This window comes from Sulfurovum sp. (assembly GCF_049668085.1).
Taxonomy (GTDB): Bacteria; Campylobacterota; Campylobacteria; order Campylobacterales; family Sulfurovaceae; genus Sulfurovum.
In genome coordinates this window covers 1-55413 of sequence record NZ_JBATIY010000175.1, presented here as the reverse complement: position 1 = coordinate 55413, position 55413 = coordinate 1, and the positions used below count along the sequence as shown (strand labels likewise).

At 39.2% G+C, this 55413-nt stretch carries 53 protein-coding genes, 5 tRNA genes and 2 pseudogenes; 34 read left to right on the top strand and 26 right to left on the bottom strand.

Annotation, left to right across the window (positions count from 1 at the left end):
* The 3 genes and pseudogenes from WBM70_RS10800 to WBM70_RS10790 all read left to right on the top strand — a co-directional run.
* Nucleotides 1–1047: pseudogene (locus WBM70_RS10800) on the top strand (thioredoxin domain-containing protein); the annotation flags it as partial.
* 3 nt (nt 1048–1050) lie between these two features.
* Complete coding sequence (locus WBM70_RS10795; protein WP_424558507.1) at nt 1051–1413, top strand: DUF309 domain-containing protein; 363 nt, start codon at nt 1051–1053, stop codon at nt 1411–1413.
* Complete coding sequence (locus tag WBM70_RS10790; RefSeq protein WP_424558506.1) at nt 1397–2671, top strand: SagB family peptide dehydrogenase; 1275 nt, start codon at nt 1397–1399, stop codon at nt 2669–2671. Before WBM70_RS10795 ends, WBM70_RS10790 begins: the two co-directional genes overlap by 17 nt.
* A 17-nt stretch (nt 2672–2688) precedes the next feature.
* Here the strand turns inward: WBM70_RS10790 and WBM70_RS10785 are convergent, their stop codons facing one another.
* Nucleotides 2689–3021 carry a translation initiation factor gene (locus WBM70_RS10785; RefSeq protein WP_424558505.1) on the bottom strand — a complete coding sequence of 111 codons (333 nt, stop codon included), beginning with the start codon at nt 3019–3021 and terminating at the stop codon, nt 2689–2691.
* A 110-nt stretch (nt 3022–3131) separates the two neighbouring features.
* The gene (locus WBM70_RS10780; protein WP_424558504.1) at nt 3132–3866 is read right to left on the bottom strand and encodes a YaaA family protein; all 735 of its coding nucleotides are present in this window, start codon (nt 3864–3866) and stop codon (nt 3132–3134) included.
* Nucleotides 3867–4023: 157 nt separating this feature from the next.
* On the opposite strand from WBM70_RS10780, the gene WBM70_RS10775 reads away from it, so the two are divergent.
* The 19 genes from WBM70_RS10775 to WBM70_RS10685 all read left to right on the top strand — a co-directional run bounded on the left by WBM70_RS10775 (nt 4024) and on the right by WBM70_RS10685 (nt 22003).
* Nucleotides 4024–4100 (top strand) — tRNA-Thr (locus tag WBM70_RS10775).
* Nucleotides 4101–4151: 51 nt separating this feature from the next.
* Nucleotides 4152–4236, top strand: a tRNA-Tyr gene (locus tag WBM70_RS10770).
* 22 nt (nt 4237–4258) lie between these two features.
* Nucleotides 4259–4334: transfer RNA gene (locus tag WBM70_RS10765), tRNA-Gly, on the top strand.
* 122 nt (nt 4335–4456) lie between these two features.
* Nucleotides 4457–4531 (top strand) — tRNA-Thr (locus tag WBM70_RS10760).
* A gap of 123 nt (nt 4532–4654) precedes the next feature.
* Entirely contained in the window at nt 4655–5863 is a 1209-nt protein-coding gene (gene tuf / locus WBM70_RS10755; RefSeq protein ID WP_424558503.1) for an elongation factor Tu, read from the top strand.
* 52 nt (nt 5864–5915) lie between these two features.
* Nucleotides 5916–6068, top strand: coding sequence for a 50S ribosomal protein L33 (gene rpmG, locus WBM70_RS10750; RefSeq protein WP_008245833.1), 153 nt, complete (start codon nt 5916–5918; stop codon nt 6066–6068).
* A 51-nt stretch (nt 6069–6119) separates the two neighbouring features.
* Nucleotides 6120–6195: transfer RNA gene (locus WBM70_RS10745), tRNA-Trp, on the top strand.
* A gap of 18 nt (nt 6196–6213) precedes the next feature.
* Entirely contained in the window at nt 6214–6393 is a 180-nt protein-coding gene (gene secE / locus WBM70_RS10740; protein WP_424558502.1) for a preprotein translocase subunit SecE, read from the top strand.
* An 8-nt stretch (nt 6394–6401) separates the two neighbouring features.
* Nucleotides 6402–6932 (top strand): transcription termination/antitermination protein NusG, encoded by a 531-nt coding sequence (nusG, locus tag WBM70_RS10735; protein ID WP_424558501.1) that lies wholly within the window; start codon nt 6402–6404, stop codon nt 6930–6932.
* Nucleotides 6933–6966: 34 nt separating this feature from the next.
* Nucleotides 6967–7392: a 50S ribosomal protein L11 gene (gene rplK, locus WBM70_RS10730; protein WP_424558500.1), complete on the top strand. Its 426-nt coding sequence runs from the start codon at nt 6967–6969 to the stop codon at nt 7390–7392.
* A gap of 66 nt (nt 7393–7458) precedes the next feature.
* Entirely contained in the window at nt 7459–8163 is a 705-nt protein-coding gene (gene rplA / locus WBM70_RS10725) for a 50S ribosomal protein L1 (RefSeq protein ID WP_424558499.1), read from the top strand.
* A 196-nt stretch (nt 8164–8359) separates the two neighbouring features.
* Nucleotides 8360–8845, top strand: a complete 486-nt coding sequence (rplJ, locus tag WBM70_RS10720; protein WP_424558498.1) for a 50S ribosomal protein L10 — start codon at nt 8360–8362, stop codon at nt 8843–8845.
* A gap of 82 nt (nt 8846–8927) precedes the next feature.
* Nucleotides 8928–9302, top strand: coding sequence for a 50S ribosomal protein L7/L12 (gene rplL, locus WBM70_RS10715; RefSeq protein ID WP_424558497.1), 375 nt, complete (start codon nt 8928–8930; stop codon nt 9300–9302).
* A 179-nt stretch (nt 9303–9481) separates the two neighbouring features.
* Nucleotides 9482–13639 (top strand): DNA-directed RNA polymerase subunit beta, encoded by a 4158-nt coding sequence (rpoB, locus tag WBM70_RS10710; protein WP_424558496.1) that lies wholly within the window; start codon nt 9482–9484, stop codon nt 13637–13639.
* Nucleotides 13602–18161 carry a DNA-directed RNA polymerase subunit beta' gene (gene rpoC / locus WBM70_RS10705; RefSeq protein WP_424558495.1) on the top strand — a complete coding sequence of 1520 codons (4560 nt, stop codon included), beginning with the start codon at nt 13602–13604 and terminating at the stop codon, nt 18159–18161. The genes rpoB and rpoC overlap by 38 nt, the downstream gene beginning before the upstream one ends.
* Nucleotides 18162–18388: 227 nt before the next feature.
* Entirely contained in the window at nt 18389–18760 is a 372-nt protein-coding gene (gene rpsL / locus WBM70_RS10700) for a 30S ribosomal protein S12 (RefSeq protein ID WP_011979826.1), read from the top strand.
* A gap of 127 nt (nt 18761–18887) precedes the next feature.
* Nucleotides 18888–19355 carry a 30S ribosomal protein S7 gene (gene rpsG / locus WBM70_RS10695; protein WP_424558494.1) on the top strand — a complete coding sequence of 156 codons (468 nt, stop codon included), beginning with the start codon at nt 18888–18890 and terminating at the stop codon, nt 19353–19355.
* Between the two features lie 11 nt (nt 19356–19366).
* Nucleotides 19367–21457, top strand: coding sequence for an elongation factor G (fusA, locus tag WBM70_RS10690; RefSeq protein WP_424558493.1), 2091 nt, complete (start codon nt 19367–19369; stop codon nt 21455–21457).
* Nucleotides 21458–21637: 180 nt separating this feature from the next.
* Entirely contained in the window at nt 21638–22003 is a 366-nt protein-coding gene (locus WBM70_RS10685; protein ID WP_424558492.1) for a hypothetical protein, read from the top strand.
* 14 nt (nt 22004–22017) lie between these two features.
* Here WBM70_RS10685 and WBM70_RS10680 read toward each other — a convergent pair whose 3' ends face one another.
* The 10 genes from WBM70_RS10680 to WBM70_RS10635 all read right to left on the bottom strand — a co-directional run bounded on the left by WBM70_RS10680 (nt 22018) and on the right by WBM70_RS10635 (nt 31744).
* Nucleotides 22018–22359, bottom strand: coding sequence for a DUF2853 family protein (locus WBM70_RS10680; protein ID WP_424558491.1), 342 nt, complete (start codon nt 22357–22359; stop codon nt 22018–22020).
* A gap of 52 nt (nt 22360–22411) precedes the next feature.
* A complete protein-coding gene (locus WBM70_RS10675) occupies nt 22412–22648 on the bottom strand; it encodes a helix-turn-helix domain-containing protein (RefSeq protein WP_424558490.1) in 237 nt (78 codons plus the stop codon).
* Nucleotides 22649–22727: 79 nt separating this feature from the next.
* Complete coding sequence (gene queF, locus WBM70_RS10670) at nt 22728–23105, bottom strand: preQ(1) synthase (RefSeq protein ID WP_424558489.1); 378 nt, start codon at nt 23103–23105, stop codon at nt 22728–22730.
* 9 nt (nt 23106–23114) lie between these two features.
* Nucleotides 23115–24542 (bottom strand): EAL domain-containing protein, encoded by a 1428-nt coding sequence (locus tag WBM70_RS10665; RefSeq protein WP_424558488.1) that lies wholly within the window; start codon nt 24540–24542, stop codon nt 23115–23117.
* Nucleotides 24542–26857 (bottom strand): DNA topoisomerase (ATP-hydrolyzing) subunit B, encoded by a 2316-nt coding sequence (gene gyrB / locus WBM70_RS10660; protein ID WP_424558487.1) that lies wholly within the window; start codon nt 26855–26857, stop codon nt 24542–24544. Before gyrB ends, WBM70_RS10665 begins: the two co-directional genes overlap by 1 nt.
* A 92-nt stretch (nt 26858–26949) precedes the next feature.
* Entirely contained in the window at nt 26950–27963 is a 1014-nt protein-coding gene (tsaD, locus tag WBM70_RS10655) for a tRNA (adenosine(37)-N6)-threonylcarbamoyltransferase complex transferase subunit TsaD (protein WP_424558486.1), read from the bottom strand.
* On the bottom strand, nt 27960–28517 hold the full coding sequence (locus tag WBM70_RS10650; RefSeq protein ID WP_424558485.1) for an RBBP9/YdeN family alpha/beta hydrolase: 558 nt from the start codon (nt 28515–28517) through the stop codon (nt 27960–27962). Before WBM70_RS10650 ends, tsaD begins: the two co-directional genes overlap by 4 nt.
* Complete coding sequence (gene dxr / locus WBM70_RS10645) at nt 28501–29571, bottom strand: 1-deoxy-D-xylulose-5-phosphate reductoisomerase (protein WP_424558508.1); 1071 nt, start codon at nt 29569–29571, stop codon at nt 28501–28503. Before dxr ends, WBM70_RS10650 begins: the two co-directional genes overlap by 17 nt.
* Before the next feature lie 12 nt (nt 29572–29583).
* Entirely contained in the window at nt 29584–30342 is a 759-nt protein-coding gene (locus WBM70_RS10640) for a phosphatidate cytidylyltransferase (protein WP_424558484.1), read from the bottom strand.
* A gap of 58 nt (nt 30343–30400) precedes the next feature.
* The gene (locus WBM70_RS10635) at nt 30401–31744 is read right to left on the bottom strand and encodes an NFACT RNA binding domain-containing protein (RefSeq protein ID WP_424558483.1); all 1344 of its coding nucleotides are present in this window, start codon (nt 31742–31744) and stop codon (nt 30401–30403) included.
* A 100-nt stretch (nt 31745–31844) separates the two neighbouring features.
* Here WBM70_RS10635 and leuC point away from each other — a divergent pair, with 100 nt between their 5' ends.
* Entirely contained in the window at nt 31845–33125 is a 1281-nt protein-coding gene (gene leuC / locus WBM70_RS10630; protein WP_424558482.1) for a 3-isopropylmalate dehydratase large subunit, read from the top strand.
* On the opposite strand, the gene WBM70_RS10625 is transcribed toward leuC, so the two are convergent.
* The 6 genes from WBM70_RS10625 to rpsU form a co-directional block, all read right to left on the bottom strand.
* The gene (locus tag WBM70_RS10625) at nt 33122–33853 is read right to left on the bottom strand and encodes a succinate dehydrogenase/fumarate reductase iron-sulfur subunit (protein WP_424558481.1); all 732 of its coding nucleotides are present in this window, start codon (nt 33851–33853) and stop codon (nt 33122–33124) included. The genes leuC and WBM70_RS10625 overlap by 4 nt on opposite strands.
* A complete protein-coding gene (locus WBM70_RS10620; protein ID WP_424558480.1) occupies nt 33844–35448 on the bottom strand; it encodes an FAD-dependent oxidoreductase in 1605 nt (534 codons plus the stop codon). Before WBM70_RS10620 ends, WBM70_RS10625 begins: the two co-directional genes overlap by 10 nt.
* Nucleotides 35448–36380: a D-2-hydroxyacid dehydrogenase gene (locus tag WBM70_RS10615; protein WP_424558479.1), complete on the bottom strand. Its 933-nt coding sequence runs from the start codon at nt 36378–36380 to the stop codon at nt 35448–35450. The genes WBM70_RS10620 and WBM70_RS10615 overlap by 1 nt, the downstream gene beginning before the upstream one ends.
* Nucleotides 36381–36395: 15 nt before the next feature.
* Nucleotides 36396–36800, bottom strand: a complete 405-nt coding sequence (locus WBM70_RS10610; protein ID WP_424558478.1) for an acyl-CoA thioesterase — start codon at nt 36798–36800, stop codon at nt 36396–36398.
* Nucleotides 36801–36872: 72 nt separating this feature from the next.
* Entirely contained in the window at nt 36873–38036 is a 1164-nt protein-coding gene (gene purT, locus WBM70_RS10605) for a formate-dependent phosphoribosylglycinamide formyltransferase (RefSeq protein ID WP_424558477.1), read from the bottom strand.
* Between the two features lie 136 nt (nt 38037–38172).
* Complete coding sequence (gene rpsU, locus WBM70_RS10600) at nt 38173–38385, bottom strand: 30S ribosomal protein S21 (protein ID WP_309494262.1); 213 nt, start codon at nt 38383–38385, stop codon at nt 38173–38175.
* A gap of 122 nt (nt 38386–38507) precedes the next feature.
* On the opposite strand from rpsU, the gene WBM70_RS10595 reads away from it, so the two are divergent.
* Nucleotides 38508–39926: an NAD(P)H-hydrate dehydratase gene (locus tag WBM70_RS10595; protein ID WP_424558476.1), complete on the top strand. Its 1419-nt coding sequence runs from the start codon at nt 38508–38510 to the stop codon at nt 39924–39926.
* A gap of 54 nt (nt 39927–39980) precedes the next feature.
* Complete coding sequence (gene purN, locus WBM70_RS10590; protein ID WP_424558475.1) at nt 39981–40538, top strand: phosphoribosylglycinamide formyltransferase; 558 nt, start codon at nt 39981–39983, stop codon at nt 40536–40538.
* On the opposite strand, the gene thpR is transcribed toward purN, so the two are convergent.
* The gene (thpR, locus tag WBM70_RS10585) at nt 40535–41032 is read right to left on the bottom strand and encodes an RNA 2',3'-cyclic phosphodiesterase (protein ID WP_424558474.1); all 498 of its coding nucleotides are present in this window, start codon (nt 41030–41032) and stop codon (nt 40535–40537) included. The two genes, purN and thpR, sit on opposite strands and share 4 nt — an antisense overlap.
* 96 nt (nt 41033–41128) lie before the next feature.
* Here thpR and WBM70_RS10580 point away from each other — a divergent pair, with 96 nt between their 5' ends.
* Entirely contained in the window at nt 41129–41401 is a 273-nt protein-coding gene (locus WBM70_RS10580; protein ID WP_424558473.1) for a DUF4389 domain-containing protein, read from the top strand.
* A gap of 88 nt (nt 41402–41489) precedes the next feature.
* Nucleotides 41490–41810 (top strand): hypothetical protein, encoded by a 321-nt coding sequence (locus WBM70_RS10575; RefSeq protein WP_424558472.1) that lies wholly within the window; start codon nt 41490–41492, stop codon nt 41808–41810.
* A gap of 48 nt (nt 41811–41858) precedes the next feature.
* Here WBM70_RS10575 and WBM70_RS10570 read toward each other — a convergent pair whose 3' ends face one another.
* Nucleotides 41859–42554 carry an SDR family NAD(P)-dependent oxidoreductase gene (locus WBM70_RS10570; protein WP_424558471.1) on the bottom strand — a complete coding sequence of 232 codons (696 nt, stop codon included), beginning with the start codon at nt 42552–42554 and terminating at the stop codon, nt 41859–41861.
* Nucleotides 42555–42672: 118 nt separating this feature from the next.
* Between WBM70_RS10570 and WBM70_RS10565 the strand changes: the two genes are divergently transcribed.
* Nucleotides 42673–42915 carry a hypothetical protein gene (locus WBM70_RS10565; RefSeq protein WP_424558470.1) on the top strand — a complete coding sequence of 81 codons (243 nt, stop codon included), beginning with the start codon at nt 42673–42675 and terminating at the stop codon, nt 42913–42915.
* A gap of 3 nt (nt 42916–42918) precedes the next feature.
* Entirely contained in the window at nt 42919–43431 is a 513-nt protein-coding gene (locus tag WBM70_RS10560) for a shikimate kinase (RefSeq protein ID WP_424558469.1), read from the top strand.
* Here the strand turns inward: WBM70_RS10560 and WBM70_RS10555 are convergent.
* A complete protein-coding gene (locus WBM70_RS10555) occupies nt 43428–43652 on the bottom strand; it encodes a hypothetical protein (RefSeq protein WP_424558468.1) in 225 nt (74 codons plus the stop codon). The two genes, WBM70_RS10560 and WBM70_RS10555, sit on opposite strands and share 4 nt — an antisense overlap.
* A gap of 56 nt (nt 43653–43708) precedes the next feature.
* On the opposite strand from WBM70_RS10555, the gene WBM70_RS10550 reads away from it, so the two are divergent.
* Together WBM70_RS10550 and tkt are read left to right on the top strand one after the other, a co-directional pair.
* On the top strand, nt 43709–44557 hold the full coding sequence (locus tag WBM70_RS10550; protein WP_424558467.1) for a polyprenyl synthetase family protein: 849 nt from the start codon (nt 43709–43711) through the stop codon (nt 44555–44557).
* 10 nt (nt 44558–44567) lie between these two features.
* The gene (tkt, locus tag WBM70_RS10545; RefSeq protein WP_424558466.1) at nt 44568–46556 is read left to right on the top strand and encodes a transketolase; all 1989 of its coding nucleotides are present in this window, start codon (nt 44568–44570) and stop codon (nt 46554–46556) included.
* 69 nt (nt 46557–46625) lie between these two features.
* Here tkt and WBM70_RS10540 read toward each other — a convergent pair whose 3' ends face one another.
* Nucleotides 46626–48446, bottom strand: coding sequence for a sensor histidine kinase (locus tag WBM70_RS10540; RefSeq protein WP_424558465.1), 1821 nt, complete (start codon nt 48444–48446; stop codon nt 46626–46628).
* Nucleotides 48430–49083: a response regulator transcription factor gene (locus tag WBM70_RS10535; protein WP_424558464.1), complete on the bottom strand. Its 654-nt coding sequence runs from the start codon at nt 49081–49083 to the stop codon at nt 48430–48432. The genes WBM70_RS10540 and WBM70_RS10535 overlap by 17 nt, the downstream gene beginning before the upstream one ends.
* Before the next feature lie 157 nt (nt 49084–49240).
* Here WBM70_RS10535 and WBM70_RS10530 point away from each other — a divergent pair, with 157 nt between their 5' ends.
* Nucleotides 49241–50101 (top strand): diguanylate cyclase domain-containing protein, encoded by an 861-nt coding sequence (locus WBM70_RS10530; protein WP_424558463.1) that lies wholly within the window; start codon nt 49241–49243, stop codon nt 50099–50101.
* Here WBM70_RS10530 and WBM70_RS10525 read toward each other — a convergent pair.
* The 3 genes from WBM70_RS10525 to WBM70_RS10515 form a co-directional block, all read right to left on the bottom strand.
* Nucleotides 50098–51852 (bottom strand): TonB-dependent receptor, encoded by a 1755-nt coding sequence (locus WBM70_RS10525; RefSeq protein ID WP_424558462.1) that lies wholly within the window; start codon nt 51850–51852, stop codon nt 50098–50100. The two genes, WBM70_RS10530 and WBM70_RS10525, sit on opposite strands and share 4 nt — an antisense overlap.
* 282 nt (nt 51853–52134) lie before the next feature.
* Nucleotides 52135–52812, bottom strand: coding sequence for a hypothetical protein (locus tag WBM70_RS10520; protein WP_424558461.1), 678 nt, complete (start codon nt 52810–52812; stop codon nt 52135–52137).
* Nucleotides 52812–54143, bottom strand: a complete 1332-nt coding sequence (locus WBM70_RS10515) for an MFS transporter (RefSeq protein WP_424558460.1) — start codon at nt 54141–54143, stop codon at nt 52812–52814. Before WBM70_RS10515 ends, WBM70_RS10520 begins: the two co-directional genes overlap by 1 nt.
* A 154-nt stretch (nt 54144–54297) precedes the next feature.
* On the opposite strand from WBM70_RS10515, the gene rdgB reads away from it, so the two are divergent.
* Together rdgB and WBM70_RS10505 are read left to right on the top strand one after the other, a co-directional pair.
* A complete protein-coding gene (rdgB, locus tag WBM70_RS10510; protein WP_424558459.1) occupies nt 54298–54888 on the top strand; it encodes an RdgB/HAM1 family non-canonical purine NTP pyrophosphatase in 591 nt (196 codons plus the stop codon).
* Nucleotides 54888–55413: pseudogene (locus WBM70_RS10505) on the top strand (invasion protein); the annotation flags it as partial. The gene rdgB and the pseudogene WBM70_RS10505, both read left to right, overlap by 1 nt.

Genomic DNA, 55413 nt, shown 5'->3' with positions numbered 1-55413 from the left:
ATTACACAAATGGAAAAGCATTTTATGAAAGAGGGTGTGTATCTCTCTGCTAGTGATGCAGACAGTGAAGGTGAAGAGGGAGGGTACTTCATCTATGAATATGTGGAAGTAAAAAAAGATCTACTGGCCCAAGGATTGAATCTTCATGAGATAGAAACAGCATTGGCCTATTTAGGTATAGAAGAAGATGGAAATATTGATGGGGATTTTTCTCATATACATATTACCAGTGACACAGTACCGTTGAAGTTGGAAGAAGTGAAGACATATTTAAGAGAGGTTAGCAGCAAAAGAACCTTTCCTTTTATAGACAGGAAGATCATCACGGCATGGAACGCGATGATGATCAAAGCACTTTTTACCGCTTCTGTACTTGAGCCTGAATATCTTGTCTTGGCTGAACAGCGACTGGGAACACTTTTAAACATAATGCGAACCAAAGATGGACTTTACCATCAAACACTTCTAGGTAAAGCGCCTAAGCAAAACGCATTACTGGAAGATTATGCTTTTTTGATGGATGCGATGATAGAAGGATATGAAAAAACATACCATAAAGCATATCTTGAAGAACTACGATCTCTAGCCAAGGAATCCATAGTAAAGTTTTATAGAGAGGGGAAATGGTATTTGAGTCATGATGGTATAGAAGCAGAGGCTGATTTTGATGACAGGTATTATACTTCGGAATTGAGTGTCATGTTGGAAAACTTGGTAAGGCTTACGGGTCTTACAGAGGAGCTCTCTTATCATGAGTTAGCCAAAAAGACTATTCAAAACTCCGGGGCTGTGTTAGAAAAATTCCCTGCCAAAGCACCTAAGCTCCTTCATACCTTTTTACGTCTCAAAATGGGAAATGTCATTATCAAATCTAAGCTCGAAAAGTTGCAAAAAAACAAAAAAGAGATAGAAGCAATACAATATCCTTTTATTTTAAGCAAACCCGAAGAGAGTGACAAGTATCTTGCCTGTAAGATCAATAGCTGTTTTGCCTATGATGATAATATTACAGCCTTGATACAACAAATAGAAAAAGAGTTGAAATAAAACATGTTAAAAATGAATGATGATCTGGAAGGTGCACTCAAAGAGTATCTTGCATTACTAGACGAAGAAGAGTATTTTGAAGCACATGAAGTGCTAGAAGAGGCATGGCATCCTTTGAGACTGGGGAATCACCCCTTGGCAAACTTGGCAAAAGGATTGATCAATGGGGCGATTACATTTGAGCATATTAAACGCAACAGAAAAAATATGCAGAACAAAGCACAGCGTGTCATTGCCTCTTATGAAAGGTATAAACATTTGTCTGCAGAGGGTATCGAACATGCAGTACTTTTTAAACAAGCATGTCAAAAGATAGAGTCTTTGAAAATAAAACATGCTGAGGTCTTTAATGTTCTGGTACCATAGCACTACAAAACATTCCTATAATTCAGTACGGACCAATCCAAACCGAATATCCTGGGAGGATCAGCCTAGTACCTATAAAAATTATCCTGACAGTTATGAAAAACGAAAACTGGATCTGGATAAAGCAGAAGATAATTTTCTTTATCATATAGCGGGATTGACCGCTAAGAAAAGTTATCCAAGCGGAGAATATTATCTGCGTATCAATCCTTCTGCAGGAGCACTCTATCCTAATGAACTCTATTTTCAGGCACGAGGGGTAGAGGGTATAGATGATGGTGTGTACCACTATGAGGTAAGTTCTTCGTCCTTAACTCTGCTTCAGGCTATTACACAAGAGGACGGGTTAGAACCGTATTTGGGGTATAGAACGGCTATGAAAGGATATCTCTTTTTAGTCTCTGCTGTCTATTATCGTTCTTCATGGAAATATAAGAACCGTGCATTAAGATACTGTCTTTTGGATGGAGGACATCTTTTAGGCAGCATAGAAGCTTCTGCACTGCTCAAGCCAAATGCTGTGCAGATGGTGTATAACATAGACAGAGAAAAACTGAACCGTATGTTCGGTTTTGAAGGAAGGGAGTGGATGTTGTCCGGGTGTTCTATGGCAGTACCTATGCAAGAGCAAGAAGTAGTTCCCATAGAGTTTTCACTTCCCTATGTGGATGGAAGCAGAACCTTTGAGCCTAACCCTCTTATAGAGCAGGCATACAATGAAACCATACAACTGGAGGCATGTAAAAGAGAGATGAAGGCACCAAAATTTACCTACAATTCCACGAAACTTAAAGAAACGATTTTTACACGAAGGTCTCAAAGAGGTTTCGAGGAAGGTGCCATCACCAAAGGGCAATTCAATTACATCATGGAAGCCATACATCAACCTATACTCAGTGACTGCGATGAGGATGTTTCTGTATATATGGTCCTAAACAGGGTACTCGATATGCCGTTGGGGCTCTATAAAGAAGGTGAGTATATTAAGCATGGAGATTTTGCCAGAAAAGCAGGGTATTTGAGTTTAGAACAGTATAGCCTCTCTATGCAGGGAGCAGTAGCCTTTTTCCTGACCTCTAAAGCAAAGAACTATCAGGCACTGTACCAAAAAGCAGGAATCATAGGACATAGACTTTATGTGGCTTCTCTTTATTTAGGGATAGGGTGCTCTGGTATCGGTGCCTATTACGATGATGAGGTTAATGATTTTGTAGAGAACGATGAGATGGTATTGTATGCGTTAGCGATAGGGAAATAATCTTTAGGGTGGTTTGATCAGTTTTTAAATCTATACCCTAACGCTTCTAAATGGTTCCGTAATGGCTCAGGGATATCGCCCTGAAATTCTAAAGTATTGTCTTTAATAGTCCCGCCTGTGCCTAATTTCTTCTTGAGTGTCTTGAGCAATTCCTGGAGAGCTGTCTTATCTAGGTAAAAAGGCTTGACGATGGTGACAACTTTTCCTCTACGTTTTTCTTTTGCAAAGTGCAGTTGGTGTTTTTCAGGTGCTTTTATCTCAGTAGCGATCTTTTTGGTGGGTCTGTCTTTGTTGTCCGAACTCCAATCATCTCCAAAGTCTGCACCCATTTCAAATAGATTTTTCTTCACTTGCTTCTCCTAACTATACTCTGTATCAAAAAGTATACCAAGTATAACCATGAACATAAGTAGAAAGATCAATATTTTGTAAAGGGTTTCATCACTCGGGAGTCTCATCTTCAGCCTATCTCATAAATAATTTCAGTTTTATTTTTCTTCGTTTGGATCTCTTTAATACTGAGACCTTCTATCGGAAGTTTCATAAATGCTTCTAGAGATTCTATACCAGCTTTAGCTATCTCGCGCAAGACGATACCTCTATACGCTTTTGCCCAATGACTGACCACTTTACCCTCTTTGATGAATTTAAGTGTGGTGTAGGGTTTAGTGGGTTTATAGAACTTGTCATAGAAACCTGCACGCAGATCCAGTATCTCATCTTCAGCCAGGTATGTCTCCATTAGTTTTGCAGAGTGCTCATGGTAAAATTTTTCTGTTTTGATGTCATCTACGGCTTCCCCCTGTTTGAGTTTATACTCAGGGATGAGATCTGAAGCACGTATAGGTCCAAAGAGATTGGAAAAAAGGATGACATGGCTGTCTATATAGTATTGTGAATCCTCATCCAGTTTCTCATAGCCAAGATAATCAAAAGCCACTCCTGTATATCTTTGGATGGCTTTCATCGTGAGTTCATGAATGATATCTTTTTTATGTACAAGGATATCTGCCTCTTTTTTAAGACCAAACATTTTAGAAAGGGTAGCCATATCACCTTTTTGTAAAACATTTATATACGTGTGTAAGAGTTTTGTTCTGTGAGGTAGAAGTTCATCAAAAAGTAAGCTTTCTAGGTTAAAGGAGAGATCTCCTCCCGATTTTTTTGTTTCACTTGGTGCCAGTAGTATTTTCATTATATTTAGCCTAAACCCTTCGTTTTGTATGGATGTATTCTATAGAAATTACCTAAAAAAGAGAAATTTTTATAAATTTGTCTAAAACCCTTGACATTAAAAACTTTTTTCCCTATAATTCCCGTCCATTTTAAGTGTAATAACTTTTAATGATGGTGCTGGTGTAGCTCAGCTGGCTAGAGCAGCTGATTTGTAATCAGCAGGTCGGGGGTTCGAGTCCCTTTACCAGCTCCATGAAAGAAATATAATTATCAGTGTTTGACCAGTATAGATTTTAAACATTAAGGTGAGTTACTCAAGTGGCCAACGAGGGCAGACTGTAAATCTGCTGACTATGTCTTCGAAGGTTCGAATCCTTCACTCACCACCATATGTTAAATCGCATAAAAGATGCGGGCGTAGCTCAGTGGCTAGAGTTCCTGCCTTCCAAGCAGGCTGTCGAGGGTTCGAATCCCTTCGCCCGCTCCATAAACTGGGAGCTGTGTGAATTATGTATTTAACACACTAATACCTTCACATGCAAAAGCTTTCCTTTTTTATTCATTTTATGACTTTAACACACAAATAGTAATTATATATACAATAGAGTTGCCCATATGGCTCAGGGGTAGAGCACTTCCTTGGTAAGGAAGAGGTCGTGAGTTCAAGTCTCACTATGGGCTCCACCCTCCATGATAGTATGGACAAAAGTATTACAGTTTTGTAATAGTTCTGTCCATATGGGTATGGGGTCTAAGATAATTTGGGTATAATACTGCCTTTAAAAACATTTACGCTAGGAGAAAAGCATGGCTAAAGAAAAATTCGAACGAACAAAACCGCATGTAAACATCGGTACTATCGGTCACGTTGACCACGGAAAAACTACATTGACTGCTGCAATCACAATGTGTTTAGGACTTAAGAATGGTCAAGCAACAATGGATTATGACCAAATTGATAATGCTCCAGAAGAGAGAGAAAGAGGAATTACTATTGCTACTTCTCACGTAGAGTATGAAACAGAGGGTAGACACTATGCTCACGTTGACTGTCCAGGTCACGCCGATTATGTTAAGAACATGATTACTGGTGCTGCTCAAATGGACGGTGCTATTCTTGTTATTGCTGCGACTGATGGTCCAATGGCACAAACTAGAGAGCACATCCTTCTTTCTAAGCAAGTAGGTGTTCCATATATCGTTGTATTCTTGAACAAAGAAGATCAACTTGATGATGAAGATAAAGAAGAGATGTTAGAGCTTGTAGAGATGGAAGTACGTGAACTTCTTTCTGAGTATGACTTCCCAGGTGACGATACTCCAATCGTAGCTGGTTCAGCATTCCAAGCACTTGAAGAAGCTAAAGCTGGTACAGCTGGTGAGTGGTCTGAAAAGATCTATGCACTTATGGACGCTGTAGATGAGTATATTCCTGAGCCAGTAAGAGAAACTGACAAAGACTTCTTGATGGCTATCGAAGATATCTTTACTATCCAAGGTCGTGGTACTGTTGTAACTGGTAAAGTTGATCAAGGTACTGTATGTGTTGGTAATGAAGTTGAGATCGTTGGTCTTAAAGATACTCAGAAAACAACTGTAACTGGTGTTGAAATGTTCCGTAAAGAAATGGATTGTGGAGAAGCTGGTGATAACTGTGGTGTTCTTATCCGTGGTATTGAAAAAGAAGCTGTACAAAGAGGTATGGTTCTTTGTAAACCAGGTTCAATCACTCCTCATACTGAATTTGAAGCTGAGATCTATGTTCTTACTAAAGAAGAAGGTGGTAGACACACTCCATTCTTTGACAACTATAGACCACAGTTCTACGTTCGTACAACAGACGTAACAGGTTCAGTTAGACTTCAAGAAGGTACTGAAATGGTTATGCCAGGGGACAATGTTAAAATCAATGTTGAACTTATCGCTCCAGTTGCACTTGAAGAAGGTACTAAATTTGCTATCCGTGAGGGTGGTAGAACAGTTGGTGCTGGTGTTTGTTCTAAGATAATTGCTTAGTAACACCTGTGTGAGAGGCTTGCCTCTTACACACTTATCATAGGAGATAACAATGAGAGAAACAGTTCACTTAGGTTGTGAGAAATGTACAAGACGTAACTATCACACCAATAAAAATAAGAAAACGACAACAGAAAAACTTGCTCTTAAAAAGTATTGTAAATGGTGTAAATGCCATACAGTACACAAAGAGATGAAGCTGTAATCGGAGACTTTTGTTAGATGCTATTGGGCTTTGTCCCATAGTATTATTTCTAGGCCAATAGCTCAGTTGGTAGAGCACTGGTCTCCAAAACCAGGTGCCGTGGGTTCGAGTCCCTCTTGGCCTGCCACAATAAAAGGTAATATATATGGGAAAAATTTCAACATTTATAGCACACGCGAAAGCGGAGATTCATAAAGTTATATTTCCAACAAAAGTACAAGTAAGACAAGCATTTTTAGCAGTTGTTCTAGTAGTAACTGTAATATCAATATTTTTAGCATTGGTTGACTTTTTAATGTCATCAATCGTATCAACAGTTTTATAGGATAGACAATGGCTTATCAATGGTATGCAATTCAAACATATTCAGGTAGTGAACAATCTGTAAAAAGAGCAATTGAACAACTTGTTGTTGATTATGGTATTGAAGATAAAGTTGAACGTATCGTCGTTCCTACAGAAGAAGTGATCGAAGTCAAAAATGGTGAGAAAAAGATTACTGAGAGAACATTGTATTCTGGGTATGCTTTCGCACATATAGACCTGGATACTGACCTTTGGCATAAGATACAGTCTTTGCCAAGAGTATCTAGATTTATCGGTGAACAAAAGACACCTACTGCCCTTACAGAAGCAGATATCAAAGTGATTTTAGACAAAATGGAGCAAAAATCTGCACCAAAACCTAAAGTTGATTTTGAAACAGGAGAAATGGTACGTATCGTAGATGGTCCATTTGCCAACTTTACAGGTATGGTTGAAGAGTATGATCTTAACCATGGTACATTAAAGTTAAATGTTTCAATTTTTGGTAGAAATACACCAGTCGAAATTCTCTATACACAAGTAGAGAAAATTATATAAGACCTAACGGTCAAATCAAACAAAGGAAGAACAGATGGCAAAAAAGATAACTGAAAAGTTCAAAATGATGATCCCAGCTGGATCAGCAAATCCATCACCACCAGTAGGTCCGGCACTTGGACAACGTGGTGTAAACATTATGGAGTTTTGTAAAGCTTTTAATGAAAAAACAAAAGATAAAATGGGGTTCAAAATTCCTGTAATCGTTACTGTATATGCAGATAGAAGTTTCACATTTGAAACTAAACAACCACCTGCAAGTGACCTTATTAAAAAGGCTGCTGGAATTAAAAAAGGTACAGATAACCCTATTACAAACAAAGTAGGTTCTATCACAAAAGCAAAACTTGACGAAATTATCGATCAAAAAATTGCAGACCTTAACACAAACGACAGAGAAATGGCGGCAAGTATTATCGCTGGTTCTTGTAGAAGTATGGGTGTTGAAATCGTAGACTAGTCTTTTTTAAAGACAATCATAACCACATGATTTTAAAATGTGGGAGCATATAAAGCGGAGAATAAAATGGCAAAAAAACCAAGTAAAAGAAGAGAAGCACTACTTAAAATAGTAGATGTTACTAAAGCATACGGCGTAGATGAAGCAATGGCTACACTTAAAAACCTTAAATCAGCTAAATTTGATGAGACAGTTGAAGTTGCACTAAACTTGAACGTTGACCCAAGACATGCAGATCAAATGGTTAGAGGATCAGTTGTTCTTCCTAATGGAACTGGTAAAAAAGTAAGAGTAGCAGTATTTGCAAAAGACGCTAAAGCAGATGAAGCTAAAGCAGCAGGTGCAGATTTGGTAGGTTCTACAGAGCTTATTGAATCTATTCAAGCAGGTAACATCGATTTTGATATCGTTATCTCGACACCTGATATGATGGGTGTTCTTGGTAAAGTAGCAAGAATCCTTGGGCCAAAAGGTCTTATGCCTAACCCTAAGACTGGTACAGTAACTATGGATGTTGCTAAGGCAGTTGAAAATGCCAAAGGTGGACAAGTTAACTTTAGAGTAGACAAAAAAGGTAACATACACGCTGGTATTGGTAAAGTTTCTTTTTCAGAAGCGCAAATCAAAGAGAACTTTGTAACGCTTCTTGAAACGGTTAATAAAGCAAAACCTGCATCTGCAAAAGGTAGATATATTACTAATGCAGCTATTTCATTGACGATGAGCCCATCAATTACACTTGATACATCTGAAGTAATGGATATTAAATAATTCATGTATAAAGAGGGTATACGCCCTCTTTATATTATTTTCAAACAAGAATTACTATGTTAGTTTTTGTTTGAGGGTAATTTTTACTACTCATAAATCTTAGATTGAAGATAAGAGGGGCGAAAGCTTAATTAATATATTTGAAAGAGTATATGGTCCTTTATGGAACCCTTTTAGAGATCGAAAGGAGAATTATATGACTAGAACTAGAAAAGAAGAGTTAGTTGCAGAGATGGCAGCAGAGTTTAAAGACGCTGGCGCCATTATTGTTTGTGATTATAAGGGTATGACTGTTGAAAATCTTGAGATCGTAAGAAATCTTGCTAAAGATGAAGATACTAAAGTCCAGGTAGTAAAGAATAAATTGGCACGTATCGCATTAAAAGATGCAGGATGTGAAGATATTGAATTTACAGATACAAACCTTGTAATCTGGGGTGATGCACAAGTTACACCTTGTAAGATCGCTGACAAAGCAGCAACAGACTTTAAACAAAGTTTTTCAATCAAAACTGGTTTGATCAAGGGTGAAGTTGCTAGTATGGATACCATTAATGCAATGGCTAAACTTCCTACTAGAGATGTCCTTCTTGGTATGCTCCTTAATGTTTGGAATGCACCGGTACAAAACTTTACAATTGGTATGCAAGCACTTGCAACTAAAAAAGAAGAAGAAGCATAGAGTGGTGAGAGCCACGGGGCTCTTTTAATTTGAAACTGTAAGATGTTTCATATCATATGAATTATAATTTAAGGAATTAATTATGGCAACAACTAAAGAAGATGTTCTTGAGTTTATCTCAAACATGTCAGTACTTGAGCTTTCTGAGCTTGTAAAAGAATTTGAAGAAAAATTTGGTGTATCTGCACAAGCTACAGTAGTAGCTGGTGGTGGTGCAGCTGCTGGTGGCGAAGCTGCTGAAGAGCAAACAGAGTTTGACGTAGTACTTACAGATGCAGGTGCTAAGAAAATCAATGCTATTAAAGCAGTAAGAGCGATCACTGGTCTTGGTCTTAAAGAAGCGAAAGCCGCTGTTGAAGAAACTCCATCTGTACTTAAAGAAGGTGTTTCTAAAGAAGAAGCAGAAGAGTTCAAAAAACAAATCGAAGAAGCTGGTGCTTCTTGTGAGCTTAAATAAGCATTCTTATTTGAGAGAGTCTAGGCTATTTGCCTAGGCTCATGTTCCAACCTCATTGGATATAGCGATAAACTATTCGGAGACATTTTCATACCCTCGTGTCAATAGTTTTTTTGTATACCCAATATACACATTAAACATTCTACATAAACCAAACTAAACCGAAATAAGGATAACCCATGTTAAATTCTTTACATTCTGGTAACAGACTTCGTGTTGACTTTTCAAAAACACCAAGAGAAATCGAAATCCCAAACTTGCTCCAACTTCAACAAAAAAGTTATGAAAACTTTTTAATGTTAGGTGAAAAAGACAGAAAAAACTCTACATTAGAGAAAGTTTTTAGATCCGCTTTCCCTATTCATGATCAACAAAACAGACTTACCTTAACCTATAAAAACTCTGAAGTCGTCAAACCAAAATATACTGTTAGAGAGTGTATGGAGAGAGGATTAACCTATTCTGTATCTCTCAAGATGAACATTGCATTGACAATTTGGAACAGAGATGAGAAAACCGGTGAAAAACTTGATCCAAAAGAGATCAAAGAACAAGCAGTTTTCGTACGTGATATTCCTTTGATGACAGATAGAACATCATTTGTTGTGAACGGTGTTGAAAGAGTTATCGTAAACCAACTTCATAGATCACCGGGTGTTATTTTTAAAGAAGAAGAGGGAACGACTGTTGGAAGTGGTATGCTTTATTCTGCACAGATCATTCCAGATCGTGGTTCATGGTTGTATTTTGAATACGATTCTAAAGATATCTTGTATGCACGTATCAACAAAAGAAGAAAGATCCCTGTAACGATCCTATTTAGAGCATTGGACTACTCTAAAGATGATATTGTAAAACTATTCTATTCAACAAAAGAGATCAGTATCAAAGATAACAGATTCCTTGTTAAGTTTGATGCGGATGACTTCTCTGGTAGAGCAGAATATGATGTCAGAGACATCGATGGTAACATTGTTGTAAATGCAGGTAAAAGACTGACTAAAACAAAAGCAAAGAAACTTATTGAAGAGGGACTAGAGTGGATCGAATATCCGCTTGAAGTACTTATGGAGAGACACTTGGCTAAGCCAATTATTGATCAGGAGAGTGGTGAAGTACTTTATGATGTTGTCACACCTTTGGATGAAAATAAACTTAAAAAAATGATCGAAGAAGGTATTGAAACAATCGAGATCATCAATGATCTTGCAGACGGTGCAGATATGTCGATCATCAATGCATTTGTTGCTGATAACGAAAGCTTAAGACTCTTAAAGCAAACAGAACAGATAGATGATGAAAATGTACTTTCAGCGATCCGTATCTACAAAGTAATGAGACCAGGTGAGCCTGTTACACCTGATGCCGCTAAAGCATTCTTACAGCAACTTTTCTTCGACCCGGAAAGATATGACCTAACAAAAGTCGGTCGTATGAAAATGAACCATAAACTAGGATTGGATATCCCTGAATATGCTACGGTTCTTACAGCAGAAGACCTTATTAATACGGTGAAATATCTTATTAAAGTAAAGAATGGTCAAGGTCACATTGATGATAGAGACCACTTAGGTAACAGAAGAATTAGAGCGATCGGTGAGCTTCTTGGTAATGAACTTCATAATGGTCTTGTGAAGATGCAAAAAGCGATCAAAGACAAGATGACCACTGTATCAGGCACACTAGATGAATTAATGCCACATGACTTGGTAAACTCTAAAATGATCACCAATACGATCTTGGAATTTTTCTCATCTGGACAACTTTCACAGTTTATGGATCAGACAAACCCACTTTCAGAAGTAACACATAAAAGAAGACTTTCTGCACTTGGTGAGGGTGGTCTTGTAAAAGAGAGAGCTGGATTTGAAGTAAGGGATGTACACCCGACACATTATGGTCGTATTTGTCCTATTGAGACGCCTGAGGGTCAAAATATTGGTCTTATCAATACGCTTGCAACCTATTCAAAAGTAAATGAGCATGGGTTTATTGAAGCACCATATAAAGTGGTAAAAGATTGTCAGGTCACAGATGAGATCGTATATATTACTGCGACTCAGGAAGAAGATAAATGTATCGCTCCAGCATCTACTGTAGTAAGTGAAGATGGGCGAATTGTTGAGGATCTTATTGAGACTAGACTGAACGGGAACATCGAGCTTAACGAAGCGGAAAGAGTTGATCTTATCGATATTTCACCACTTATGATCTCTGGTTCAGCAGCAGCATTGATTCCATTCTTGGAACATGATGATGCGAACCGTGCACTTATGGGTTCAAACATGCAACGTCAAGCAGTACCTCTTCTTAAAACGGAAGCTCCGGTAGTTGGTACAGGTATGGAAGCTATCGTAAGCCGTGATGCGTGGGAATGTGTAAAAGCAAAAAGACCAGGTACAGTTGAGAAAGTAGATGCGAAGAACATTTATGTCATGGGTGAAGATGAGAGCGGTGTATTTATAGACCATTATCCACTTGAAAAGAACATGAGAACGAATCAAAACACGACATTTACACAAACACCAGTTGTAAAACTTGGTGATAAAGTCGACGCACTACAAGTGATCGGAGATGGTGCCAACATGGATCAGGGTGAGCTTGCTATTGGTAAAAATATCCGTGTTGCATTTATGCCTTGGTATGGATATAACTATGAGGATGCAGTGATCATCTCTGAAAAACTTATTCGTGAAGACACATTTACTTCAGTACATACCTATGAAAAAGAAGTAGAAGCAAGAGAACTTAAACATGGTACTGAAGAGATTACACGTGATATCCCGAATATCCGTGAAGATGAGCTACTTCACTTAGATGAAAGTGGTATTGTACAAATTGGTACGTATGTCAAACCTGGTATGATCCTTGTAGGTAAAGTAAGTCCTAAAGGTGAGATCAAACCAACACCTGAAGAGAGATTATTAAGAGCGATCTTTGGTGAAAAAGCAGGACATGTTGTCAATAAATCACTTTACTGTCCTGCCTCTATGGAAGGTGTCGTTGTTGATATCAAAGTCTTTACGAAAAAAGGTTATGAAAAAGATGCACGTGCGATCCAAGCATATGAAGAAGAGAAGGCCGTTCTAGATGGTGACCACCATGATCAACTTCTTATGATAGACAGAGAAGAGATCTTACGTATCGCTAATTATCTTGCAGGACAAGAATTGGTTAAAGCTGTAACTATCGGTGAAAATGAGTATGCATCAGGATCTAAGATCGATGAAGAGACGATCAAGGGTGTAAACAGATTTGCACTAAGAGGTGTAGTTCAATCTTATACTGATGATGTACAAAATGAGTATGAGTCATTGAAAAACTACTTCTTGAAACAAAAGAAGAGATTAAAAATCGAACATGAAGAGAAATTGGCTGTCCTCGAAAAAGATGACATTCTTCCTTCAGGTGTAACGAAACTTGTAAAAATTTACATCGCTACGAAGAGAAAGCTCAAAGTAGGAGATAAAATGGCTGGACGTCACGGAAACAAAGGTATTGTTTCTAATATCGTACCAGAGATCGATATGCCATACCAGGAAGATGGAAGACCGGTTGATCTTATCTTGAATCCACTAGGGGTACCTTCTCGTATGAACATCGGACAGATCCTTGAAGTGCATTTAGGATTGGTTGGTAAGAATCTCGGTGAACAAATAGAAGAGATGTTCGTAAATCAGCAAGAGAGTTTCATCAAAGACCTTAGAGAAAAGATGATCGCTATTGCAGATGTTGCAAAATTGATGAATGCGAAAGAACTATTGACAACTATGAGTGATGAAGAGTTGATCAAATATGGTAGAGATTGGTCAACAGGTGTGAAGTTTGCTGCACCAGTATTTGAGGGAACGAACCAAGCTGAGTTTGATAAGCTATTTGAAATGGCGAAGATGGATTCTGATGGAAAGATGAAACTCTTTGACGGTAAAACGGGTGAAGCGATGATAGAAAGAGTCAATGTAGGATATATGTATATGCTGAAACTCCATCACTTAGTAGATGAAAAAGTGCATGCCCGTTCAACTGGACCTTACTCACTTGTTACACAACAACCGGTGGGTGGTAAGGCACTCTTTGGTGGACAAAGATTTGGAGAGATGGAAGTATGGGCACTTGAAGCCTATGGTGCAGCACATACGCTTAAAGAGATGCTGACCATTAAATCGGATGATGTTGAAGGTAGAGCCCGAGCATATAGAGCGATCACAAAAGGTGAAGCTGTACCGGAATCAGGTGTACCTGAAACGATGTTCGTATTGACAAAAGAGCTTCAAGCACTAGGTCTTGATACAGAATTATATGAGAGCAAAAAAGAAGTGGAGAGTGAAGATGAGTAAGTTTTTAGAGAATTTAACACTAATAGATCTTAACAGCGAAGAAAGACCAAATGATATAGCAGCCTTACAGCTTAGAGTTGCAAGTCCGGAAAAAGTACTTTCATGGAGTTACGGTGAAGTAAAAAAACCGGAAACGATCAACTATAGAACCCTTAAGCCAGAAAGAGACGGTCTCTTCTGTGCGAAGATCTTTGGACCCATCAGAGATTATGAGTGTCTTTGTGGTAAATACAAAAAGATGCGTTATAAAGGTGTAGTATGTGAGAAATGTGGGGTTGAGGTAACGACTTCTAAGGTAAGAAGAACCCGTATGGGGCATATTGATCTTATCGCACCAGTAGCACATATTTGGTATGTTTCATCACTTCCATCACGTATCGGTACACTTTTGGGTGTAAAGATGAAAGACCTTGAGAGAGTACTTTACTATGAAGCATATATCGTTAAAACGCCGGGTGAAGCAAGTTATGATAGTGAAGGTCTAAACCCGTTAGCAAAATATGATGTATTGAATGAAGAGCAGTATCAACAGATCAATCAACGTTTTGGTGATACAGATCTAGATGCAAGAATGGGTGGAGAGGTTATCCAAGAACTCCTTGCAGACCTTGATCTTGTTGAAATGTTTACACAACTGAAACTTGATATTGAAGCAACAAAATCTGAAGCAAAAAGAAAGACGATCGTAAAACGTCTTAAAGTGATCGAAGCTTTCCTTCACTCAGGTAACAGACCAGAGTGGATGATGTTGACTCAACTGCCGGTACTTCCACCGGACCTAAGACCTCTTGTAAGTCTTGACGGCGGCAAGTTCGCTGTTTCTGATGTAAATGACCTTTATAGAAGAGTGATCAACAGAAACCAGAGACTTAAAAGACTAGTAGAACTTGATGCCCCTGAAATTATTGTTAGAAACGAAAAGCGTATGCTTCAAGAAGCAGTAGATGCACTTTTTGATAATGGTAGAAGAGGAAATGCAGTTAAGGGTGCGAATAAAAGACCACTGAAGTCACTTTCTGAAGTGATCAAGGGTAAACAAGGTCGTTTTAGACAAAACCTTCTTGGTAAAAGGGTCGACTTCTCTGGTCGTTCTGTTATCGTTGTTGGTCCGGATCTACGTATGGATCAGTGTGGATTACCAAAGAAAATGGCGATCGAACTCTTTAAGCCGCATTTGATGGCAAAGCTTGAAGAAAAAGGGTATGCAACAACACTCAAACAAGCCAAAAAGATGATCGAAAAGCAAGAGAATGAAGTATGGGAGTGTTTAGAAGAGGTAGTTGATAACTATCCTATCTTATTGAACCGTGCACCAACGCTTCACAAACTTTCTATTCAGGCATTCCACCCAAGACTGATCGAGGGTAAAGCGATTCAATTGCATCCATTGGTTTGTTCTGCATTCAACGCCGACTTCGATGGGGATCAGATGGCGGTACACGTACCACTTTCGGATGAAGCGATTGCTGAAGCAAAAGTATTGATGCTTGCATCCATGAACATCTTGCTTCCAGCATCAGGTAAAGCGATCGCCGTACCTTCACAAGATATGATCTTAGGTCTTTATTACCTAACACTTGAGAAGAATGATGTAAAAGGTGAACATAAACTGTTTGCAAACGTAGAAGAAGTGGAAATTGCATTTGAACAGCAGTCCCTTGATCTTAATGCACGTATCAGAACAGTGATCGATGGGCACATTGCAAAATCAACAGCGGGTAGATTGATCTTAAAATCAATTATCCCTGATTATGTACCTGAAAAGTACTGGAACAAAGTACTGAAGAAAAAAGATATTGGTGTTTTAGTTGACTATATCTATAAAATAGGTGGTGTTTCTGAAACAGCCGGTTTCCTTGATAACCTTAAGGATATGGGTTTCAAATATGCAACGAAAGTAGGGGTTTCAATCTCTATTGATGATATTAAGATCCCTGAGATGAAAGTAGGGAGAGTTGTCTCTGCAAAAGAAGAAGTAAAAGAGATCCAGAGACAATTTGGTGCGGGTCTTTTAACGGATCAAGAACGTTATAACAAAATTATCGATATCTGGACGGATGCGAACAATGGTATTGCTGAAGGTCTTATGGGATTGATCAAAGCAGATAAAGACGGATTTAACTCGGTTCATATGATGGCAGACTCTGGAGCGAGAGGTTCTGCAGCTCAGATCAGACAGCTTTCTGGTATGAGGGGTCTTATGGCGAAATCAGATGGGTCAATTATTGAAACACCTATTACGTCAAACTTCCGTGAAGGTCTAAATGTACTTGAGTACTTTATTTCAACACACGGTGCGAGAAAAGGTCTTGCTGATACAGCACTTAAGACGGCGAATGCGGGTTACTTAACAAGAAAACTGATCGATGTTGCACAAAATGTGAAGATCGCTATGACGGATTGTGGTACACATGAAGGTGTAGAAGTATCTGATATCGTTGTGGGTAATGAAATGATCGAGCCATTGGCAGACCGTATCTATGGTAGAGTGCTTGCTGAAGATATTATTGATCCTATTACATCGGAAGTATTGGTAAGTGAAGGTACGATGATAGACGAAGAGACTGCTTCAAGAGTACAAGATGCTGGGGTACGTTCAGTGGTTATGAGAGCACCATCATCATGTAAAGCACCAAAAGGTATCTGTGCAAAATGTTACGGTCTGAATATGGCTGATAACAAAATAGTGAAACGTGGAGAAGCTGTAGGTGTAATTGCTGCACAATCTATTGGTGAGCCAGGTACACAGCTGACACTACGTACATTCCACACGGGTGGTACAGCAACAGCAGGTAAAGAAGATAGACAGGTTATCGCAAGTAAAGAAGGTTTCATTCGATACTATAACTTGAATGTATATCGTAACAGAGATGGTAACCTTATCGTTGCTAACAGAAGAAATGCAGGTGTTCTTTTGGTTGAACCTAAGATCAAAGCAGTGGTAGACGGTACTCTTTCTCTTGTGGTGACACATGACGAGTATGTGATCTCTGTAAATGCAGGTAGTGCAGATGAAGTGAAGTATAACCTTAGAAAATCTGATGTGGCTAAATCAAATGAACTTGCAGGTGTTGCAGGTAAAGTTGAAGGAAAACTTTTCTTACCGCTACAAGATGGAGATAAAGTAAAAGAGGGTGACTCTATTGTTGAAGTGATCAATGAAGGTTGGTCTGTACCAAGCCGTGTGCCATTTGCTTCTGAACTTAAAGTTGAAGATGGTGCTCCAGTGACACAGAACGTAATATCTGAGTCAAAAGGTAAAGTGAAATTCTTCTTGCTTAAAGGGGATTACCTCGAAGCACATACGGAAATTACTGAGGGTACAAAAGTAGTAGAAAAAGGTCTCTTTGCGGTTGTTGTTGATGAAAACAACAGAGAAGCAGCAAGACACTATATCTCAAGAGGATCTGTAGTAAAAGTGGATAATGATGCTATCGTTCAAAGAGGTGACCTGCTTTCAGCTCCTGAAACATCTGCACATGTAGTGATCGCTGAATGGGACCCATATTCAGAGCCTATTATTGCTGAACAGCAAGGAAAACTGAAGTTTGAAGATATTATTCCAGGTGTTACGGTTGTTGAACAGTTTGATGAGGTAACAGGGGATACAAGACTTGAGCTTAACGAATATATTCCTGCAGCATATAAACCAGCAATCGTTCTAGCAACGGAAGGTGGAGAGTTAATTCGTTATCAGCTTGATGCGAAGACGATTCTTTTTGTTCAAGATGGTGATGATGTAAGTATCGCAGATATCTTGGCAAAAACACCAAAAGCAGCGATCAAGTCAAAAGATATTACCGGGGGTCTTCCAAGAGTTTCTGAACTCTTTGAGGCTAGACGTCCTAAAGATATTGCTCTTATCGCACAGATCGATGGTGTAGTAAGCTTTGGTAAGCCACTACGTGGTAAAGAGAGACTTATTATTTCTGGTGACAATAATCAGGTAACTGAACAGTTCATCGATAAGAATAAGGTAGCTCTTGTACACACTGGAGAATATGTACACGCAGGTGAGAAATTGACTGACGGTATTGTCTCAAGTCATGATATCCTTGCCGCTCTTGGTGAAAAAGCATTGTATGAATACATTGTATCTGAAGTACAAATGGTATATCGTAGACAAGGGGTTAATATCTCAGATAAACACATCGAGATCGTTACCTCTCAAATGATGAGACAAGTAAAAGTCGTTGAGAGCGGTGACTCTAAGTTTATCGCTGGAGATATTGTGTCTCGTCGTAAGTTCCAAGAAGAAAATGAAGCAGTGATCAAACTTGGTGGTGAACCTTCGATCGCGGAGCCAATGCTTGTAGGTATTACACGTTCAGCGGTTGGTGCAGACAGTATTATCTCTGCTGCATCATTCCAGGATACGACTAAAGTACTTACTTCTGCATCTATAGCAGGAACAGTAGATGCGCTTGAAGATCTTAAAGAGAATGTTGTTATCGGGCGTCTTATCCCTGTGGGTACAGGTATGATCGATAATGATAATATCAAATTTACAGCTGCAGAGTAATTTCTGCACACTGTTTCTAGTCTAGGCTAGAAACAGTATAAATCTTTCTATAAACTCTCTCCCTTTAAAATATAAGAATTTCTAAAGAATTTTTCGATATAATATGCCTCCAAAAATCTGCGCGATTAGTCCAGATAAAAGCATTCAAAATGAGCGTTTTTATGTGGTGTAAGAACCCAGATTCAAGAGATATGATCTCAATTCAAACTAACCAGAAAGGAAACGATTTGCCTACAATTAATCAATTGATTCGTAAAGAACGTAAAAAGCAAGTGAAAAAATCAAAATCACCTGCACTCGTAAAATGTCCTCAAAGAAGAGGCGTATGTACCAGAGTATATACTACAACACCAAAGAAACCTAACTCAGCACTTAGAAAAGTTGCTAAAGTAAGATTGACAAGTGGTTTTGAAGTTATCTCATACATCGGTGGTGAGGGTCACAACCTTCAAGAACACTCTATCGTACTTGTAAGAGGCGGAAGAATTAAAGATTTACCTGGTGTTAAGTATCACATTGTTCGTGGTGCACTAGATGCTTCAGGTGTAACTGGAAGAACAGTTGCAAGATCTAAGTACGGTACTAAAAAACCTAAATAATCTGGGATTATTTAAACGCGTTAAAGTAAAAGTTTAGTCTAGAGATAGACTTGAAACAGGTGTTGTCATTTATCCTTAGGGGACAAGACTTGAGTAAATCAACAATAAAGATTGAAGAGGAAAAATAATGAGAAGAAGAAAAGCTCCCGTTAGACCGGTATTGCCAGATCCAGTACACGGTTCTAAAGTATTAACAAAGTTCATCAATGCAGTAATGCTTGATGGTAAGAAAAGCACAGCGCAAAAAGTAATGTATGCTGCGTTAGAGAGAATTGAATCAAAATCTGGTGAAAAAGGTATTGAAGTATTCAACAAAGCGATGGATAACGTCAAACCTGTAATGGAAGTAAAATCAAGAAGAGTAGGTGGTGCAACGTACCAGGTGCCTATAGAAGTAAGACCCGTAAGACAACAATCACTGGGAATCAGATGGATCGTTGATGCAGCTAGAAAAAGAAATGAAAGAACTATGATGGAGCGTTTAAGTAATGAACTTATGGACGCTGCAACAGAAAAAGGTTCTGCTTTCAAAAAGAAAGAAGATACGTATAAAATGGCAGAAGCTAACAAAGCATTTGCTCACTATAGATGGTAAGGGACTAAGTTATGGCAAGAACGCACAAACTTAACGACGTAAGAAACATCGGTATTGCTGCGCACATTGATGCAGGTAAAACAACAACAACTGAAAGAATTCTTTTCTATACAGGTGTTGAACATAAAATTGGTGAAGTACATGATGGTGCTGCAACAATGGACTGGATGGAGCAAGAGCAGGAAAGAGGTATTACAATTACTTCTGCTGCTACAACTTGTGAATGGGCTGGTAAACAAATTAACATTATTGATACTCCGGGACACGTTGACTTCACCATTGAAGTTGAACGTTCTATGAGAGTACTTGATGGTGCAGTATCTGTATTCTGTGCTGTTGGTGGGGTTCAACCACAATCTGAGACAGTATGGAGACAAAGAAACCGTTATGGTGTACCATCAATTGTATTTGTAAATAAGTACGATAGAACAGGTTCAGACTTTTACGAAGTTGAAAGACAAATTGTTGAGAGACTAAAAGGTAACCCTGTTCCAATTCAACTTCCAATCGGCGCTGAAGAAAACTTCCAAGGTGTTGTTGACCTTGTAAAAATGAAAGCGATCGTTTGGGATCAAGATGCTGCTATGGGTTCTAACTACCATGTAGAAGAAATTCCTGAAGATATGATCGAGGTATCAGAAAAGTATCGTGAATCGTTAATTGAGAAGATTTCTGAAGCTGATGGTAATGACGCACTTATGGAAAAATACATGGAAGGTGAAGAACTTTCAGAAGATGAGATCATAGCTGGAATTAAAGCTGCTACTATCGGTATGCATATTGTTCCTATGACTGTTGGTTCTGCATTTAAAAACAAAGGTGTTCAAACTCTACTTGACGCTGTTGTTGAATACCTTCCATCTCCAGTAGAAGCACCTGCGATCAAGGGTACTATGATGGAAGATGAAGAAAAAGAAGTCATTGTTGAATCTACAGATGACGGTGAGTTTGCTTCACTTGCATTTAAGATCATGACAGACCCATTTGTTGGTCAATTGACATTTATCCGTGTATACCGTGGTTCTTTGGAGTCAGGTTCTTACGTGCTTAACTCAACTAAAGAGAAAAAAGAACGTATCGGTCGTATCATGAAAATGCACGCGATCAAACGTGAAGAAGTATCTGAGATCTACGCTGGTGAGATCGGTGCGGTTGTTGGTCTTAAAAATACAACTACTGGTGATACACTTTGTTCAGATAAAGATAAAGTGGTACTTGAGAGAATGGATTTCCCGGATCCGGTTATCTCTGTTGCGGTTGAACCTAAAACAAAAGCTGACCAAGAGAAAATGGGAATTGCACTTAGTAAACTTGCTGCAGAGGATCCATCTTTCCGTGTTGCTACAGATGAAGAGTCTGGTCAAACGATCATCTCAGGAATGGGTGAGCTTCACCTTGAGATCCTTGTAGACAGAATGAAAAGAGAGTTTAAAGTTGAAGCGGAAGTTGGTGCACCACAAGTTGCATACCGTGAGACTATTAGAAAATCTGTAGAAAAAGAATACAAGTACGCTAAACAATCAGGTGGTCGTGGACAATTTGGTCACGTTTACCTTAGAATCGAGCCACAAGAACCAGGTTTTGGTTACGAGTTTGTTGATGAAGTTAAAGGTGGAGTTATTCCAAAAGAATTTATTCAGCCGGTAAACAAAGGTGTTCAAGAATCAATGGCTAGAGGTATACAAGCGGGTTACCCTGTAGAAGATGTTAAAGTAACAGTATATGATGGTTCTTACCATGATGTCGATTCATCTGAAATGGCGTTTAAACTTGCTGGTTCAATGGGATTCAGAGATGGTTGTAGAGAAGCAAATCCAGTTATCTTGGAACCACTAATGAAAGTTGAAGTTGAAGTACCTGAAGATTATATGGGTGACGTTATTGGTGATGTTGCTAAAAGACGTGGTCAAGTATCAGGTATGGATGATAGAGCTGGAAACAAAATCGTTAACGCATTTGTTCCACTTTCAGAAATGTTTGGATACTCAACAGACCTACGTTCAATGACTCAAGGTCGTGCAACGTATGCTATGGAATTCGATCACTATGATGAAGTTCCATCTAATGTATCTAAAGAGATCATTGAAAAGAGAAATAGTTAATCTTTTCCCTGGTTTGCATCCATCTTTGAATGATGGGTGCAGTCACTTACCCTCAGTAAGCTTCTTTACCCAAACATTCAAACCTGAATACAACTCAAGAAAAACTTTAACAATTTAATCATTTTAGTATTATTTTATTTTAATTTTAAATTAGCATACAATAGTATTTAAAGGAAAATCATGAAAGTTATTATTGATCTTATAGAAGATGTTAGAGAACAGATAGGAAATCATGAAGATTATGTGGTCACTGCTGGATTATTAAAAACGGATGAAAATGATAGCACTAAACTCATCTATGCAGGGGAGGCAACTTTAAGTACAGCGAACTTAGAAGAAGATAAGAGACAACTTACATTTAAAATAGATGGTAGCGATAAGAGATTAACCATAGGAGAGCTTATTCCATCAATCTTGATACTTGATATGGATGCGATGATGTTTGAGCTTAAAATGGACGTCAATGCAGAGTATAAAGATATGGAGATCGTTGGATTTGGTAAGAATGATGAGGAGAAGAGATATATCTTGTTTATCAAGATATAAAACTTCTTTTTTACTTATGCGTAAACAGACTCTTTCCCAAACTCTTTAGTTAAAAGTGCATAGAAGAGGGCTCTGTATTTATGTCTGTTTGAAGTTCCCATCGCTTCACACACTCCTTTGACAGCAGCATCCAAAGTAGCATCATCTGCATCAACCCCAAGTTTATTTCCTAAGAAATTCTTTTTGACGGTGTCAAGTTCTGAACTGTCCGAACATGATACTGTTTCAGCATCCTGCTTATAGATTGATGGTCCTAAGCCTGCTGTTACTTTAGCAATAAGGTCATCAGAGAGATCTAACCCCAACTCTTTTGAAGCAGCAATATAGTGTTCAACTTTTTCATCTAGTTTACTCATGTGTTCCCCTTAATAATATTTTCTTACATTTTATTATATCTATAAATAATACTTAGGTCAAATATTGAGGTTTCTGTGCCAATAATATCCAGTTCATACTGATTTTATGCTCTTTGCAAAAATGAGCCAGTGATTCATAAGGGATCTTTTTACGTCTTTTGATCACTGCGAAGTATTGGGGATGAAGATCGAGGGAGTCTGCTATATCTCGGTCCAGTATCTTTTCTTTCTTGGTTTGTGAAGAGAGGATCTGTTTAACTCTTTGCATCACTTCATGAAAATCTATCATCAATATCCTTACTGTTCAGATAAGTGTATCATAATAGATTTTTTGAAAAAAATTTAAATGTATGTCAAATTGTAATGTTTTAGTTCTTTGTACTATCGATCTCTATCACGGTATGCACATTCCCCCTAGGGTTAAAATCCGCGACGAGTTTCATCGATTTAGGCTTTAGTTTACTGTAAAGTGCATCATAGATCTCATTTGCTGAATTCTCATGTGAGATATGTCTTGTCATAAATGTGTTGATGTAGAGTTTGAGCGCTTTAAGCTCTATTACTTTCAAGTCTGGTTCATAAGAGAGTTTGAGTGTAGCAAAATCAGGATAACCAGAGCGTGGGCACATACACATGAATTCAGGGAGTTCTATATTGATCGTATAGTTTTTTTTATGTTCATTGGGCCAATAGTTCTCTTCACTATTGATGTCGAATTCTTGTATCTCTTTTTCACCGTATTTCATATTTTTCCTTTAGTTATATCTGTTGATCAGTGTCTCTTCATCTATCGGTTTGCTTACGCCAAACCCTTGTATGTAGTTAATGCCAAGGGTTTTCAGCTTCTTCTTTTGGTTTTCATTATCCACCCATTTGGCAACCGTTTGTACTTGTAGATCTTTTGCCATATTGATCAAAGAGTGTAGCATAGCATGGGTTGTTTTATCCTCTAACTGTGTTACGTAATCTCTGTCAAACTGGACCATGTCAAATTTAAAATGTTTCATATATTCCATAGAAGCATTGGATGAACCAAAATTATCGATACAGATCCTTATGCCATGAGACCTAAAATTTTTAAGGGTCTTAAGGTATCCGCTAAGATCATGGTGTGTTTTACGTTCATAGAGCTGGATGATCAGGCGTGATGGATCTACTTTTTTTTCCTTTAAATAGTCAAACAGTTTTTCTTGAAAAGAGCTATCTCTAAGAGAAAAAGGTGAAAGGTTGAATGTGAATGAAATCGTTTTATCTACAAGAGGCAAAAGATCTATCACATGTTTAATAAGTGTCAGATCATATTCTCTACCTAAACCTAAACGGTTAATGATAGGCAGATATACACGAGGTAAGATATCCTGATGGCTTTCTGATTTTAGTTTGACGGCGATTTCATATGTATCTATGGTATCGCTGGAGATATTGAGTAAAGGCCTGAATGTCAGTAGTAGTTTTTTCTTTTGTATGATTGCAATGACATCTTTTTCTATGCTTGAAAGTTCTTTTGCATCTTTGATCGTATGCATATTCTTTTGTTTACTGTTACCTACAGATTGACTTGTGATGATATCTTTTAGTTGTACGATGGCTTTTTCAAAGTCATCATCAGTATTGGTGATAATGGCAAATTTATAATCTACTTCCATATTGTTAATACGGCTATTTTCTTCTATCATCTTTTCTAAAATAGCTTGTATATTGTCATGGTTCTCATTGAGTGCAATGAGGAATTCAGAACCGCGATGTCTTCCTATAAGGACTTTATCTAATCCATTTTGTTTAAAGATCAGATTTATTCTTCGCGTAATGGTATAGAGAAGATTATCAATTTGATCACTACTATAGTTCTCACTCAAGGATGAAAGGTTTTCTATGTTTATGCATACGAGAGATTTTGGGTGAGAGTGCTGCAGCATTTTGATAAATGTTTTTTTGTTAAAGCCGTGTGTGGTTTCATCCAGCAAGGTCTCTTGCACACTGAGATTCATTAAAAAGTAGATAAAATAGATGGCTATAAAGGTAATAGCAGCAAGCAATACACCATCACGTAGAGTGATCGTGATCGTCTCTTCGTGGTAAATCGTGGTATAAAAGACAAGAAAAATAAGAATGAGTACGGGGATACCTGCTCGTAGAGCCAGGCTAAAACGTCGTCCTCTTTCTTCTTTTTCGGAGTATAGCATTAAACATCCAGGTGTTTTACATCTTTAGCATGGCTTTCAATGTAGTTTCTTCTTGGTTCCACTTCATCGCCCATGAAGAGTGTGAATGTATCACTGGCACTCTCATCATCTTCTATAGTCACTTGTAAAAGTCTTCTGTTCTCTGGGGTCATAGTTGTTTCCCAGAGTTGTTCAGGGTTCATTTCACCTAGACCTTTATAACGTTGGATATATGCACCTTTTTTGGCTGAACTTTCAACCTCAGCAAAGAGGGTAAGAAGATCTTGGTCTTTAAATTCATCTGTAATGTGGTCAGCGATCTTTTGATGGATATGTATCGCTTCATTATAGTGTGGGTTCGTAAAGAGTACTTCATCTACGATGAGTTCTTCAAGACCATCATTGGTTTGTACAAAGAGGTGGATCACATCATCCGTAATGGTTTTATTGAGGATGTTATAACCAAGTTCTGCGATATAGGCTTCTATCGTTTTTGCCAGTGCTTTGTTATCTGTACCGATCACATCAGGATTTTCGATCATATAACGAAGTACTTCGGGTAATGCAAAACGTTTTTCTATCTCTTTAAGTGTCATACGGTAGTACGCTACCAGTTTGAAAAGGTCCACAAGGTCTGCTTGTCCCATAGTTGTACTTTCAATAGCAGAGATACCATTTTCAATAAGATAGTCATTAAGAGATTTTTCATCTTTGAGATAGACTTCATTTTTACCTTTTTTGTAACGGTAAAGCGGAGGCTGTGCAAGGTAGAGATACCCCTTCTCTATCACTGGTTTTAAGAATCTAAAGAAAAATGTCATAAGCAGTGTTTGAATGTGAGATCCATCCACATCGGCATCGGTCATAATGATGACTTTGTGGTATCTTAATTTCTCTTCATCAAACTCTTCCCCGATACCACACCCCAGTGCAGTGATCATATTTTTGATCTCATCAGATTTAAGGATCTTTTCCAAACGTGCTTTTTCAACGTTCAGGATCTTACCTTTAAGTGGAAGGATCGCTTGGAATACTCTGTCACGTCCTTGCTTAGCAGAACCACCAGCAGAATCCCCTTCCACCAGGTAAATCTCAGATATTTCAGGGTCTTTACTTTGACAGTCAGCCAATTTACCCGGAAGTGTTCCGATACTCATAGAGTCTTTACGTTTTACCAGATCTTTAGCTCTTTTGGCGGCATCTCTACCTCTGGCTGCAAGAAGTACCTGTGCCATAATGGCTTTCGCTTCTATCGGTTGTTCTTCAAGGTACTTGTTGAAGTTTTCAGAGAAGAATTTCTGTACTAAAGGACGTACATAAGAAGACCCCAGTTTACCTTTGGTCTGTCCTTCAAACTGTGGTTCAGGAACACGCACAGAAACGATGGCGATCAGACCTTCTTTACAGTCATCTCCAGTAATTTTAGTGCCTTTCTCTTTGGCATTTGCATTTTTAGCGATGTAGCTCGACATAGAACGTGTAAGTCCTGCTCTGAAACCTGCTTCATGAGTACCGCCATCTGCGGTTTTGATGTTGTTTACAAAAGAGAGTGACTTTTCTGAGTCTGCGTCACAGTACATAAGTGCGATATCGATCTCAATATCATCTGCTTTTCCTTGAAAAAACTGTGCTGTTGAAAGAGGCTCTTTGGTGTTCATATCTTCTACAAACTGTTTGATACCTCCTTCAAAATGATAGAGTTCTTTTGTCCCATCACGTTCATCTTTAAAGTCGATCGTGATCTTTGGATTGAGGTAACAGAGCTCTCTAAATCTTTTCATCAAGATCTCTTTTTGGAAAGTGACACCCTCTTTGAAGATACTGCCATCAGGCCAAAACTCTACTTTAGTACCATGCTTTCTTGTTGTACCTGTTGCCTCAAGTACAGCTTGCGGGATACCTTCTTTAAATGATTGTTCATGGATCTCACCATCTTTGAAGACAGTAAGGTACAAATCTTTAGAGAGCGCATTTACAACTGAGACACCCACACCATGAAGTCCACCAGAGACTTTGTAAGTATCTTTGTCAAATTTACCACCGGCATGGAGTACTGTCAATACGACAGTGGCGGCAGATATTTTTTCGGTAGGGTGCTCGGTTACCGGGATACCACGTCCATTATCTTCAATGACCGCGGAACCCGCTTTAGTCAGTGTGACTTTTATGGTGTCACAATATCCTGCCATCGCTTCATCGATCGAGTTATCTACAACTTCGTATACGAGGTGGTGAAGACCTTTTGTAGAGGTGTCACCGATGTACATACCAGGTCTTTTTCTTACCGCTTCTAGTCCTTTAAGGACTTTAATATTACTAGCACCATATTCTGCCATGTTGAGACTCCATTTTGTGGGGGTATAAGTATATATATTTTAGCCAAAACTAACTTAGGAAAGCGAGGTTGAGAGAGGGATTAAAAGCGTATTTACAGCAGCATGCCACTTTGTTGTTTTTTAGTACTGACAATATCGATTTCATTAGGGTCAATAAAGTGCTCTTTTTCATAGGCTTCGATCGCATATCGTCCTATCATCGCAGCATTATCGGAACAATATTCAAGTGGTGCAACATGGAGTGTTTTCCCAAATTCATCACAGAGGTTTTGATAGGCATTTCGGATGTATTTGTTTGCAGAGGCTCCCCCTACAATAGCAAAGTCTTTGATCTTCTCTTTGGCAAAGATCTTTTTGCTTTTTTGAAGAAGGTGAAGCTTGATCGCTTTTTGAAATGATGCAGAGAGATCAGCGCGGTCTTGTTCATGCATTCCGTCACTGCCACCGAGTGCTTCTACTTGAAGTCTCACGGCATTTTTAAGCCCTGAAAGTGAAAATGCGATCAATGGAGAGTTGCGTAGGGGTATAGGGAGTTCAAAACGGTTTTCATCTCCCTTCAATGCAAGTGCTTCTATCAGCGGTCCGCCAGGGTAGCCTAAGCCCATCATTTTAGCACACTTGTCAAAGCTTTCCCCTACCGAATCATCCATGCTGGTAGCCAAGATCTCCATGTGCTCAAAACTCTCAACCCTGATGACCTGTGTATGCCCTCCTGAGATGAGAAGTACAAGCAGAGGCATGATAGGTTCTTTTTCTATAAAAAGTGAGTATATATGCCCTTTGAGGTGATGTACGGGGATAAGAGGTATCTCAAGCAGAGTGCTTAGCGTTTTTGCCATAGCTATGCCTTCAAGCAAGGTGACACCCAGTCCAGGCTGATTGGTGACCGCAATGGCTTTGAGTTTTTCAAAGTAGGGCTTTGTTTCTTGGAGAATCTGTGGAAGTGCAACAGCATGTAGTCTGGATGCAAGTTCAGGAACGACACCACCATAACAGGAGTGTTCTTTTTCCTGGGATATCTTTTTATGATAAAGCACTTTTTTCGTAGCTATATCAGTGATGGCTATAGAGCTGTCATCACAGCTTGATTCGATACTTAAGATCATGATCTGTCCAATACAAGTTTTTCTATAAGTTCCCATTTGCCGTAACCACTGTCGGCATTGATATGTCCGGCATCTTTGATAACAGTTAGAGGGATATCATAATGATCTGCCATCGTCTGGGCTTCTTCTGCTTTGATGTAAGGGTCGTTGTCAGAAACGATCATCTGTATCTCTTTGGCATTGAGGTTTTCAGGTAATGTGCAAGGGAAAAAGGTTTTGATGGTATCTACTTCAGTGGTAAGGCTTGGCGGGGAAACCATAAAAAGTCTTTTGATCTCAGATATCTCTTGCATGAACTCTTCCTCTTGGCAGAGCCATAGCCACAGTGTATTGGCTAGAGAGTGGCAAACGACAGTATTTGGTTTGAAATCCTCAAGTATCCCTTTGAGTTGTTTGACCCATCTATTTTTGCTAGGAAAGTGACAGTTGTCCAGTAAAGGAAAAGAGACAGTGCCATACTCTTTGGCTATGGCTGCTGCCAATTCTGATTGCCAGTGAGGGGCATCACTTCCTCCCCAGCCATGTAAAATGAGTACCTTATCTTGCGTTGACATAGGTTCTTATCTCTTTATCTAATTGGATGATCTCATCGATGTTTGATGCCTTGACGGTGTCAAATTTTTTGTAGGCATCCAAAACCATCTCACTCATTCCAAAGAAGGAACATTTTTCCTTCTGGAATGCTTTGATCGCCTCTTCATTTGCGGCATTGACCACGACACCTAAATGAGGATGTGCCAAGATGTGTTCTTTGATGTTCCAGATAGGGTAACGCTCTGCTTCAATGGGTAGAAATTCCAATGCACCTATGCTGAGCAGATCTGTGGGAGGCAAGATAGCTTCTTCTACTTCACCTCTTAGTGCAAAAGCAATGGGCAGTTTCATATCGACACCGGCAAAGTGAGCAGTGGTGGAACCGTCTGTAAATTCTACAAGTGCATGGATGATAGATTTTTTTTCTATCACTGCATCGATATTGCTTGTATCAAAGAGCCATTTGGCTTCTAAAAGTTCAAACAGTTTATTGGTCATAGTAGCTGAATCTATGGTGATCTTATTTCCCATGGACCAGTTGGGGTGCTTCAGTGCATCTGAGAACGTAGCATCTTTCATCTTGTCCAGTTCCCAGTCTCTAAAAGCACCCCCGCTTGCAGTAATGTAAAGTTTGGAGACAGGACGTTCATTCATAAGGTACCAGAGTCCAAAGTGCTCAGAATCAATAGGTGTGATGAGTGACATGTCTATAAACTCTCCAGCCACCACCAGTGACTCTTTGTTTGCCAGTGCAACTCTTTTGCCAAGACTTGTGGCTTTGAGTGTCGGTGCAAGGCCAGCATAGCCAACTAAGGAATTGACGACGGTGTCACTTTTCGACATTTCAATGAGTTCCAGTATGCCTTGTGCACCACAGAGAACATGTGGATGGTCGACTTTTGCTCTGTCAGATTCATTGGCAATAGCGACAACTTTAGGTTGATGTTCCTTAATTTGCTGATTAAGGAGCGTTATATTGTTCCCTGCCACCAGGGCTTCAATAGCAATGTTGTAGCGTTTGGCAATGATGAGGGTATTGACCCCTATGGAGCCGGTAGAACCGAGTAGTACGATGGTTGACATAGATTAAATCAAAGATCTAAGTGCAATGACCATGATGACCGCACCAAAGAGATAGCCGTCTATCCTATCCAAGATACCACCATGTCCAGGAAGTAGGTCACCAGAATCTTTCACACCTGCTTCACGCTTTAAATAAGACTCAAAAAGGTCTCCAAATACTGAAGCGATAGAAGTCACAAGTGTGACGATGATCGCGATCCATAACTCAACAACATAGAGCCCGGCAAAACTACCAGCGATGGTTGCAACAGTGATACCACCAAATACACCTTCGAGTGTTTTGTTTGGAGAAGTGTCTGAAAACTTAGTTTTACCTATAGCTTTCCCAGTGAAAAATGCACCTACGTCTGTGAGTGCTACAGTAACAAGGAGCCAGAACATAGACGCGATACCAAAGTCCTGATAGAGGATAAGGAAAAAGAGTATCCCACTCACCGGATAAAGGAAAGGGAGTAGCAGTCTTTTGTCAAAATTATGAAAATAGGCAAGAGAAGAGGCAAATATGACAGCCATAAAGAAGAACAGATCATCAGGATTTGGGTAGAAATATGCCACGAGCCACAGGACTATCGCCCATACATACATCGAAGGTCCTGTAAGTTTAAAAAGTTTCATCGCTTCATAAAAAGCAAAGATATACACCACACCCAAAAAAGCCCACATAACAAAAAAGTTATCGACCCAGCCGATGAATCCTACAAGTGCCAATAAACCAATGCCTGTAAGCCATCGTGCTTGATAGTCTGTAAAAATTTTTATCATCATCATTTCCTAGTTTTTTAAATGAAGAATATTATAGCACGCTTTGGATTAGAAGGGACTAGACTCTTATTTCTACACCCTCTTTGGTAACAGAGATCGTGTTATATTTGTTGTATAGCACGTTGGATCCCTCTTGTACTTTGACAAACTTTCGTTTTGTGTAGTCAACTTCATAATCACCAGGGTTTTTAACAGAAAAATCTACACAGAGTTTTGCAGCAGCTTGTATCACTGAGTCTGGAAGGTTTTGTTTATCGGTTCTGATGATCACATGGGAAGAGGGCACATCACGGATGTGCATCCAGAGATCGTTGGCTTTTGCCAGGGAAAGTAGTTTTTGGTTTTCATTACTGTTCCTCCCAACAAAGACTTTGTAATCTTCTATCCAGAACAGTTCTCCCTCTCTGAGCTTCTCTTTTTTACGTTGCGATTTTGCACGTTTTGGCACAAGAAGTTCGAGTTCGTAAGGTTCTTTCGCCTGTTCTAGTGCATAGTAAATGTTGTCATAGAAGTCTTTTTTGCTTTGGAGGTTCTCTTTTTCCATGTGAATGTTCTTGGCTTTATTTTTCGCCCGTTTGGCAAGATTGAAAAAATAGTCGCTCATACGATTCACTTTGATATTTTTAGGCAGTTTGAGACTGATCTCGTTTCCCTCAAAATCATAGGTCTTTAGTTGGGTGTCATAGGGCTTTATCTGATAGAGGTTTGCCAGGATGAGATTTCCATAGCTGTTGTATTCTTTGGCTTGAAGTTCAAGACTCTCTTCATTGGGTAATTTCTTCAGAAGCTGATCAAGTTTTTGACTTTTTTTGGCCGTAAGAGAAAGTTTTTGTTTTTTTAACTCTAAAAGTTTTTTGGCTTGTGTCTGGCGATATTGTTCTTCAAGAAAGGCATCTATATCAACGATCTCTTTTTCCTCTTCATCACGCTCAAAAGGAGGAATGGGGAGAAGTTCCAATCCTGGGCGTATCACACGAAAAGAGCTATCTGCATCAATGTGTCTGAGGGCTTCGATAATGACTTCGTTTTCATCGATAAGTATAGCATTGGTATTTTTCCCTGTAAATTCAAGCTGCAAGTAGATGATCTTATCTTTATAAGAACTTTTAGGTGCCAGGGTAAAACGTAAAATACGATCCCCATTTGGTACCTCTACTGCAATGAGTTTGCTCGCAGCCATGAGGGAATGAAGCAGGGTATCAAAAGGTGCATTGTAGCCTTGAAGCGGCCTTTGTGAAGGGGCTTTGTAAATGAAGCTGTGCCCTCTGGTCATGTTGAAAAAATAGCTGTCAGACTTGTCAAATACCAACTCCAGAGTATTGTCCTCAATACGTCTTGCACGGCTGATAAATGTAAAGTCGTTCAGACGTTTGGCGATAGCTTTGAGTTCGTATAATTTCATTCTGATCTTTCTAATAAATAGTTATAGAATTCTAGCATAATTTTATTTCGCTATAATTCGCGTAATATTTATATACATTATGCAGAACGAAGGACAACCTATGGCACAAACTATGACAGAAAAGATCTTTTCAGAACATGCAGGACGTGAAGTACATGCGGGAGAGATCGTTAGAGTGGAGATCGATATGATCATCGGGAATGACATTACGACCCCTATCTCCATTAGAGCATTTGAAGAGTCTGGGGCAGAAAAAATGGCCAGACCGGACAACTTTTGTATCGTGATGGATCACTATATACCGGCAAAAGATATCGCCTCAGCAAATCAGGCTAAGATCTCTAGAGATTTTGCCTATAAGCATGATATGAAGTACTTTTTTGATGAAAAAGATATGGGTATCGAGCATGCCTTGCTTCCTGAAAAAGGACTTGTGCTTCCTGGAGATGTGATCATCGGTGCAGATAGCCACACGTGTACGCATGGAGCACTTGGTGCTTTCTCAACAGGTATGGGAAGTACAGACCTCTCTTTCGGAATGATCACGGGTGGAAACTGGTTTAAAGTTCCTGAGACGATCAAAGTAGAGTTGACAGGTAAACCGGGTAAACACATTTATGGAAAAGATATTATTCTAGAACTTATCCGCCAGATAGGTGTGGATGGCGCATTGTATAAAGCTATTGAGTTTACAGGTGAAGCGATCCAGTATCTTGGTATGGCAGACAGATTTTCAATCGCGAATATGGTCATCGAAGCGGGTGCTAAAAATGGTATCTTCGCAGTAGATGATGTAACATTAAAATATCTTGAAGAGAGAAAAGAAGCCAATGGCGGACTAAGAGCTGAACCTAAGATCCATGTTTCTGACTCAGATGCTGAGTACTGTCAAGAGATCACAATAGACACAGCAGCACTTTCACCAGTCATTGCGTATCCTTTCTTACCATCAAACGGTAAACCTGTAGAACAAGCCGTAGAAGACGACTTGAAAATAGACCAGGTGATGATAGGTTCATGTACGAATGGACGCATAGAAGATCTACGTATCGCAGCAGAGATCATGAAAGGCAAAAGAGTTGCACGTCATACACGTATGATCGTGACTCCTGCGACACAAAAGATACTCCTTCAGGCACAACACGAAGGTTTGATGGAGATCCTTATTAATGCAGGTGCAGTGGTTTCTAACCCTACGTGTGGTGCATGTTTGGGTGGATATATGGGTATCTTGGGTGATGGCGAGCGCTGTGTCGCGACAACCAACCGTAACTTCGTAGGCCGTATGGGTGCCAGAACTTCTGAGATATACCTGGCAAATTCAGCTGTGGCTGCCGCTTCTGCTATAGCAGGGAAGATCGTGGATCCTAGAGATATCTAGAACCCTGCATTGGGATCAAACCCAAATCCTCCACCGCCAAAATCTGGCGTGCCAAAACTTTGTGTAGCAAAAGAAGGATCATCGTAGCCTTCTTGCACAGAGCGTCCTCTTAACATAGTGATATCCATCTTCGGGTCTATCCCTTTTGGACATACAGCTGTACATTCTCCACATAAAGTACAATCCCATACACCATTGGTTTGAATGTTATCTATGATGTTTTTTGCATCACCTTCACGTTTATCTGTACTGTAGCGGTAGGCTCGAGTGAGTGCAAAAGGCCCAAGAAAATCAGGGTTTACTGCATAGACAGGACAGGCAGAGTAGCATGAGTCACAGAGTATGCAGTCAGTTTGTGTTTCACTAAGTTTTTCATCACTGTGTGTGAGGGAAGCCTCTTGTGAACTGTGCAGCCATGCCGTACTTTTAGAGAGGGTCTCTTGGGCTTTGTGTTTGTTTACTCTGAGGTCACGTAATACAGGATGATACTGAAGTGGTTCTATGATATCTCCGGGTTTTACTTTATAGGCACAGGCGAGCTCTTCTCTTCCGTTGACACGTACAGAACAGGTACCGCAAACTGATGCTCGACAGCCAGCTGAAAAGGTAAGTGTGGCATCTTGTGTCTCTTTAATGTAGGTCAAGGCATTCAAGAGAGGAATCTCTCCTGCAGGAAGTGTATAGAGTTGGTGGGTACTGGTCTCAGAGCGAAGAATTTTTATTTGCATGTTTCTTCCTTTTTCCACTGAAGGACAATATGTTTTTTTAGTGCGTCATCCTCATATTCAAATCCAACTTTGTAGTGTGCTCCACGGCTTTCATCTCTTGCAATGGCTGCAGAGATGATAGTGGGTGCCAGAATCAGGGCATTTTGAAACTCCAAAAAGTCGATGAGGTTTTGGTTATTTGTAGGGCTTTTATCTGCAATACCCATCTCTTTTTGGGTGGCTTGTATAGAGGTCACTTCATTGAGTGCTTCTTGGAGTTGATCATTTTCTCTGACAATGCCCACTTTTTCATAAAAAAGATTCCCTAGCATCTCTCTGTAGGGATAAAAATTCATATTTTTTTCTTGTGAGAAAAGTGCTTCTATCTTTGCCGTATCTTTTTGTATCTGGGTATCATCAGCGGGTTCAGAACTTGCATACTTAGCGTGTGTATAGGCATTTTTCCCTGTAAGTTTTCCAAAAGCCGTGATTTCGAGTAAAGAGTTTCCTCCCAGACGGTTAGCACCATGTACTTTGGCATTGGAACACTCACCCACAGCAAAGCATCCTTTGATCCCATTCACTTCCAGAGCATGATCTACGTCTATCCCACCCATAGTGTAATGCGCTACAGGCTTGATAGGGATAAGCTCTTTTGCCGGATCAACATGTTCATGCATTTTACATAGTTCCATCTCTTGCGGAAGAAGCTCCATGAGTTTCTCCTCTCCTAAATGGCGTACATCCAAAAATACACGTTGTTCTTCCTGCATTTGCGAGAAAATGGCACGTGCTACTTCATCACGGGGTTTGAGTTCATCTACAAAACGTTCACCTGATTCATTTACCAGATATCCACCTTCTCCCCTGGCACTTTCAGAGATGAGAATACAAGAGTGTTTGAGTGCCGTGGGGTGGAATTGTATGAACTCCATATCAGATACGGCTCCACCTGCACGCAGTACCGCAGCGACACCATCACCGGTAGAACCATAGGCATTGGTGGTAAATCCATGATAGAGTGAGCCATATCCGCCTGTTGCCATGACGACAGACTTTGCATGGATCTGTTTGATTTCACCTGTGCGGATATCTAAAAAAGTAGCGCCTTTGACTGTATCTTCTTGGATGATGAGATTAAGAAGATAGTGTTCGTCTAAAAAGTCTATCTCTTCTTTGAGACAAGTATCATACAGGGTGTGGAGTATTTTTAGTCCTGTGTAGTCTTGTGCATAACATGCACGTTTTGCGGAGGCACCACCCATTTGACGCTGGGCTATGGTCTGGGTACCGATCTTACCGTTATCCAGTCTTGAAAAAGGTACACCTAAACTTTCTAGCCATGCTATGGTTTCAGGTGCATCTGCACACATCTGTTTTACCATATCTTCATTACAAAGCCCGTGTGCAGACTTGATGGTATCTGCGATGTGAGAACTTACATGGTCTTCACCTACATTGCCAAGAGCGGCGTTCATGCCCCCTTGTGCCATAGTAGTTTGTGAGTTGGTAGGGTAGGTTTTACCTACGATGGTGACAGAGGCACCCTCTTTTTTTGCTGCAAGTGCAGCTGTGAGTCCTGCACCTCCTGAGCCGATGATCAGTACATCTACCATTATTTCTCCATAAATACGTGAATATTTTTTACAATACCTTCAAGAAGCTTCTTTCTCGCTTCGATACTTGCCCAAGCCATATGAGGAGTGATAAGGAGTCTCTCTTTGTGTTTGACTTCATTGAGTCTATTGTTCAACGTCATAGGCTCTTGTTCCAGTACATCTAACCCAGCATAGAATGTACGTCTGTCAAGTTCAAATGCCAAGTCTGTTTCATTGATGATCCCTCCTCTTCCCAAGTTTAAAAGAATAGCATCCTCTTTTATATAAGGCAGGTTGTTCTCATTGATAAGGTTATAGGTATCTTCATTGAGAGGGGCATGAATAGAGATGATATCACAGTCTCTGAGAATAAATTCTAGGCTCTGATGCGGGTAGGCATGATGTAGATTCTTCCCACTGGTCGAATGGTAACTTATTTCGGCTCCAAATGCAGTAGCTATCTTAGCGACCTCCTGTCCGATGGCCCCAAAACCGATGATTCCCCATTTTTTCCCGGAGATCTCATAAAATGGACGACTTACATCTGTAAAAAGTCCTGATTCAGTCCATGAAGTATTTTTGACAACAGCATCATAATAGGCCATTTTTTCAAGTAAATAGAGTGCCATGGCAAAGGTATGTTGTACAACACTTTTGGTTGAATATCCTGCAACGTTTTTGACTTCTATCCCTTTATATTTGGCAGCGGACAAGTCAACATTATTCATGCCTGTTGCTGCGATACAGATCAGTTTGAGTCTTGGTGTTTCTTCCATTATGTTAGCGGAAATAACGACTTTGTTTGTGATAACAATGTCTGCTACCTGGATGCGTTCAAGTGTTTCATCCGGGGAAGTAGTTTGATAGGAAATCACTTCTCCAAAGCTATTCAATGGGCTAAGGTCTAAGTCATCACCTAATGTTTTGGCATCAAGTATTACAATTTTCATAGGGTCTCCTTTAGGTTACAGTAGGGGTTTTATATCTTTATCTATCTCATCACGTAAAACAGAACGGACATTGACAGGTTTTCCATGTGTGTCTATGGCAACAAATTTGAATTCGGCTGAGGTGACTTCATATTCTTTATTTGTATCAAGGTTTTTTATTTCAACAGAAACATAGATCGTGATCGAAGTCGTTCCTATGGCAGTGATCTCAGTATAGATACTGAAAATGTCACCGTTATGGATGGGTTTTAAAAAATTGATTCTTGAAACGGTTACTGTTACAGCTGGAGATTTGATGATATCAGCTACAACGACACTTGCTGCTTTATCCATTTTGGACATCACCCAACCGCCAAATGCAGTTCCTCCGGGGTTGAGGTCTGTAGGGTAGGTTATTCCTTTAAGTGAGAGCTTTCTCATTTAGATTCCTCCATTGGTTTAACATTTACAATATACATTGTTTTCCTTACTGTGGAGGTATCTATTTTCATCTTACTTGTCTGAAATACTCTCTACGATCTGCGTTGCTCTTCTTTTTGCCTCTTCTACTTCGTCCAATACAAGGCTTACGGCCATACGACGCCCTACATGTGACTCCGGTTTGCCAAAGACCCTTACAAAACTGTCTTTTGTGAAGGCACTGTTCGGTACTTCAAGTGTAGGGTTATGGCTTTCATTTTTGGCTTTGTATGCACCACATGCACCTGAACCGTAAGTAGTGTAGTCCAGTGGTAGTCCAAGTACTGCTCTTATATGCAAGGCAAACTGGCTCTGGCTTTGTGTGATAAGTGTCACCATCCCTGTATCATGAGGACGTGGACTGAGTTCTGAGAAGTAGACTTCGTCATCTTTGACAAAGAACTCTACACCGAAGATACCACGGCCACCCAGGCCATCAGTCACTGCTTTTGCGATCTCTTGCGCTTTTTGAAGTGCTTCCGGAGTCATTTGCATCGGCTGCCATGAAAGGATGAAGTCTCCATCTTTTTGGACATGTCCGATGGCTTCACAAAATGTTGTACCTGTTTCGTTACGTACGGTTAAAAGTGTGATCTCATAGTCAAAAGGTACGAACTCTTCTACGATGAGTTCAGAGGCATCTCCTCGTGCTTCTTTGGCGATCTCCCATGACTGCTCTATATCATCTGCTGTTCTGGCAATACTTTGCCCATGACCAGATGAACTCATCACCGGTTTGATAACACAAGGGAAACCTATGCGTTCACCTGCAGCTTTCAATCCATCAAGTGTAGTGACAAATTCATACCCGCTTGTTTTTAGTCCTAGCTCTTCTGCAGCAAATACACGGATGTTCTTACGGTTCATTGTTTTGTTGACCGCTTCAGCATTTGGGATCACATGAAAACCTTTGGCTTCTGCTTCAAAAAGTGCTGCAATGCTAATGGCTTCGACTTCCGGTAAGATAAAACTAGGCTGCTCTTTTTCTATAAGTGCAAGTACGGCTTCTTTGTCTTGCATATCTATCGCATAAGAACGATTTGCTACAAGATGTGCAGGTGCATTCTCGTACTTGTCTACAGCAACCACTTCAATGCCTAGTCTTTGTGCTTCAATGGCAACTTCTTTACCCAGTTCACCAGAACCCAGGAGCATAATTTTAATAGCGTCTTTTTGTAATGTGGTCGTAAATGTCATTAAGAAAACCTTCGAGAAAATATGAGATCATTTTAGCGAAAAGTTGAATAATGTGTAATGAGTTAAGGGAAATTTGTAGCGGTTTGAATGAAAAAGTAAGTCGAGTAGCAGGGCTGATGCCCCACTGCTGTAAAAATTACAGTCTAGACTCGTATCTTCTAAGCATGAAGAGTTTTTTAAGGATTTTCTTGCGAGTTGCAATCTTTTCTTTTTTTCTCTTTTCAGTCTCAGTTTCGTGGTTTTGTCTAGCTCTAGCTTCTGTCACGATAAGGTTTCTATCACATTGTCTTTTGAATTTTCTATAAGCGTCATCAAAAGAGTCACGTTGTGTTAAAATAATTCCTGGCATCGAAAAGCACCCCCTTCCTTATCAAAATTTCCCGGTGCTAGACCAAGATAGATAAATATGAATGGGATTATATCGAGTTAGTATTAATTTGTGATAAAATAGAAGGAGTAGAAGGAGTTGAAATGCAAAAAGTATTTGAGAGCTGTTATACCTTGGATCGAAGATGTTATGAGACCTACGGACTAAGTGAAGATATCCTCATGGAGCATGCTTCAGCAGGGATGGCAAACTATATTCGTAAACATTTTCCTTTAGGTGCTTCGGTACTCGTAGTAGCGGGTACAGGAAACAATGGTGCAGATGGTATCGCATTGGCACGTCAGCTTCATGGTGATTATGAGATAAAGCTTTATATACCTTTTGAATTACATTCAGCGATGGCAAAAGTACAGCTTGAACGTGCCAGTTTTTTAGGACTTAAAACGGTAGATATATTACCCTCAGCAGACGTGGTAGTGGATGCACTTTTTGGTGCAGGGCTCAATCGAAATTTAGATGAAAACACACAACATATTTTGCATCAGCTCAATGCCATCAAAGCACATAAGATCGCTTGTGATATTCCTACTGGCGTAGGAGAGACGGGCATTCTTATGCCTATAGCATTTCATGCAGATGTGACCATATGCATGGGTGCATATAAAGAAGCTTTGTTTTTAGATGCATCTAAAGATGTGGTAGGTGAGGTGCTTCGTGTTGATCTTGGTGTAAGTTCACTTTTTTACGAAGGTCAAAGTCAAACGTGTTTGCTCGAAAGATCAGATTTGAAACTTCCAAGTCGAACACAGCAATCAACACATAAAGGAAGCTTTGGACATGCCGCTGTATTTTCTGGAGAAAAAGAGGGTGCAGGTATTATCTCTGGGATGGCCGCTGCTACATTCGGGGCTGGGCTTACAACATTGGTGGTACATGAAAAAGTCACCCCACCTCCTTACTTGATGCATACAACGGTTGTCCCGGATAATGCATCTGCTTTGGCCATAGGTATGGGGCTTGGGTGTCACTTTGAGAGTGAATTCATACAGAAGTATGTGGTCAAAAGCCATCTGCCTATCGTATTGGATGCAGACAGTTTTTATAATAAAGAGATCTTATCTGTGTTGGAACAAAAAGACAGAGAGATAGTCATTACCCCACACCCTAAAGAATTTGTCGTGCTGTGGAAGATACTCACAGGTGAACAACTGACTGTGACACAGGTACAAAACAAACGATTTGAGATGGTACGAATGTTTAATGCCAAGTATCCGCATATTACCCTCCTTCTTAAAGGTGCCAATACACTTATCATGCAAGAAGAGAGACTTTACATTAATGCATTAGGATGTTCTAAACTCAGTAAAGGAGGCAGTGGAGATGTACTTTCAGGTTTGATCGTTTCATTACTTGCACAAGGATATACTGCACTTGATGCAGCCATTCAAGGTTCTTTAGCTTTAGTGATGGCAGCGGAACAGTTTGAAGGGTCTTCTTATGCGATGTTACCTACAGATCTGGTGGAAGAAGTGGGGAAATTAGAGTGTGCTGTTAAGGGCTAAAACGCTACAATACGATCATTATAAGTATCATTATACAAGGCAGGGAAGTATTCAATGGCAAAGCGTAAAAAAATAGCCGTACTTTTTAGTGGCAAAGGAAGTAACTTTGCACATATTGTCAATACTTTACACCAAAAAGAGTGTGATGTTGTCGTCGCTTTGACAAACAACCCGAATGCCGAAGGCATAAAGGTCGCTGAAGAAGCATCTATCCCTCTTGAGATCATAGATTCAAAAGCCTATGAAAGCCGTGAATCCTTTGATACTGTGGTGGTCGAACGACTGCAGCAGTACAGCCCGGAGTTGACAGTACTTGCAGGCTTTATGCGCATCTTGACACCTCTCTTTACAGAGCAGATCAAAAGTATCAACCTCCATCCTTCTCTACTTCCAAGACACAAAGGGCTCAATGCCATAGAAAAAAGTTATGAGGATGAACATACCCATGGTGGTGTGAGCGTACACTATGTGACTTCTGAACTTGACGGAGGAGAAGTGATCTTACAAAAAGAGGTTGCTAAAGAGGGCTTGGATCTTGAAGCGTATGATGCAAAAGTACGGAGAGTTGAAAAAGAAGCACTGGAAGAAGCCATCAGGATAGTACTACTTTAAATTTTAACAGTATATCTGCAACTGTATTGCGCACCTTTAGGTGATAATGTGCTTTCGTAAAGACTTATCTCAGGAAGTATGACTCCCAAAGATCTTTCACGATAGGTTTTGAGTTTCTCTTTATAGGCTTTATAGTCATATATGGTTTTGATACGACACAGGGTCATGTGTGGTTTAAAACGGTAAAGGTCAAAGCCTGAGTCTCTGAATTCTCTTGCTGTGTCGTAAAGTGCTTTCTCTTCCGATTTAGCAAAAAAGACTCTCGGCGGGCGGCCAAAATACCCCAATTCTCTTATATTGATGGTATTTGTGAATGGAGATATCTCTTTAAGTTTGTCGATGAGAGGCTTATCATCATCTACTTCACCTAGAAATATCCAGGTGAGATGCAGGTTTTGCTCTTCTACCCATTTCCCTTCTATGATACCTTTGAAGTCTTCTTGTATGGAGGCATAGTCATCTAGGATGATAGGCGAAGCGATGAAGAGTCTCATAGGATTCCTTTGTAGCGATTGAACTATACTATTTTGACATACTTTTTTACTTTTACCTTTAGTGTGTGATATAATTAAAATAAAAAGAGGGTTATTATGGATGAAGTTGAAACAAACAGACGTGAGAGACCAGGATTATCAAGAGCACTCTATACGATCTTATATTTGATCATAATCAGATTGATCTCGATGGTGCTTTTTGTGATCGCTATTACACAATATATTTATAGTTGGTTAAGCGGTGAGCCTAATGAAAAGATATTGTATTTTACAGAAAGTTTGGCCGGATATAGTAAACAATTGGTTTCTTATGTCGGTTTCAACACAGATGAAAAGCCATGGCCAATCGGAGACTGGCCGGATAATTAAACAGCGAAGCTAAAAAGAGTATAAAGTAACATAGAGAAGAGAACCCTGTGCTATAATTCCGCAATAATTATCAAAGAGGAAAACAGATATGCAGCATTACAACGACGATAAAAATAAAGCGGGTGCCAAAGTCCTCTTTATGCTTGTACAGATGGTGGTGCTCGCTATGGTGTACATTATTATATATACTTCGTTTGTAGCAGTAGGATATGCTATAGAAGAGTATGGGATCAGCCCTGTAATGTATTTTCCTGTATTTATGGCGTTGGTTATTTTTCCTATCCTACTTTACAAATACAGACAAATGTTCAATGCCGGTAAAATGCTAGCAGCGTTTATATGGATGATGGCTACAGCTTCTTTGACCATTGTTCTGCTGTATGTGTATGTCGCACAAATTACAGGCTAGTTCCTCTCTTTGATACGACTCTTTCTCAAAGGCCTAAAAGATCAAAATCTAATCCATTGTTCTCACATCTAAAAAACTCCCACTTTCATAATTTAAAAGTTTAGGAAATGTAGCTATAAGATGCTTGGCTGCTTCTTGAGGTGTTTGTATATGACTCTCTTTAAGTTTTTTGGCTGAAGGAAATAGTTCATCATTCACGTCATCTATAATATGTTGAACCATAGAGGTACGGATGATACCTGGTGCGAGTGCAGTAAAATGAATTTCCGGCAACTCTTTGGCATAGACCTTCAGTAACATATTGAGACCAGCCTTAGAGAGTGAATAGGCTCCCCAGCCTTTGGATCCATTGACTGCAGCACCTGAACTAATACCCACGATCTGTTTTACCTGTGCATATGCATAAAGGGAATCGATAAGCTCTTTGTTCGCCCAGACATTGACTTCCATGACCTCTTTAATATCAGACAATTCTGTCTTACCGAGTGTTTGTATGTCACCTAAAACACCGGCATTGAGGATAACGATGTCGAAGGCATGGTGTTCAAGAAATTCTTGAAGTGTAGATCGGATCATAAAGGTTTCACTCAGGTCATAGGGGAAGAAGAAAAAATGGGGATAATGGTCAAGTTTTTTTGGGATGGTTTTACCTATGGCATAGACGGCGTAACCCTTTTCTAAATATTCTTTTGCCAAGGCTTCACCCAGTCCTGAACTCACACCAGTGATCAGTATATTTTGCATGATGTAATCCTTTTGTAATACATTTGCTCATTTGATATGATATAATTATAACAAAAAGTGAAAGTCCCACTAAAGGTGAAGGTTTCATAGAACTTTTTGAATTAAACAAAGGATAGAAATGAGTAACAAAGAAGCAAAAACTTTAGATGAAAGAATTGATCGTATTTATAAGATGGCAGAAGAGCACTTTGGTGAGGTACGTTTTGTAGGAATTAAAAGACATGCTAAGATCGGTTGGGTTGCCAAGATACAATTTGATGAGTTTGAATCTCTTGTAGCAGAAGGTGAAGATGCTATTGATGCACTGAAAACACTGCGTAAACGTATTTCAAAGATCATAGACCGTTATAATATGGTATGAACATTGAAAAATAATATTATCCTTATTGGTTTTATGGGTGTAGGAAAAGGTACTACAGCACGCGCATTTACTAAAAAATACGGTACCTATATCATTGATACAGATGATCTTATAGAATCCAAAGAAAAAAAAGAAGTCAAAAAGATCTTTGCTAAACATGGGGAAGCCTATTTTAGAGCACAGGAACAGGAAGCTGCCAATTGGATAGAAGAGTGTGTGACAGGAACTTTGATCTCTTGCGGAGGCGGTTTTTATAAGGTGGATAATCTTAAAAAATTGGGTACAGTCGTCTTGCTTGATGCCTCATTCGATTGGATACATAACCGCTTGAAAACTGCGAAAAATGCTAAAAATAAATTAGCAAAACGTCCGCTTTTTGCACAAGAAAAAGAGGCTAGAAAACTCTATGAAGAGCGTGAAAAAGCCTACAGAAAATTAGCAGATGTAGTGATAGATGTTGAAAATCTTACCTTGGATGAACAACTAGAAAAAATTGCTAAAAAGTGCAAGATCTAATTCTCTTTTTGTTGTAGACTCCAATAATCCAACCCTTTATATACAGCGGTCAACAACCCAAATATGAGCATGGTACTACCCATGCAGTAGGGTGCCTGTTCTATAAATGGTGCAGGAGATTGTGAAATCGTAACAATAACATATCCCCAAAGTAAAAATGCTATAAGCCCCAAAGCTCTTTTTGTCCATATGATAAGCGAGAGTGTCGTTTCTTTTTCCATACGCTTATTTTATCCAAATTCGATATAATTCTAGCAATTAAACTCAGAGAGTATAGATGCAAAGATTTGAAACATATCTAAATGAAAACTTACCTAAAGTACCAAGTTTCCATCCAGTGTATGAAGAAGCACTGGGTACGATGCTTACTGCTGGTGGGAAACGTTTTCGTCCTATGTTGCTTTTAAATATTGTTGATGCTTATGAACCGATGCTTTATAATGGTGCTTTACCTATAGCCCTTGCACTTGAAATGTTCCACACCTACTCTCTCATACATGATGACCTTCCTGCAATGGATGATGCAGATCTACGCCGTGGACATCAGACTTTACATAAACGTTTTGATGAGGTGACCGCGATACTTGCAGGAGACGCATTGAACACGGATGCTTTCTATCTGATCGCTAAAGCACCGCTACGTGAAGATATTAAGATCAAACTCGTAGAGTTACTTGCCCGTGATGGCGGTGGTCGTGGTATGGTACTTGGTCAGGCAATAGACTGTTATTTTGAAAATACGCCACTTGAACTTGAACAAGTGAAAACACTGCATAAAAATAAAACAGCCAAACTCATAGCGGTATCTTTACAGATGGGAGCCGTTATCGTAGGACTTGAGCAAAAAGTCCAAGATGCACTTTATGATTTTGGTATTGATCTGGGACTGCTTTTTCAGATACAAGATGATATTATAGATGAGACACAGAGTGAGGAAGAAGCGGGGAAGACCACAGGAAATGACGGTGATAAAAATAGCTTTGTCAATCTTTTAGGACTAAAGAAGACTGTTGAAGAGGCAGATACTTTGGCAAAAGATTTACAAAGACGATTTGAAAGCTTTGATGAGAAGTTACAAACAGCTTTACAACCCTTGATGAACACATATCTATACAGACATAATTAAAGGAAAAACAATGGCAATGACAGAGCAAAACATTATGCGTAAAAAAATGGCAAATACTATCCGGTTTTTAGCGGCTGATATGGTACAAAAAGCAAACTCAGGACACCCTGGGGCACCTATGGGTCTTGCAGATATCGCAGTAGTTTTGAGTGAAAAACTGAGCCATAATCCTAAAAATCCAAAATGGCTTAACCGTGACCGTTTGGTTTTCTCAGGTGGACATGGTTCTGCACTGATCTATTCACTTTTACACCTTTGGGGGTACGATGTATCTCTTGATGATCTGAAAGCGTTTCGCCAGCTTGACTCTAGAACTCCAGGGCACCCAGAGTATGGGCATACAGATGGTGTGGAGATCACTACGGGTCCTTTGGGGCAAGGTATCGCTAATGCTGTTGGTTTTGCGATGTCAGAAGCGTATACAGCTAATCAGGTAAACTCTGAGACTTGTGAATTGATAGACCATAAAGTCTATTGTCTGTGTGGAGATGGTGACTTACAAGAAGGTGTCTCATACGAAGCGTGTGCACTGGCTGGACATTTAGGGCTTAAAGATATGGTACTCATCTATGATAGTAACTGTATTACGATCGAAGGTGATACAAGCATTGCCTGGAGTGAAGATGTTGCGAAGCGTTTTGAAGCACAGAACTGGAACGTGATGAAGATCAACGGGCACTGCTATGATGACATCGAAAAAGCGTTAGAAGAAGTAAAAACAGCAACGAAGCCTACGATCATTATTGCAAATACGATCATCGGTAAAGGTGCAGGTGACATGGAAGGGTCTCATCATACGCATGGTGCACCTCTTGGAGATGCTATCATCGCGGAGTCAAAGGCGAAAGAAGGGTTTAACCCGGATGAAACATTCCAAATTCCTGAAGATGTTTTACTAAGATTCAGATGTGCTTTAGAGCAGGGTGAACTTGCAGAGAAAGAGTGGATACACAGACAAAAAGAAGCACCGCTTATAGAACAGAATGTAGCTCTGGAAAAACTTTTAAATCCAGATTTTTCTGCTATTGAGTTCCCAGATTTTTCTGGAGACGCAGCGATGGCAACAAGAGATTCAAACGGTAAAATACTGAATGCTATTGCAACAGCTGTTCCTTCTTTCCTTGGGGGTTCAGCAGACCTTGCACCATCAAACAAAACAGAGTTAAAAGATATGGGAGACTTCCCTAAAGGAAGAAACCTGCACTTTGGTATCCGTGAGCACTCTATGGCTGCCATTACGAATGCGATGGCATTGTATGGTACAACGATTCCATTCAATGCGACATTCTTTGTATTCTCTGATTACCTTAAACCATCGGCTCGTATTGCAGCACTGACAAACATCCAAAACTTTTTTGTATGGACACATGACAGTATTGGCGTAGGTGAAGATGGTCCTACACATGAGCCTATTGAGCATATCTCTCAGTTTAGAGCATTGCCAAACTTTTATGTATGGAGACCGGCAGATGCAACCGAAAACGTAGAAGCGTGGAGAACAGCACTCAGTATGCAAGCACCGCACGGTTTTGTACTCAGTCGTCAAAAACTTAAAACACTCAAGCCAAAAAGAGATTTTGGTGACGTCAGTAAAGGTGCATACATTGTCAAAAAAAGAAAAGATGCGAACTTTACACTGATGGCTTCAGGTTCAGAATTGATGCCTTGTCTAAAAGCAGCATGTCACCTAGCCGTACTTGGCATTAAAGCAAATGTTGTCTCTGTACCATGTCTTGACCTCTTTAACGAGCAAGATGCAGAGTATAAAGCAACTGTGGTTGACCCAAGTACAAAAGTACTGGCAGTCGAAGCAGCAACAGCTACAGAATTCTACCGTTATGCAGATGATGTACTGGGTATGGAAAGCTTTGGAGCATCAGCACCGGCAGACCTGCTTTTTGAGAAGTTCGGATTTACGCAAGAAGGTATTATGAAACGTGCATGTAAATTGATGGATGTGGAGTATAGAGAAGTGGAACTTGGAGAGTGTAAGCTCTAATCTTTTTTATACCTTGCATTCGAAACCTTCAGGTTTTAAATGCAAGGATAATTTAAATAGCTTCTTTAATTAAACCTTGAAAATATAAGTAAAGGTATTGATATGATCTTCCGAATCAGCATTATAGTAGATATTGTTCTTTTCACAAATTGTTTTTACCATATTTAAGCCCAACCCTAAACTACGCTTGGCGGTATTGGCTTCTGTGTAATTTTTATCAAATAGTTTGGAGATATCAGCAATGTTTTTCCCCTCCGAGATGAATTGTAAGATGATCTCTGACTTGATCCTTTCCAGCACGATTTTTATCTCACTTTTGTCACTACTGTGTTTTATAGCGTTTGAGAGGTTATTGTCTATCAGTCTTTCGAGTTCAGTATCATTCATAGTGATGTGTATATTGTTGGCAATGTCGGTAGATATCGTTTTATGATTGGCATCTGCAATCACTTCAAAAAAATCTATTCTTTCATGAAGAAAGTCAGTAAAGTCGATCTTTGTGACTTTATATTCCATTGTATCATGAGTGATGATATAGGAGAGGTCTTCATAGGAGTTTGAAAGCATATTGATGGCTGAATTTATTTGTGTAATATAAGGAGAGACTTGCTCTTTGGTTTTCATCTCTATAAGTGAGGAGTTCGTCATAATGACTGATAAAGGGGTTCTTATTTGGTGCACCATATCGGCGATGAACTGTTTGTTTTCATCCAGTAAATGTTGATTCTTCTCTATCTGATCTTGAAGTTTTGAATACAATTTATTGTATTTATCTGCCAAGATACCAAACTCATCTTTTTTTCTGAGCAAAGCTTCATCATTGATTTTTACTTCATCTTCAAAATCTTGTGTAATAGTAGTGATGGGAATGTAAAAATTATATTTTATAAAAAAATACAAAAGAAGCATTAAGATGATCAGAGTAAGACCTACCAAGACAAAAATATTTTCATTCTCTTTCCATTGTGCCATATGGTCACTGATATCAATTTCCAGTTTCATCACAAAATTATTATAACCAAGCGATGGAGCATTTTCTTTGCTGAGTAGAGGGATATAAATATTTACTATACCTTCGTTTTCGTATTCATTGGCTCTTAGAATGGAATTTTGTCGTTTAGTAAGGATGATCTTATTCTCTGTAACACGATTTAAAGGGAATTTTTTTAGTGCATCGTTCCATTCTTTTTTGTTACTAATGGATTTTGTGTTAAGTATATCTTCATAATATTCTTCATTAGAGCTTGTACTTCTAATACGGAAAAGATTTATTTTGTTTTTCGTATGCTTAGAAATATTTTCGATTCGAGTACGCAATGTATTGTAGCTAGTAGGATCAATAAAAGCCATTTCAAGATATATTTCATCATTTACTCTGGCACAAGAGTACATTTTGAATGCAGAATCCATATAGTCTATAGCAACTTTCTTTGCAATGTGTATCTCATTGTCTTTGGAAGCTTTGTCTAAATCCATTTTCCCATCAGGTATCTTTTTAAAATCAAGCCCAATATCTTTTTTAAAGGTCCCATCAATGATCACATAATTTTTATCTATCAGAAAAAGATCTATATCTATAAATTGAAAATTAAAATGTGACCGTATTTTGTTTTTTAAATGAGCTAAAGAGATATTTTTATCTTTTTTAAATTCATCTAGCGCTGCACGGTGAATGTGAGTGATCATGTTCTTTTTCTGATTAAATGTTGTGTATGTGTCTTCTAGTGCAGAGGTCAATAGTAGTTTATTAATATTAATACTCTTCGTGAGTTCCTGCTCCAAGTCATTTTGACTATGTTTTTTAAAATTAGTGTATAGTACCCATAGAAAAAGGGTGAATGTGAGTATGATAAAAAGTTGTGTGAGATAAAGTTTATTTTTGAGCTTCAATCATATACCCTTCTCTTATCTTTGTTTGTATTATATCAAAAGGGAGTTTTTTTCTCAGTTCACCAAGTAATTGTCGTAAAGGATAGGATTCCTTCACCTCTCCTTCCCATACATAATCATAGATCACATCATTGGGAACAATGCTATTGAGATGTTTCATGAGTATGGCACAAAATCGTTTCTCTTTATATCTTAATCGAATGTGCTTGCTTTTATAAAAAAACTCTTCTTTATTTGGATTATAATAGAAATCTTCAGCTAAAGTGATCTTTACAGGATTTTTGTGAGAGAGTAAATTCTCGATACGTATATCCAGTTCTTTTAAATGAAATGGCTTTTTAATGTATTCACTACACCCATTTTCAAAGGCTGTAGCAAAATTCTGTATCTCTAAAGAAGCGGTAATGATGATGATCGGAGTATCAATATTTGTTTTCCTGATGTGCTTGAGTATCTCTAATCCATTCACATGAGGAACATTGATATCAATAATATAGAGATCGAATGATCCATTGTCTATTTTGTCAATGGCTTCTAGTCCGTCTTTGGTACTCACTACATCAAATGATTTGATCTCGCAAAACTCACTTATGGCGGTATTCAGTTGGGCATCATCTTCTATTACTAATACATTCATATCTATAGTATAGTATAAAAGATGTCATATTTATGTCATATTTAATTTTAAAAAACCTGACAAAAACCTGACATTTTATCGTTATAGTGTCAATATTAAATAGTTGTAAAGGAGAATTGGACAAGATGACATCTATTCAGCAAACGTTATATGGTCAATGATACAAAAGAACTTAACCAAAGATTTAGCAGCATTTGCTTTTATGCAAAATCCTATAGCGATGCTTATTTTAGATGAGAATGCTACAGTTCTCAATATAAACTGTGCTTTTGAAAAGCTTACGGGATACAACGAAATAGATTGTCTTGGAAAACCTATATCCTTTTTTGACTCTGATAGAAATGAGATATCTTTGCAAAAAACCTTAGCGTCAAAAGATGAATACAATATAGAAATATATATACATTGTAAAAACGATACACATATGTTGGTACGTGCACATACAAAAAATATGATTCACGATGAGGAGCAGTATACTGTCTTTACGTTGGAAGATATTATGGAAGAAAAAAGATTGTTGGAGCATTATCAGCATTTGGCAACACATGATTCTTTAACAGGACTGCCAAATCGTGTTTTACTAGAAGATCAATTTAAAATGGCAGAGTATAGAGCAGATAGGCATCAGCAAAAAATGGCTCTACTTTTATGTGATATCAATGGTTTCAAAGCTTATAATGATAAATATGGGCATGATTTTGGCGATAAAGTTCTACGGAAAGTAGCGAAAAGATTGGAAGAGTTGCTGCGACGTAATGATATCGTTTCGAGATATGGGGGAGATGAGTTTGTATTGATCCTTGAAGATATCGCATATAGTGATACCATTGCTCAGATAGTGATGAACATAAAAGCTGTTTTTCCTATTACGGTGATGCATGGTGACACAAGGTGTGAGATCAGTATGAGTATAGGAAGCGCTTGCTACCCTATTGACGGGAAGAGTTTTCATCAGCTTATACAAGTAGCTGATAGAAATATGTATCAAGAGAAAAAACACTTTTATAGAGAAGATTAAAGCTTCCACTCCAAAGAGAGATAGTAGGAACGTCCTTGTGCCGGATAACCATATCTCCATTCGTAAGATTCATCAAGTATATTTTTAATACCCGCTCTACATTGCGTTGAGTCAGAGACTTTATAGGCAATTTGTGTATCTAGAAGATGATAGGTATCCAGTTTGATCTGTTCATCACTATAGGTAGCGGAGTTAGGACTGTACCTGGACCCAATATACTGATAACCCAGATAGGCGTTCCATTTTTCACTCAAGCGAAGTGTGTCCTCGAGCTTAAATTGATGTAAGGGGATCAATTCAATGGAGTCACCTTCATTGTCTTGCGTATGGGCATAGGCATAAGATACACGGAGATGATGTTTATTAAAGTAAGTACTGTTGACACGAATCTCTGCACCATAATGTTCTGCCTCTTCACGATTGATATACCCATTATCACGATAGATGATAAGATCATCTATATCGTAATAGTAGAGTGACAGGTCAATAGAAGTATTTTTCGCAAGATCATGTTGATATCCAAGAGTGTACTGCATACTTTTTTCTGGTTTCAGATCAGGATTGGCATTGACCCAAGGGAAAAAGGTGAACATCTCTGACATAGTTGGCATACGGCTTTTCTTCGCTATGCCACCATACATTACACTTTGGTCCTGCGTATAAGTGATCTTCACTTGTGCATCATAGGTATTTTTATCATCAGGAGATTTTGTTGCGCTGGCCTCTGCAGACTTTTTGTTCTGCATGAGTGCAGCAGATAAGCCACCCTCTAGTTGCCAGGCACTATTTAAGATCCATAAATGTAAAAAACTGAGTTTAAAAGTATCGACTTGAGACTTTGCTGTCTCAAGATCACCGCCACGTCTGATATGTTCATTCTCTTCTGCCTGAAAGATGAACGTACTGGTATGAGCATCTTGCATTTTAACGGCTCTGATCACTGTTCCCAAACGTGCATCATCATAAGTGACTGGAGGCCAACTAGTTTGGTACGCAGGGTCATTATATATTTTATAGATATCCTCATAGTCATCATAATAGGCTCTAATGCTTAACTTCAGATCGTCTGTGACATAGTCACCATAGAGATAAAAACTGTTTAGGTCTTTTCGGTCTAGTCGTGCATAGGCATCCCAGACTGGAGCATTCAGATCGGTATATACATTTGGCGGTACACCATACTCTGCCCTTGTGAGACTTACTTTTGCTGCCAGATGGATCTGGTCATCAATGAAAATACCACTTTTTATAGAAATATTTTTTTGATCTTTATCACTGTTAAGACGCTTTCTTGTATCTTGAAGTAGGGTGGTGCCATAATCACTTGAAAGTGTATAATCTGATCTATGATAGTAGTTGGCATCTGCTTGAATATATACATTGTCTGTGATACTCCCAACATAAGCATGATAATATTCATCATCACTTGAGATGAGTACATTTGCTGCACTCTCAAATACTTTGGCTGGTGTTTTGGAAGTGATCTCTACTTGACCACCTATGGGAGAGACGCCTAAGGAGGAAGTACCTGAGCCATCATTGATCTGAAGTGCTGCATGGGTCATGGTGAATTTGGTATCTGTAAAACCATTCACATTTCGATACAAGGGGATGCCATCTTCTACATACTCGGTATTTTTAAAGTCAAGTCCTCGAAAAGATATGCCTTCTTCACCTTTATCTCCCATCACAACACTAAAGGAAATATCTTGTTCGAGTCTTTCCTGCAGGGAAACACTGGCTGTTTCCATCGCTTCATCTTCACTCAGTATAAAAGAGTTTGAAGTAAGATATGTTTCTTGAATGTTTATGGGATCAAGGGTGATAGTATTTGACCAGAGAAACGTGCTTACAAAAGAAACGATAAAGGCAGTACGAGTTAATTGAGTAAGTATTATAGTTATTCCTGTTGCTTTTATAACAGTTTAACACATTAAAAAAAGAATAAATATCCAAAAACGGCATATTGGTATTTTTGGAGTGTATGTAGCTACTTATGGTAATGCTTTTTTGATATAAGTGTAGTTACGTATTTATTTAGGAGGGCAGACAAAATATCTCATGTTAATACTTTGCAGTGGTTTGCTCCATCCCATGCAGTAGGTCTTATCTACATTTTGTATAAGTGTATACGCCTCTTCAAAATAGTGTTTAAGCACCGCTTCTATGTTTTCAGGGTTACCTTCCGTTTCTACGATCCATACAAAGGTCAGTTTTTTTAGCTGATGTACTTCTTTTCTTTTACGGATGATGGCGCGTAAAGTTGCTTCCGCTTCGCATGCAGAAGTATCCCTTTCTAGTACGCTCACATCTATGACAGCTTCGAGTCCCTCAACACTTTGTATCTTTTTCCAATAGTCATGCTTGAATTTGTTGAAAAATAGAGGCTTGGGAATGGTTTTGGTTTGGGCCACGATGTAGTTGACCCTCTGGATGCAAGAAGGTGCATTTGTTACTATCTTTTCAATCTGTGCATCATCATAGGTACAAGGGGTAAACCCCTCTTCATCTATGAGGTTGTTTTGTGTGAAAAAATCGAGGGTAGAGGGGTCTTTGATCCTCGTTTTTTCATGTACTATCGCTACAGGATAGTCTTTGCTCCATCCATAGCTACTCTCATCAAAGAGCAGATGTAAAGTCTCTTTCATCTGGGTGGAAGAAGGTGCTTTCTGGAGCACTTCTTGAATCTCCTTAATGAGAGGCGTAAGCATTAGCTTAACATCCCTCGAATCTCATCTTCATCTATCATATCTTTTTCATATTTGATGACAGCGATATTTTCTGTTTCATTCACATAACTCTCTACGATCGCTTCATGACTGGTTAGGGAAGAGACTCTTTCACGGTCAAATATATCTAGAGAAAGATAGACATTTCCTCTGTTATTCGGATTTGGCATCGTCGCTACCCAGATGAACCATATTACAGAGATGATGGCTACAACAACAGCAAGTGTTGACCTGTCATAGTGTTGCATAAGCCAACCTGCAAGTAGACCTCCTAAGAAAATACCTACATAGGCAAAGGTATTAGCGACACCAAGTGCTGCACCTTTTTGGTGTACTTTGGCAAACTTGGCAACAAAGCTTTGCAAGAGTGGTTCAAACATATTGAATCCAATGAAGAAAAGAACCACACCGACGACAAAGACCCAAGCAGAGCTTGCAAATCCCATAGCTAAGAAACCTAAAAAGATGACAGAAACAGAGATCATAAAGATCTCTTTACCTTTGCCGTACTTCTCTCCAAATATCGCTGCTGGAGCCATAGCAAAGAAACCAAAGATCATCGCAGGGAAATAGACTTTCCATAATTCAGCTTTTTCCCAGCCAAAACCACCTTCAGTGAGCTCTTGTGTCATCACAAGAGGGATGATGAAAAATGCCATGGTCATAATGGATGAGTGGAAAAGAAATGTGATATACATACGTGTCAGAGACTTGTCTTTAAAGACCTCCACCATCTTGGATTCTTCTTCTGCATAGCTGTGTACAATAGTTGGCGGTTGAGGCACAGCTGTAAACAAGATACCTATCGCCATCACTGAAAGAATGGCAGTGATCCAAAAGAGTTTGTCTATTCCCCAGTTACCGCCTACAATAGGTGCAATGATCATTGCAGCAGCAAAACTGAGTGCAATGGTACCACCCATGATAGCCATGGCATGTGCACGCTGCTCTTCTTTTACCAGGTCTGCTACCATTGCCGATACCACAGAACCGATCGCTCCTGCACCTTGGAGGAAACGTCCGATAAGAAGCATGTAAATATTGTCACTCAGTGCAGCGATCACTGAACCGATAATAAAGATGATGAGACCAAAAAGTAACGTTTTTTTACGTCCTATTTTGTCACTGACCAGTCCGAAAGGTACTTGAAATGCTGCTTGAGTAAGAGCATATCCCCCTACAACAAGACCTGCAAGAAATGGTGTTGCTCCTTCCAGCTCAAGTGCATAGATGGAGAGAACAGGGAGGACAATGAAGAGTCCAAAAAATCTCAGTCCTACAATAAGACTGAGTGGGATGATCTGTTTAATCATAGTGATACCTCTATTTAGATAAAATTTGTCTCATTATATAACGAAATATTTAAGAGTAGATAATAAAGGTGAAGATCTGTTATCTCTTCTTAAAGAAGAAGTAACAGTGAAAGCAATTTTCACAGACCTTCATATTGTGAAAAGGAGATTAGTTATGCGTATTGTTTTAGCGACAGGGAACAAAGGAAAACTACGTGAGTTCAAGCATATGTGTCAAGATGAAGTGGTGGCTTTTTCTGATCTTTTGGGTGAGTTTGATATCGTAGAAGACGGAGATACATTTGCTTCCAATGCCCTCATCAAAGCACGTACGATCTATGAGAAATTAGGTGAAGAGTACTTGGTGATATCTGATGACAGCGGTATCTCTCTACCGATACTAGACGGTGCACCAGGGATCTATTCAGCACGTTATGCAGGGGTAGGTGTTACAGATAAAGATAATCTGTATAAACTCATAGAGACAATGAAAGAAAAAGGTGTAAGAGCTACGCCTGCATATTATACTGCTGCAATCGCTATTGTCTCCAAGTATGGAGAGTATGTCGTACATGGCTGGATGCATGGGGATGTCATAGATGAAGCTAGGGGAAATAAAGGGTTTGGGTATGATCCAATGTTCATCCCAGCAGGATTTGATAAAACACTCGGTGAGTTGGATGATGATGTGAAAAAAAAGATATCACACAGAGCACAGGCATTGAAGTTGGCACAACCGATCATACAAATGTTAAAGGGTAAATAATGAAAAAACAATTTATGGAAGACTTACAAGCCATTTATGATGAGTTGCAAACAAGACAGGCAGGTCTTAATGCCTATTATGACCTTTTAGATGAGGGACATGACAGGGCCAATAAAGTAGTAGAAGCATTTCTGAGCCTCATAGATATCCCTAGAGATGATGATTCTACGATGGCGGCACTTACACGTATTGTGAATTTGCGTGAAGATGCTTTGGAGCAGGTATTGGAAAAAAATGGCTGTTCTAAAGAAGAGATAGCGACGAAAAAAGAGTTAGCATACGGTTTTGTAAGTACGATGCATATTACGCGTCATGAAAATTTTATTGCATGGGTAGAGGAGAAGCAACTCCTTACACCTTTTTACCGTTCATTGATGTTGGGTGTACATCATGTAGGGGTGATGTTAAGTGTATGGCAGAGCCACTGGACACATCACATTATTCACAGTGTAAACCTTGAACTCTCCGAACTTTTTAATGGGGATGATGCCAAAGTCTTTGAGATGCTTCAGAGTGAGTCTTTGC

What these genes read in the sequence shown, in the direction of transcription:
- WBM70_RS10555 (WP_424558468.1), bottom strand. Translation starts at nt 43,652, where the DNA reads ATGGAAAAAGAAACGACACTCTCGCTTATCATATGGACAAAAAGAGCT.
- rpoB (WP_424558496.1), top strand. Translation starts at nt 9,482, where the DNA reads ATGTTAAATTCTTTACATTCTGGTAACAGACTTCGTGTTGACTTTTCA.
- WBM70_RS10610 (WP_424558478.1), bottom strand. Translation starts at nt 36,800, where the DNA reads ATGAGAAAGCTCTCACTTAAAGGAATAACCTACCCTACAGACCTCAAC.
- tuf (WP_424558503.1), top strand. Translation starts at nt 4,655, where the DNA reads ATGGCTAAAGAAAAATTCGAACGAACAAAACCGCATGTAAACATCGGT.
- purT (WP_424558477.1), bottom strand. Translation starts at nt 38,036, where the DNA reads ATGACATTTACGACCACATTACAAAAAGACGCTATTAAAATTATGCTC.
- WBM70_RS10570 (WP_424558471.1), bottom strand. Translation starts at nt 42,554, where the DNA reads ATGCAAAATATACTGATCACTGGTGTGAGTTCAGGACTGGGTGAAGCC.
- queF (WP_424558489.1), bottom strand. Translation starts at nt 23,105, where the DNA reads ATGAAATACGGTGAAAAAGAGATACAAGAATTCGACATCAATAGTGAA.
- thpR (WP_424558474.1), bottom strand. Translation starts at nt 41,032, where the DNA reads ATGAGACTCTTCATCGCTTCGCCTATCATCCTAGATGACTATGCCTCC.
- WBM70_RS10550 (WP_424558467.1), top strand. Translation starts at nt 43,709, where the DNA reads ATGCAAAGATTTGAAACATATCTAAATGAAAACTTACCTAAAGTACCA.
- WBM70_RS10640 (WP_424558484.1), bottom strand. Translation starts at nt 30,342, where the DNA reads ATGATAAAAATTTTTACAGACTATCAAGCACGATGGCTTACAGGCATT.
- WBM70_RS10520 (WP_424558461.1), bottom strand. Translation starts at nt 52,812, where the DNA reads ATGCTTACGCCTCTCATTAAGGAGATTCAAGAAGTGCTCCAGAAAGCA.
- leuC (WP_424558482.1), top strand. Translation starts at nt 31,845, where the DNA reads ATGGCACAAACTATGACAGAAAAGATCTTTTCAGAACATGCAGGACGT.
- rpsG (WP_424558494.1), top strand. Translation starts at nt 18,888, where the DNA reads ATGAGAAGAAGAAAAGCTCCCGTTAGACCGGTATTGCCAGATCCAGTA.
- secE (WP_424558502.1), top strand. Translation starts at nt 6,214, where the DNA reads ATGGGAAAAATTTCAACATTTATAGCACACGCGAAAGCGGAGATTCAT.
- rplJ (WP_424558498.1), top strand. Translation starts at nt 8,360, where the DNA reads ATGACTAGAACTAGAAAAGAAGAGTTAGTTGCAGAGATGGCAGCAGAG.
- rplK (WP_424558500.1), top strand. Translation starts at nt 6,967, where the DNA reads ATGGCAAAAAAGATAACTGAAAAGTTCAAAATGATGATCCCAGCTGGA.
- WBM70_RS10595 (WP_424558476.1), top strand. Translation starts at nt 38,508, where the DNA reads ATGCAAAAAGTATTTGAGAGCTGTTATACCTTGGATCGAAGATGTTAT.
- WBM70_RS10780 (WP_424558504.1), bottom strand. Translation starts at nt 3,866, where the DNA reads ATGAAAATACTACTGGCACCAAGTGAAACAAAAAAATCGGGAGGAGAT.
- rpsU (WP_309494262.1), bottom strand. Translation starts at nt 38,385, where the DNA reads ATGCCAGGAATTATTTTAACACAACGTGACTCTTTTGATGACGCTTAT.
- WBM70_RS10575 (WP_424558472.1), top strand. Translation starts at nt 41,490, where the DNA reads ATGCAGCATTACAACGACGATAAAAATAAAGCGGGTGCCAAAGTCCTC.
- WBM70_RS10530 (WP_424558463.1), top strand. Translation starts at nt 49,241, where the DNA reads ATGATACAAAAGAACTTAACCAAAGATTTAGCAGCATTTGCTTTTATG.
- WBM70_RS10525 (WP_424558462.1), bottom strand. Translation starts at nt 51,852, where the DNA reads ATGGAAACAGCCAGTGTTTCCCTGCAGGAAAGACTCGAACAAGATATT.
- WBM70_RS10565 (WP_424558470.1), top strand. Translation starts at nt 42,673, where the DNA reads ATGAGTAACAAAGAAGCAAAAACTTTAGATGAAAGAATTGATCGTATT.
- WBM70_RS10625 (WP_424558481.1), bottom strand. Translation starts at nt 33,853, where the DNA reads ATGCAAATAAAAATTCTTCGCTCTGAGACCAGTACCCACCAACTCTAT.
- WBM70_RS10615 (WP_424558479.1), bottom strand. Translation starts at nt 36,380, where the DNA reads ATGAAAATTGTAATACTTGATGCCAAAACATTAGGTGATGACTTAGAC.
- rpoC (WP_424558495.1), top strand. Translation starts at nt 13,602, where the DNA reads ATGAGAGCAAAAAAGAAGTGGAGAGTGAAGATGAGTAAGTTTTTAGAG.
- rplL (WP_424558497.1), top strand. Translation starts at nt 8,928, where the DNA reads ATGGCAACAACTAAAGAAGATGTTCTTGAGTTTATCTCAAACATGTCA.
- WBM70_RS10635 (WP_424558483.1), bottom strand. Translation starts at nt 31,744, where the DNA reads ATGAAATTATACGAACTCAAAGCTATCGCCAAACGTCTGAACGACTTT.
- purN (WP_424558475.1), top strand. Translation starts at nt 39,981, where the DNA reads ATGGCAAAGCGTAAAAAAATAGCCGTACTTTTTAGTGGCAAAGGAAGT.
- WBM70_RS10675 (WP_424558490.1), bottom strand. Translation starts at nt 22,648, where the DNA reads ATGATAGATTTTCATGAAGTGATGCAAAGAGTTAAACAGATCCTCTCT.
- WBM70_RS10680 (WP_424558491.1), bottom strand. Translation starts at nt 22,359, where the DNA reads ATGAGTAAACTAGATGAAAAAGTTGAACACTATATTGCTGCTTCAAAA.
- WBM70_RS10665 (WP_424558488.1), bottom strand. Translation starts at nt 24,542, where the DNA reads ATGCTATACTCCGAAAAAGAAGAAAGAGGACGACGTTTTAGCCTGGCT.
- tkt (WP_424558466.1), top strand. Translation starts at nt 44,568, where the DNA reads ATGGCAATGACAGAGCAAAACATTATGCGTAAAAAAATGGCAAATACT.
- fusA (WP_424558493.1), top strand. Translation starts at nt 19,367, where the DNA reads ATGGCAAGAACGCACAAACTTAACGACGTAAGAAACATCGGTATTGCT.
- WBM70_RS10650 (WP_424558485.1), bottom strand. Translation starts at nt 28,517, where the DNA reads ATGTCAACGCAAGATAAGGTACTCATTTTACATGGCTGGGGAGGAAGT.
- WBM70_RS10535 (WP_424558464.1), bottom strand. Translation starts at nt 49,083, where the DNA reads ATGAATGTATTAGTAATAGAAGATGATGCCCAACTGAATACCGCCATA.
- nusG (WP_424558501.1), top strand. Translation starts at nt 6,402, where the DNA reads ATGGCTTATCAATGGTATGCAATTCAAACATATTCAGGTAGTGAACAA.
- tsaD (WP_424558486.1), bottom strand. Translation starts at nt 27,963, where the DNA reads ATGATCTTAAGTATCGAATCAAGCTGTGATGACAGCTCTATAGCCATC.
- WBM70_RS10620 (WP_424558480.1), bottom strand. Translation starts at nt 35,448, where the DNA reads ATGGTAGATGTACTGATCATCGGCTCAGGAGGTGCAGGACTCACAGCT.
- rpmG (WP_008245833.1), top strand. Translation starts at nt 5,916, where the DNA reads ATGAGAGAAACAGTTCACTTAGGTTGTGAGAAATGTACAAGACGTAAC.
- WBM70_RS10795 (WP_424558507.1), top strand. Translation starts at nt 1,051, where the DNA reads ATGTTAAAAATGAATGATGATCTGGAAGGTGCACTCAAAGAGTATCTT.
- WBM70_RS10580 (WP_424558473.1), top strand. Translation starts at nt 41,129, where the DNA reads ATGGATGAAGTTGAAACAAACAGACGTGAGAGACCAGGATTATCAAGA.
- rplA (WP_424558499.1), top strand. Translation starts at nt 7,459, where the DNA reads ATGGCAAAAAAACCAAGTAAAAGAAGAGAAGCACTACTTAAAATAGTA.
- rdgB (WP_424558459.1), top strand. Translation starts at nt 54,298, where the DNA reads ATGCGTATTGTTTTAGCGACAGGGAACAAAGGAAAACTACGTGAGTTC.
- WBM70_RS10790 (WP_424558506.1), top strand. Translation starts at nt 1,397, where the DNA reads ATGTTCTGGTACCATAGCACTACAAAACATTCCTATAATTCAGTACGG.
- WBM70_RS10685 (WP_424558492.1), top strand. Translation starts at nt 21,638, where the DNA reads ATGAAAGTTATTATTGATCTTATAGAAGATGTTAGAGAACAGATAGGA.
- WBM70_RS10515 (WP_424558460.1), bottom strand. Translation starts at nt 54,143, where the DNA reads ATGATTAAACAGATCATCCCACTCAGTCTTATTGTAGGACTGAGATTT.
- gyrB (WP_424558487.1), bottom strand. Translation starts at nt 26,857, where the DNA reads ATGGCAGAATATGGTGCTAGTAATATTAAAGTCCTTAAAGGACTAGAA.